Origin of the sequence: Nocardia higoensis NBRC 100133 (genome assembly GCF_000308595.1) — a bacterium.
Classification (GTDB): domain Bacteria; phylum Actinomycetota; class Actinomycetes; order Mycobacteriales; family Mycobacteriaceae; genus Nocardia; species Nocardia higoensis.
The window spans coordinates 1-57,671 of the sequence record NZ_BAGA01000092.1 but is presented as its reverse complement, the minus strand read 5'-3'; the positions used below and the strand labels follow the sequence as shown (position 1 = coordinate 57,671).

The 57,671-nt window shown below is 69.7% G+C and carries 50 protein-coding genes and 1 pseudogene (1 of these 51 running past the window's edge); 35 read left to right on the top strand and 16 right to left on the bottom strand.

What is annotated here, in order from left to right:
- Window positions 1–1,135 carry the 5' portion of a RelA/SpoT family protein gene (locus tag ON26_RS16995; RefSeq protein WP_040797145.1) on the bottom strand. The gene continues 1,259 nt to the left of window position 1, outside the view, so the window shows 1,135 of its 2,394 coding nt (coding positions 1–1,135); its start codon is at window positions 1,133–1,135; the stop codon falls past the left edge of the window.
- 348 nt (window positions 1,136–1,483) lie between these two features.
- Here ON26_RS16995 and ON26_RS16990 point away from each other — a divergent pair, with 348 nt between their 5' ends.
- The 17 genes from ON26_RS16990 to ON26_RS16910 all read left to right on the top strand — a co-directional run bounded on the left by ON26_RS16990 (window position 1,484) and on the right by ON26_RS16910 (window position 18,659).
- Complete coding sequence (locus tag ON26_RS16990; protein ID WP_040797144.1) at window positions 1,484–1,813, top strand: YnfA family protein; 330 nt, start codon at window positions 1,484–1,486, stop codon at window positions 1,811–1,813.
- A gap of 341 nt (window positions 1,814–2,154) precedes the next feature.
- On the top strand, window positions 2,155–3,702 hold the full coding sequence (locus tag ON26_RS16985; RefSeq protein ID WP_245545887.1) for a cutinase family protein: 1,548 nt from the start codon (window positions 2,155–2,157) through the stop codon (window positions 3,700–3,702).
- 56 nt (window positions 3,703–3,758) lie between these two features.
- Window positions 3,759–4,760, top strand: coding sequence for a DUF8176 domain-containing protein (locus tag ON26_RS16980; protein ID WP_040797142.1), 1,002 nt, complete (start codon window positions 3,759–3,761; stop codon window positions 4,758–4,760).
- 16 nt (window positions 4,761–4,776) lie between these two features.
- Window positions 4,777–5,658 carry a MinD/ParA family ATP-binding protein gene (locus tag ON26_RS16975; RefSeq protein ID WP_040797141.1) on the top strand — a complete coding sequence of 294 codons (882 nt, stop codon included), beginning with the start codon at window positions 4,777–4,779 and terminating at the stop codon, window positions 5,656–5,658.
- A complete protein-coding gene (locus ON26_RS16970) occupies window positions 5,655–6,326 on the top strand; it encodes a hypothetical protein (RefSeq protein WP_040797140.1) in 672 nt (223 codons plus the stop codon). The genes ON26_RS16975 and ON26_RS16970 overlap by 4 nt, the downstream gene beginning before the upstream one ends.
- Window positions 6,323–6,619 carry a hypothetical protein gene (locus tag ON26_RS16965; RefSeq protein WP_040797139.1) on the top strand — a complete coding sequence of 99 codons (297 nt, stop codon included), beginning with the start codon at window positions 6,323–6,325 and terminating at the stop codon, window positions 6,617–6,619. Before ON26_RS16970 ends, ON26_RS16965 begins: the two co-directional genes overlap by 4 nt.
- A gap of 16 nt (window positions 6,620–6,635) precedes the next feature.
- Window positions 6,636–6,908, top strand: a complete 273-nt coding sequence (locus ON26_RS16960) for a hypothetical protein (protein ID WP_040797138.1) — start codon at window positions 6,636–6,638, stop codon at window positions 6,906–6,908.
- Window positions 6,909–6,922: 14 nt separating this feature from the next.
- On the top strand, window positions 6,923–7,522 hold the full coding sequence (locus ON26_RS16955; protein WP_040797137.1) for a DUF8175 domain-containg protein: 600 nt from the start codon (window positions 6,923–6,925) through the stop codon (window positions 7,520–7,522).
- Window positions 7,519–8,331 carry a DUF8175 domain-containg protein gene (locus tag ON26_RS16950; protein ID WP_040797136.1) on the top strand — a complete coding sequence of 271 codons (813 nt, stop codon included), beginning with the start codon at window positions 7,519–7,521 and terminating at the stop codon, window positions 8,329–8,331. Before ON26_RS16955 ends, ON26_RS16950 begins: the two co-directional genes overlap by 4 nt.
- Before the next feature lie 77 nt (window positions 8,332–8,408).
- On the top strand, window positions 8,409–9,854 hold the full coding sequence (locus ON26_RS16945) for a hypothetical protein (RefSeq protein ID WP_040797135.1): 1,446 nt from the start codon (window positions 8,409–8,411) through the stop codon (window positions 9,852–9,854).
- Complete coding sequence (locus tag ON26_RS16940; RefSeq protein ID WP_040797168.1) at window positions 9,851–11,341, top strand: SCO6880 family protein; 1,491 nt, start codon at window positions 9,851–9,853, stop codon at window positions 11,339–11,341. Before ON26_RS16945 ends, ON26_RS16940 begins: the two co-directional genes overlap by 4 nt.
- Before the next feature lie 215 nt (window positions 11,342–11,556).
- Complete coding sequence (locus ON26_RS16935; protein WP_245545886.1) at window positions 11,557–13,548, top strand: putative type IV secretion/conjugal transfer ATPase; 1,992 nt, start codon at window positions 11,557–11,559, stop codon at window positions 13,546–13,548.
- A gap of 16 nt (window positions 13,549–13,564) precedes the next feature.
- Window positions 13,565–13,870 (top strand): transposase, encoded by a 306-nt coding sequence (locus ON26_RS16930; protein WP_245545885.1) that lies wholly within the window; start codon window positions 13,565–13,567, stop codon window positions 13,868–13,870.
- A 61-nt stretch (window positions 13,871–13,931) separates the two neighbouring features.
- On the top strand, window positions 13,932–15,584 hold the full coding sequence (locus ON26_RS16925) for a peptidoglycan DD-metalloendopeptidase family protein (protein WP_040797166.1): 1,653 nt from the start codon (window positions 13,932–13,934) through the stop codon (window positions 15,582–15,584).
- Between the two features lie 119 nt (window positions 15,585–15,703).
- Window positions 15,704–16,222, top strand: a complete 519-nt coding sequence (locus ON26_RS16920) for a hypothetical protein (RefSeq protein WP_245545884.1) — start codon at window positions 15,704–15,706, stop codon at window positions 16,220–16,222.
- A gap of 45 nt (window positions 16,223–16,267) precedes the next feature.
- Entirely contained in the window at window positions 16,268–18,190 is a 1,923-nt protein-coding gene (locus tag ON26_RS16915; RefSeq protein WP_051027166.1) for a type IV secretory system conjugative DNA transfer family protein, read from the top strand.
- Window positions 18,191–18,284: 94 nt separating this feature from the next.
- A complete protein-coding gene (locus ON26_RS16910; RefSeq protein WP_040797133.1) occupies window positions 18,285–18,659 on the top strand; it encodes a DUF4913 domain-containing protein in 375 nt (124 codons plus the stop codon).
- Between the two features lie 88 nt (window positions 18,660–18,747).
- Here ON26_RS16910 and ON26_RS16905 read toward each other — a convergent pair whose 3' ends face one another.
- From ON26_RS16905 to hpnE, 3 genes are all read right to left on the bottom strand, one after another.
- Window positions 18,748–19,314: a hypothetical protein gene (locus tag ON26_RS16905; protein WP_040797132.1), complete on the bottom strand. Its 567-nt coding sequence runs from the start codon at window positions 19,312–19,314 to the stop codon at window positions 18,748–18,750.
- Window positions 19,315–19,456: 142 nt separating this feature from the next.
- Window positions 19,457–20,320: a peptidylprolyl isomerase gene (locus ON26_RS16900; protein ID WP_040797131.1), complete on the bottom strand. Its 864-nt coding sequence runs from the start codon at window positions 20,318–20,320 to the stop codon at window positions 19,457–19,459.
- 133 nt (window positions 20,321–20,453) lie between these two features.
- Entirely contained in the window at window positions 20,454–21,836 is a 1,383-nt protein-coding gene (gene hpnE, locus ON26_RS16895) for a hydroxysqualene dehydroxylase HpnE (RefSeq protein ID WP_040797130.1), read from the bottom strand.
- 128 nt (window positions 21,837–21,964) lie between these two features.
- Here hpnE and hisS point away from each other — a divergent pair, with 128 nt between their 5' ends.
- From hisS to ON26_RS16880, 3 genes are all read left to right on the top strand, one after another.
- Complete coding sequence (hisS, locus tag ON26_RS16890; protein WP_040797129.1) at window positions 21,965–23,239, top strand: histidine--tRNA ligase; 1,275 nt, start codon at window positions 21,965–21,967, stop codon at window positions 23,237–23,239.
- 226 nt (window positions 23,240–23,465) lie between these two features.
- Complete coding sequence (locus tag ON26_RS16885; protein ID WP_051027165.1) at window positions 23,466–24,113, top strand: hypothetical protein; 648 nt, start codon at window positions 23,466–23,468, stop codon at window positions 24,111–24,113.
- Window positions 24,114–24,210: 97 nt separating this feature from the next.
- Window positions 24,211–25,218, top strand: coding sequence for a malate dehydrogenase (locus ON26_RS16880; RefSeq protein ID WP_040797162.1), 1,008 nt, complete (start codon window positions 24,211–24,213; stop codon window positions 25,216–25,218).
- A gap of 24 nt (window positions 25,219–25,242) precedes the next feature.
- Here the strand turns inward: ON26_RS16880 and ON26_RS16875 are convergent, their stop codons facing one another.
- The 4 genes from ON26_RS16875 to ON26_RS16860 all read right to left on the bottom strand — a co-directional run bounded on the left by ON26_RS16875 (window position 25,243) and on the right by ON26_RS16860 (window position 30,474).
- Window positions 25,243–26,316: a 2-oxoacid:ferredoxin oxidoreductase subunit beta gene (locus ON26_RS16875; protein WP_051027170.1), complete on the bottom strand. Its 1,074-nt coding sequence runs from the start codon at window positions 26,314–26,316 to the stop codon at window positions 25,243–25,245.
- Between the two features lie 5 nt (window positions 26,317–26,321).
- Window positions 26,322–28,274: a 2-oxoacid:acceptor oxidoreductase subunit alpha gene (locus ON26_RS16870; RefSeq protein ID WP_051027164.1), complete on the bottom strand. Its 1,953-nt coding sequence runs from the start codon at window positions 28,272–28,274 to the stop codon at window positions 26,322–26,324.
- 151 nt (window positions 28,275–28,425) lie between these two features.
- On the bottom strand, window positions 28,426–29,442 hold the full coding sequence (locus ON26_RS16865) for an Rv2578c family radical SAM protein (protein WP_040797127.1): 1,017 nt from the start codon (window positions 29,440–29,442) through the stop codon (window positions 28,426–28,428).
- A gap of 21 nt (window positions 29,443–29,463) precedes the next feature.
- Window positions 29,464–30,474: an NAD-dependent epimerase/dehydratase family protein gene (locus ON26_RS16860; protein WP_040797126.1), complete on the bottom strand. Its 1,011-nt coding sequence runs from the start codon at window positions 30,472–30,474 to the stop codon at window positions 29,464–29,466.
- A gap of 269 nt (window positions 30,475–30,743) precedes the next feature.
- Between ON26_RS16860 and ON26_RS16855 the strand changes: the two genes are divergently transcribed.
- The 6 genes from ON26_RS16855 to ON26_RS16835 all read left to right on the top strand — a co-directional run bounded on the left by ON26_RS16855 (window position 30,744) and on the right by ON26_RS16835 (window position 36,110).
- Window positions 30,744–31,061, top strand: a complete 318-nt coding sequence (locus ON26_RS16855; RefSeq protein WP_040797160.1) for an ESX-1 secretion-associated protein — start codon at window positions 30,744–30,746, stop codon at window positions 31,059–31,061.
- A gap of 7 nt (window positions 31,062–31,068) precedes the next feature.
- Window positions 31,069–32,739 carry a hypothetical protein gene (locus ON26_RS16850; RefSeq protein WP_040797125.1) on the top strand — a complete coding sequence of 557 codons (1,671 nt, stop codon included), beginning with the start codon at window positions 31,069–31,071 and terminating at the stop codon, window positions 32,737–32,739.
- 202 nt (window positions 32,740–32,941) lie between these two features.
- The gene (locus tag ON26_RS32345; RefSeq protein ID WP_245545883.1) at window positions 32,942–33,478 is read left to right on the top strand and encodes a DUF3558 domain-containing protein; all 537 of its coding nucleotides are present in this window, start codon (window positions 32,942–32,944) and stop codon (window positions 33,476–33,478) included.
- Between the two features lie 29 nt (window positions 33,479–33,507).
- On the top strand, window positions 33,508–34,068 hold the full coding sequence (locus ON26_RS16845; protein WP_040797159.1) for a hypothetical protein: 561 nt from the start codon (window positions 33,508–33,510) through the stop codon (window positions 34,066–34,068).
- Entirely contained in the window at window positions 34,065–35,246 is a 1,182-nt protein-coding gene (locus ON26_RS16840; protein WP_040797124.1) for a WXG100 family type VII secretion target, read from the top strand. Before ON26_RS16845 ends, ON26_RS16840 begins: the two co-directional genes overlap by 4 nt.
- A gap of 93 nt (window positions 35,247–35,339) precedes the next feature.
- On the top strand, window positions 35,340–36,110 hold the full coding sequence (locus ON26_RS16835) for an ESX secretion-associated protein EspG (RefSeq protein ID WP_040797123.1): 771 nt from the start codon (window positions 35,340–35,342) through the stop codon (window positions 36,108–36,110).
- 88 nt (window positions 36,111–36,198) lie between these two features.
- Here the strand turns inward: ON26_RS16835 and ON26_RS16830 are convergent, their stop codons facing one another.
- Both ON26_RS16830 and ypfJ read right to left on the bottom strand, forming a co-directional pair.
- On the bottom strand, window positions 36,199–36,711 hold the full coding sequence (locus tag ON26_RS16830) for a hypothetical protein (protein WP_040797122.1): 513 nt from the start codon (window positions 36,709–36,711) through the stop codon (window positions 36,199–36,201).
- 165 nt (window positions 36,712–36,876) lie between these two features.
- Window positions 36,877–37,806 (bottom strand): KPN_02809 family neutral zinc metallopeptidase, encoded by a 930-nt coding sequence (gene ypfJ, locus ON26_RS16825; protein ID WP_040797158.1) that lies wholly within the window; start codon window positions 37,804–37,806, stop codon window positions 36,877–36,879.
- A 202-nt stretch (window positions 37,807–38,008) separates the two neighbouring features.
- Between ypfJ and aspS the strand changes: the two genes are divergently transcribed.
- Window positions 38,009–39,826, top strand: a complete 1,818-nt coding sequence (aspS, locus tag ON26_RS16820; RefSeq protein ID WP_040797121.1) for an aspartate--tRNA ligase — start codon at window positions 38,009–38,011, stop codon at window positions 39,824–39,826.
- A 71-nt stretch (window positions 39,827–39,897) separates the two neighbouring features.
- Here the strand turns inward: aspS and ON26_RS16815 are convergent, their stop codons facing one another.
- Window positions 39,898–40,737 (bottom strand): hypothetical protein, encoded by an 840-nt coding sequence (locus tag ON26_RS16815; protein ID WP_040797120.1) that lies wholly within the window; start codon window positions 40,735–40,737, stop codon window positions 39,898–39,900.
- Between the two features lie 230 nt (window positions 40,738–40,967).
- Here ON26_RS16815 and ON26_RS16810 point away from each other — a divergent pair, with 230 nt between their 5' ends.
- The gene (locus ON26_RS16810; RefSeq protein WP_040797119.1) at window positions 40,968–42,137 is read left to right on the top strand and encodes a kinase; all 1,170 of its coding nucleotides are present in this window, start codon (window positions 40,968–40,970) and stop codon (window positions 42,135–42,137) included.
- A 138-nt stretch (window positions 42,138–42,275) separates the two neighbouring features.
- Here ON26_RS16810 and ON26_RS16805 read toward each other — a convergent pair whose 3' ends face one another.
- Window positions 42,276–43,895, bottom strand: coding sequence for an alkaline phosphatase D family protein (locus tag ON26_RS16805; protein WP_040797157.1), 1,620 nt, complete (start codon window positions 43,893–43,895; stop codon window positions 42,276–42,278).
- A gap of 103 nt (window positions 43,896–43,998) precedes the next feature.
- Here ON26_RS16805 and ON26_RS16800 point away from each other — a divergent pair, with 103 nt between their 5' ends.
- The 6 genes from ON26_RS16800 (at window position 43,999) to ON26_RS16775 (ending at window position 51,666) form a co-directional block, all read left to right on the top strand.
- Window positions 43,999–45,354, top strand: a complete 1,356-nt coding sequence (locus tag ON26_RS16800) for a replication-associated recombination protein A (RefSeq protein WP_040797118.1) — start codon at window positions 43,999–44,001, stop codon at window positions 45,352–45,354.
- Window positions 45,355–45,419: 65 nt separating this feature from the next.
- A complete protein-coding gene (gene alaS / locus ON26_RS16795; RefSeq protein WP_040797117.1) occupies window positions 45,420–48,086 on the top strand; it encodes an alanine--tRNA ligase in 2,667 nt (888 codons plus the stop codon).
- Complete coding sequence (gene ruvX / locus ON26_RS16790) at window positions 48,086–48,616, top strand: Holliday junction resolvase RuvX (RefSeq protein WP_040797116.1); 531 nt, start codon at window positions 48,086–48,088, stop codon at window positions 48,614–48,616. Before alaS ends, ruvX begins: the two co-directional genes overlap by 1 nt.
- On the top strand, window positions 48,613–50,313 hold the full coding sequence (locus ON26_RS16785; protein WP_040797115.1) for an endolytic transglycosylase MltG: 1,701 nt from the start codon (window positions 48,613–48,615) through the stop codon (window positions 50,311–50,313). The genes ruvX and ON26_RS16785 overlap by 4 nt, the downstream gene beginning before the upstream one ends.
- Window positions 50,303–51,130, top strand: a complete 828-nt coding sequence (locus ON26_RS16780) for a shikimate dehydrogenase (RefSeq protein ID WP_040797114.1) — start codon at window positions 50,303–50,305, stop codon at window positions 51,128–51,130. The genes ON26_RS16785 and ON26_RS16780 overlap by 11 nt, the downstream gene beginning before the upstream one ends.
- Before the next feature lie 65 nt (window positions 51,131–51,195).
- Window positions 51,196–51,666 (top strand): B-4DMT family transporter, encoded by a 471-nt coding sequence (locus ON26_RS16775; RefSeq protein WP_245545882.1) that lies wholly within the window; start codon window positions 51,196–51,198, stop codon window positions 51,664–51,666.
- A gap of 6 nt (window positions 51,667–51,672) precedes the next feature.
- Here the strand turns inward: ON26_RS16775 and ON26_RS16770 are convergent, their stop codons facing one another.
- Window positions 51,673–52,245, bottom strand: coding sequence for a TetR/AcrR family transcriptional regulator (locus tag ON26_RS16770; protein WP_040797113.1), 573 nt, complete (start codon window positions 52,243–52,245; stop codon window positions 51,673–51,675).
- Between the two features lie 100 nt (window positions 52,246–52,345).
- Between ON26_RS16770 and ON26_RS16765 the strand changes: the two genes are divergently transcribed.
- Window positions 52,346–53,575 carry an FAD-dependent monooxygenase gene (locus tag ON26_RS16765; RefSeq protein ID WP_040797112.1) on the top strand — a complete coding sequence of 410 codons (1,230 nt, stop codon included), beginning with the start codon at window positions 52,346–52,348 and terminating at the stop codon, window positions 53,573–53,575.
- A 10-nt stretch (window positions 53,576–53,585) separates the two neighbouring features.
- Here the strand turns inward: ON26_RS16765 and aroB are convergent, their stop codons facing one another.
- From aroB to aroC, 3 genes and pseudogenes are all read right to left on the bottom strand, one after another.
- Complete coding sequence (gene aroB / locus ON26_RS16760; protein WP_040797111.1) at window positions 53,586–54,707, bottom strand: 3-dehydroquinate synthase; 1,122 nt, start codon at window positions 54,705–54,707, stop codon at window positions 53,586–53,588.
- A gap of 1,070 nt (window positions 54,708–55,777) precedes the next feature.
- Window positions 55,778–56,296, bottom strand: a pseudogene (locus ON26_RS34600) (shikimate kinase); the annotation flags it as partial.
- Window positions 56,293–57,501 (bottom strand): chorismate synthase, encoded by a 1,209-nt coding sequence (aroC, locus tag ON26_RS16750; protein ID WP_040797110.1) that lies wholly within the window; start codon window positions 57,499–57,501, stop codon window positions 56,293–56,295. The pseudogene ON26_RS34600 and the gene aroC, both read right to left, overlap by 4 nt.
- Window positions 57,502–57,671: the final 170 nt, after the last annotated feature.

Sequence of the window (57,671 nt, the reverse complement as noted above, 5' to 3'; positions counted from 1 at the left end):
CCGTGGTGTGCAGGGACTGGTAGACGCCGTAGCGAGGCTGGGCGATGTAGTCCTTGAACCGGCCCGCCATCGGCTGCCACAGCGAGTGCACCACGCCGACCGCGGCGTAGCAGTCGCGCACCTCGTCGCAGAGGATGCGGATGCCGACCAGGTCGTGGATGTCGTCGAAGTCCTTACCCTTGACGATCATCTTCTGGTAGATCGACCAGTAGTGCTTGGGCCTGCCCTCGACGACGGCCTGGATGCGCGAGGCGGCCAGTGTGTTCACGATCTCGGCGCGCACCTTCGCCAGGTAGGTGTCGCGCGAAGGCGCGCGGTCGGCGACCAGGCGCACGATCTCGTCGTATTTCTTGGGGTGCAGGATCGCGAACGCGAGGTCCTCGAGTTCCCATTTGACGGTGGCCATGCCGAGGCGATGAGCGAGCGGCGCGATGACCTCGAGGGTCTCCTTGGCCTTCTTCGCCTGCTTCTCCGGCGGCAGGAAGCGCATGGTGCGCATGTTGTGCAAGCGGTCGGCGACCTTGATGACCAGCACGCGCGGGTCGCGCGCCATCGCGATGATCATCTTGCGGATGGTCTCGGCCTCGGCGGCGGAGCCGAGGTTGACCTTGTCCAGCTTGGTCACGCCGTCGACCAGGTGGGCGACCTCTTCGCCGAACTCGGCCTTCAGCTGGTCGAGGGTGTAGCCGGTGTCCTCGACGGTGTCGTGCAGCAGCGCCGCCACCAGTGTGGTGGTGTCCATGCCGAGCTCGGCGAGGATGTTGGCGACCGCGAGCGGGTGTGTGATGTAGGGGTCGCCGGACTTGCGGAACTGATGGGCGTGGCGCTCGTCGGCCACGTCGAAGGCCTTCTGCAGCAGCGTCAGGTTGGCCTTCGGGTACAGCTCGCGATGTACCGTGGCCAGTGGCTCGAGCACCGGCTTGACCGCGGCGATACCGCGCTGACCGGTCATCCGGCGCGCGAGCCGGGCGCGCACCCGGCGCGAGGCGGAAGTGGGCACAGCGGACGTGGCGGAGGGCTGCTTCGGCGGCACGGATCTGGGAGCCGGCTTCGGGGCGGGAGTTTTCGCCGGTGGCGAAGCCGGCGTTGCCGTCGCCGATTGCTCGACATTCGCCTCGCCCAAGTGCTGAGTCATGCCACCGCCTCTCCGTGCCGCGATCCGCACCACATTATCCGACCGCGGCTACTGCCCGGACCGCGACGTCGGGTCGTGATCCACGCTTCGTCGCGGGTTCGCGGCGCAACGTTGCCACCATTGTCCCGCGCCGGGGCGTTCCGCGCTCGTTCTCGCGCTGCTCGCGCCTTCGAAATCTGCAACACGAGGCGAGCCGAGCGGCTTCCCGGCGCCCCTTGTATCGCGCGGACCGCTGCGAGTGTGACAGCCGCGGCGGTGTCGCTGCCTGCCCGTCCCGGACCCCGGCGCAGCGAGCGACCGGCAAACCGCGGATGCGGGCCGCAGAGCTGCCCCGGTATTTTTCGCGGAATGACGGTCCTGCGGTCCCTGGTGTTGTTCGGGTTGGCGGCGCTCGCCGAGATCGGCGGCGCCTGGCTGGTGTGGCAGGGCTACCGGGAGGGGCGCGGGCTGTGGTGGATCGCGGCGGGGGTGATCGCGCTCGGCGCCTACGGGTTCGTGGCGACCTTCCAGCCCGATCCGAACTTCGGTCGCATCCTGGCCGCCTACGGAGGAGTTTTCGTGGCCGGGTCGCTGGCCTGGGCGATGGTGCTCGACGGATTCCGGCCGGACCGATGGGATCTGGCCGGGGCGCTGATCTGCCTGGTGGGCGTGATGGTCATCATGTACGCGCCGCGCTGAGGCTGCCGGGTCGCGACCGGAGCCGCAACGCGAAGGCTCGATTGCGTTCTCGTGCATGTGTTCGGAAACTTGCCGGGCGTGGCACCGGGACGCGCCGAGCAGTGTGGGGTAGTGTTTGCGGTTTTGCGTAAAGTTTTCGCTGTTGGGCGAGTCATAGCCGGAATCTGTTACGGTCTATTGCGTTTCAGGGTTGAGAGTTGTTGCGGCAACGAGACTGATTGCGAAGCGCTATGACTGGGTACCTGGCTGGTCTCACGGGACTGGTGGTCGCAACCACCGTCACCGTGGTTGCCGCGTACTCGGCTCCGGCCCCGGCCTCTGCCACACCCTCGAATCCCGCTGTGCCCGAATCGAATTCGCCTGCGGCGGAGTTGTCGATCGAGAACTGCCCGGCGCTGTACGCGCTGGGTGTGCAGGGCACCGGCGAGTCCTCGCCCGACGCCGCGCCGACCACCGACACCGGCATGCTGTCGATGGTGTTCATGCCGATGCTGGCGCGGGCCGCCGAACCCGGACTGGTCGAACGTGCCTATGTGCCCTACGAGGCCGGATTCGGTGGCTTCACCGGTGGCGCTCCCGCCTCCTACGCGGATTCGGTGCTCGGCGGCCTGGAACGGCTGCGGTCGATGGCGCGCCAGGTCGCCGACCGCTGCCCGGACACCCGGCTCGGGCTGGCGGGGTACTCCCAGGGCGCGCACGTGGTCTCGATGTTCGCCCAGGAGGTGGGGCAGGGCGCGGGCGTGGTCCCAGCCGAGAAGGTCGCCGCGGTCGCGCTCTTCGCCGACCCCACCCGCAATCCCGGTGCACCGCTGTTCCCCGGGTCCCCGGGCAAGCTCACGCCCGATCCCGCACCCGGCGTCGGCGGTGGACACCTGGCCGCGATCGCGGCGCTGCCGCAGACGCCCGCGAGCGGCGGCGGCATCGGCCCCGAGCGCGACCGGGCAGCGAACTTCGCCGCGCTCACCGGCCGGGTGGCAAGCTTCTGTGCCGCAGGCGATCTCGCGTGCGACGCGCCGGAAGGCGCGCCGATCCTGCGGGTCGTCACGAACATCGCCGGGCAGGCGCAGGTCAGTGGCGGCGATCCGGTCGCCGCGCTGCTCTCGGTCGGGCAGGCGCTCGCCTACACCTCGATCAAAACGGCCACGGCGGTGGTCGCCGAAGACCTCACCGGCGCCACGCCCGCTGATATCTCGCTCTCCCCGCGCAAGTCGATCTCCGAGCGCCTCGCCGACGCCTCCGACCCGCGTACCCCACTCGAAGCCGGTGCTGCGCTGAGCGGGCTGCTGCGGGCGGGGCTGATCGGATTCAACGCCGTGGTGGCGGTCATCAGGCAGGTGCTGAGCCCGGCGGTGCTGTCCGAACTCGCCACCGCCGGTTTGAGCGATCCCGCCGCCGGACTCGCGTCGCTCGGCGGGAAACTCGCCGACGCGGTCCCGGAGCTGGTGCCACCGACGACCATCTCTCGGCTGGTCACCCAGGCTTACGACGCGGTCGTCGGCACCGTCACCGACAACCGCGAACTGCTGGATCTGACGACCTGGGTGCGGTATTGGGACACCGCCCGCCGGCATGGCGCTTATCACAGTGTGGCGGTGGGCGCCGGGGGTGCGACGCCCACCCGGTTCGTCGCCGAGTGGTTCGCGGCGACCGCCCGTGATCTGGCCGAACACACCGGAGCGGCGGGCGCTCCCGCGCTCGGGCGCGTCCATGTGGACGGTGGATCAACTGCGGCCGCCCCCGGCGCGTCGGCTACTCCGAACCCCGGAGGTGCGGGACAATTTCCGTTCGGGACAGGAGCCGATGGCGCCTCATCCGGGGGCGTGACCTCGATTCCGCCCACCGTGCGACCCGGCGAAGCCGATCGCCACTACCCGTTCTCCACGAACTGATCGCCGAGAGGTCCGACGATGCGATATCACGCGCCCGGCCCCGTGGGAATGGGGGAATGTTGAAGTCGTACAAAGATCTGTCCCGCTGGTACGGTCCGATCGAGCCGGACGGCACTCCCGGGCCCGCCGACGCGGAGCCCGTGGCAGAGGCCGACCGCGATCGTCTCGTCGCGGCCGACCCGGAAGGCCCGTTCCGATCCCCGAACCGCCTGCGTGACGAGAGCAGCCGGGCCGGTGACGAGAGTCGCCGTCGCGACGAGGAATCCGACGCCGATCCCGCCGACGCCCGCGCGGTCGCCGAGGTGCCTGCCGACCTGCCCACCCGCCGCAGCGAATTCACCGGCGGCTGGTCGGATTGGGTGGCCGAGGACGCGCCCGTCCCGGTGCGCGCGCCCGGTCCCGACGACGATTTCCCCGAGCGCGAGGCGGATCTGGTCCGCTTCCCGTGGCCGGACGACGACTACGACGAAGACCCGGCGCCCACGCCGCCGCCGACCCGTTCGTTGCGCGAGCATCCGGCGACTCGACGCGCCAGGACCGTGATCGTCCTGGTGATCGCGATCCTGGTACTGATCGCCTCGGTGATCGGCGCGCTCGTGCTCGTCCGGCTCTCCGGTGACCGGCCGGGGGCCGCACCCGCTTCCACGCCGATGCGCTTCACCGCGGGCAGTGCCCAGGCGGGTATCACCACCGGCTGTCCCACCGAACATTTCGACCGGGTCCTGCGCAGCGCGGCGGCGGGCGGGGACACCTCCGGGCCCGATGCCGTGCTCGGCTTCCAGTACGCCTACTACGTCGAGCGTTCCGGCGAGCGCGCCCGGCAGTTCGTCGCGCCGGACGCCGCGGTGCCGAGTGCGGAGATCATCCAGCGCGGCATCGGCACGGTCCCGGTCGGCACCACGCATTGCGTGCGGGTGACGACCATCGGCGAGAACATGTACGCGGTGGAGGTCACCGAGTATCGACCCGGTGGGGCGCCCGCCACGTACAACAAGCAGACGGTCACCACCGAGGTGGTCGGCGGCCGCGTGCTCATCTCGGGCATCGCGGCCGGGTGAAGGAGAGCTGAGAACGATGGGAGAGGACTGGAGCCGCTGGCTCGACGAGGCGCCCGACCGGGGCGAATCGCCGAGCCGCGATGCGCGTACCAAGGCTCCGGTGGTGCGGTTCCGGCGTCGGGCCGGTGGGGACGGTGACGGGGCCGAGACATTGGGGCAGCGGCCGATTCTGGTGGTCGGCGGCTGCGGTGGCGCGGGCACGACGACGACGGCACTGGGTATCGCGGGGGAGTTGGGCGTCGCGGGGACCCCGACGGTCGCGGTGGACGCCACCGCCGCGGGTGGTGACATCGCGCTGCGCGGCGCCGACGAGCATCTGCATCCGATCAGCCTGCAGTCCTGGCTGTACGGCCGCGGCGACGACGAGCCCGCCCCGTTGAAGGAGTGCCTGTCGCGCGCGACCTCCGGCATCGGCCTGCTGTGGCGCGACGCCGCGCCGCTGCGCCGCCGGGCCAGCTACCTGACGGTGGCGCGGGCGGTCGCCGACGCCGGGTACACGGCCGTCTACGACGGCGGCCATCCGATCGCGGGCAGGCAGTTGCGTCCGTTGCTCGACGACGGAGACATCGCTCTGGTGCTCACCATTCCGGCGCGCCCGGACGCGGCCAACCGGCTGCGGGTCACCCTGGAGTGGCTCGACGACGAGTTCGGCGAGGCCGCCGAGGGACAGGGCAACGGCATAGTCGGCGACACCACACTGGTCATCTCACATCAGGCGCCCGGCGACGATTCCCGGGTGGCGGACCATCTGCGTGAGCACTTGTCCGGGTGGGTGCGCGACATCAGGGAGATCCCCTACGATCCGCATCTCGCGCGCGGAGAGCTGGTGTGCCACGCGGAACTCGCCGAACAGACGCGCCGCGCGTACGCCCGGCTGGTGGCGGGGGTGGCCTCGTGACCGCCGCCATGCGGCTGCGCCGCAAACTCGACCCGCGGCCGGCCGGTGTGGTCGCACCGCCCGAATCCCGCCGCGCCCCGGTGTGGGACCGGCCGGTGCCCGGTGTCGGCCGAGCGCCGTTGGTGTGGTTGCTGGGCGTTCACGGTGGCGCGGGCGCGACGACGCTGGCGCATGTGCTGGCGCCGACCGCGGACGCGAGCCGCCGCTGGCCGGGCGGCTTCGACCGGGAATCGCCGTTCGTGGTGCTCGTCGCGCGCGAGACCATCTCCGGGCTGACCCGCGCGCACGATCTGCTGCGCCAGCACCACTTCGGCTTCGGCGGCCCCTCCGAGGTGATCGGGTTGGTCACGGTCGCCGCGCGGCCGGGCCGGATGCCCGCCGAGATCCGCCGCTACCGGGAGCTGGTCGGCTCGCTGGCCGGGCCGGTCTGGCAGGTGCCCTGGTACGAGGAATGGACTCTGGTCGAGCCCGAGCAACTGCCGATCTGGACGCCGGGCGATCCGATGCCGGAACGCAAACGCAAGATCGACCCGCTGGACGAGGTGCCGGTGGAGGTTCGTGAGCTGGGGGCTGACATTGTCGACGCGGTACGTGAGAAGCTAGACAGCAGAACCGATTTCGCCGACGACGATGTATCCGATCCACCATTCGAGAAAGGGCCCCGATGAGCATGTTCCTCTTGGCTGTCCAGGACACCTACGGCGCCGTGCTCGCTCAGGTCGGCAACCCGACCCCGGAGGCGCCCCCCGGATCGGAGAAGATCCTGCAGCTGGTTCGGTACCTCACCTGGTTCGTCCTGCTCTCGGGTATCTGCGGAATCATCTACGCGGGCGGCAAATTCGCCTGGGAGCGCTGGTCCGGCGGTGGCCTCGAGTCGCCGAAGATGGTGGCGGGCGCGATGATCGGCGGCGTGGTCGCCACGAGCGCGGGCACCATCATGAACGCTGTCATCGGTACGTAAGGGTAAGGGTCGGGGAATGACCACGCGTCTAATGCAGACGGATCTGCTGGCCTACAAGCAGATGCCGTCGGAGGTGCTCGAACCGCTGATGCAGTTGCTGAACTGGTTGCTGTGGTTCGTGCTCATCGTGTGCCTGGCCTGGATGATCCTGTCCGCGGGCAAGTTGTGGATCGCCTTCCGCACCGATCTGGCGGCCAACGACGCCTCGCACGGCGTGATGATGAGTCTCATCGGCGCGATCGTCGCGAGCGGGGCCACCAGTATCGCGCTGGCCTTCCTCCCGGCGTGAGTGTGGGGCGGAGCATGGGAACGGCGGTGATGGTGGGCGCGGTCGCGCTCACCGCGGTGGTCGGCTGCGCGGACGGCGGCGAGCAGGAGGGACCCGATCTCTCCACGCCGCCCACCGAGGTGCGCTGGCAGCCGTATCAGGGTGTGGCGTTGCCACATACCGCGCAGGGGCCGAAGGTCCTCTCCGACGGCGCGGCAACGGGTTTCGAGCAGTCCCCGGCCGGCGCCGCGGTCGCGGCGATCGTCCACACGGTCCGGCTCTCGGTGGCGCCGGACGGCGAGTGGCCCGCGGTCGTGGCGAAAGAGGTGGCGCCCGGTCCGGCTCGCGATGCGTGGGTGGTGGACCGGGTGCGGGTGTCGATCACCGGCCCGGCCGATCCGGAGTACGCGCCACGATTACGCGGCTACCGGATCACCGAGTACACCGGTGAGCGCGGGCTGGTCGACGTCTGTACCGAGTATTCGGACGGCTCGCTCGCGGTGAACCACATCGCGGTCGAGTGGTCCACGCAGGATTGGAGATTACGGCTGCCCGACCTGGATTCGACCGCACGGCCGATCGCGGCGGTCGACGCACTACCCGGCGATATCGTGATATTGGAGGCACCGAAGTGAGTCAGAAGGAGCCGTACACGCGCGAGCGTGTCTCCTTCGGCGCCGTCGCGTCCGCCGCGCTGCTGGCCTTGATCGTGATCGTGGGCGTGGTCGTCTACATCTCCCGCGACGAGGACGCCGCAGGCGGCGGGCAGGCCGAGCTCGCCGCGATTGTCGGCGAGGGCTTCGCGAGCCCGGAGGTCGACCTGTTCGGTCGTCGCGTGGATGTCCCGAACAATCCTGCGGGACAACCTCTTCCGCAGGATCCCTCGGCGCAGCGCAAGCCGTCCGATCTGGACTGGCTGACCGCCCGCCCGGCGGGCCTGGACCAGCCGCGCGGCTGGCAGCGGGTCTACGGCGCCTCGGTGCCGTTCTCCACCTCCGACGGGCCCGCCCGGCTGGAGGAAGGGCAGGCGGTCGGGTACGCGCACACTCCGCAGGGCGCGGTGCTCGCGGCCGCGCAGATCACCTACCGGCTCAACGCGCGGCCGGCCGATCGCGAGCTGTACGTGCGCCAGGTGCGCGCCTCGGCGCAGCAACTCGCCGAGTACGACCGGGCCATGGACCAGAACCGGCTGCCCGAGCAGCAGCCCGAGCGGATCACCCGCTATTTCGTCGCTCCCGACGCCTTCCAGGTCGAGAGCTACGCCGACGATCTGGCCGTCGTCCGGTTCGCCTCGCGCGGACAGGTCGTCGACGACAGACAGTTGTGGGTCGCCCTGCGCCTGGTGATGGTGTGGGAGGCGGGTGACTGGCGGCTCAAACCCGCCACCGCCGAGGGCAGCCGGACCGAATACATCGAATCGCTTGCGGGGTGGACGACATGGTGACCATAGAAAAAACAGCGCCACGCGCGGAGAAGGCCGAGCCAGGTCCGGGAACAGCCGAGCCCCGAGGAGCGAACACGATGGTGCGCAAACTGTTGACCATCCTGGCGGTGATCTTCACCGTCATGGTGGCGACGCCCACGGTGGCCTACGGCCAGACCTACGGTTTCGACGAGACCTGCAACGAGATCCACGACACCCTCGACGGCGTGGGCCTGCCCGGCATCTCGCTGGGCGACGCCGCCTCGGCGGTGTGCAAGGCGGGCAATGCCGCCTCCCATCCCGGTGACGCCGCCTCCGCGGTCAAGGACAAGGCGTGGGACTCCACCTTCGGCAGCGTGGTCGACTCGCTGATGAGTGGTCTGGGCGAGGCGATCATCCTGGCACTGACGTTCTGGATGAAGGTCCCCAACGAGGCGGCCAGTGACGGCGGATCGCTGTTCACCAAGATCAACGACTACACCTATCAGATACAGATATTGCTGCTGATCGCCTCGATCATCCTGACCGGCGCCCGGCTGGCCGAGGCCAGGCGCGGTGCGGCGGTGAGCGAAGCGGCCGAGTCGTTCCGGATGTTCGCCCGGGTGGTGTTCAGCTCCTGGATGCTGGGCGCGGTGATCGTGGCGGGCACCCAGGCCTCGGATCGCTTCGCGGAGTGGATCATCGAGGACTCGACCAACGGCAATGCCAAGGACATGGCCGAGCTGATGGTGAAGACCAGTGCGCTGCAGGCGTTCTCACCCGGCCTGGTGCTGATCATCGCGATCGTCGGCCTGCTCGGCGCGCTGGCCCAGATCGTGCTGGCGATCGTGCGGCAGGGTCTGCTCATCATCGCCGCGGGCGTGCTGCCGATGGCGGCCGCCGCGTCCGGCATGAATGTCGGCAAGCAGTCGTACCAGAAGCTGGTCGGCTGGATCATCGCCTTCATGCTCTGGAAGCCGGTGGCCGCGATCGTCTACATGATCGCCTTCACCACCGCCGGACATGTGGACGGGCTGTCGACGTCGACGATGCCCGATGGTGAACAGGCTCAGCGCATGTTGGTCGCCATCGTGCTGCTGTGCTCGGTCGCCTTCGTACTGCCCGCGCTGATGCGCCTGGTGACCCCGGCGGTCGCCATCGTCGGCTCCGGCGGCTCGGGTCTGACCGCCGCGGGCGGCACCCTCGTCGCGGCCGCGGCGCTCGGCGCGATGGGCACCAAGGCGGTCGGCGTGAAGGCCGCTGCCGCACCGGGTTCGGCCGGTTACGTCAGCGGCAGCGGCTCCGGCCCGCGTCCGGGCGGACCCGCGGGTCCCGGTGGCAGGCCGGGTCCGAACAATCCGCAGGGCGGCGGCGGTCCGCGCGCCTCGGGCGCGCAGGGCTCGCGGGGAGTACCGTCCGGAGCCGCCACCGCCGCCGGCCGAGTCGGCGCGGCCAGAGCCGCGACGAGCGGCATGCGCCGGGCCGATGATTCGATGGGTGATGTGGCAGGGGATCGTTGGGCGAACCGTTCGCCCGACCTCGGGAGGAGCACCATTCCGCGATGACGATCAGCGACACCTACGAGCGCCGCTCCTACGGGCTGTGGCAGAAGCCGCGCAGCGCGGGCCTGTTCGGCCTGCGCTGGGAAGAGACGGTGATCGGCTTCGTCGTCGTGATCACCGCGCTGATCTGTGCCATGGTCGGTGGATTCACACTGGGCCTGATCGTCGGCGGTATCGGTGTGGCGGTGATGGTTCCACTGGTGTGGCGGACGGGGGGCCGCTCCGGCTACGAGACGGGATTGATGATGTTCAACTGGATGCGCTCGCGCAGTCGCGGCGAACACGTGTACCGGGGCGGACGTTTCTCCCGCATCCCCGGCGGCGTCACCCGGCTGCCCGGTCTGCTCGCGCCGTCGAAGCTCTACGAGGGCATCGACGCGGGCGGCTACAGCTTCGGCATGATCCATCTGCCGCAGTTCGCTCAGTACACCGTGGTGCTGCGCGCCTGGCCGCAGGGCCACGAGGCCGTCGACCAGCCGGTGATCGACCGCTGGGTCTCCGCCTGGGGCACCTTCCTCGCCTCCGTGGGTCAGACCAGCGACATCGTGGCCGTGGTGCCGGTGATCGACACCGTGCCCGAAACCGGTAACCGCCTGCTCACCGAGGTCTCCACGATCACCAAGCCGGAGGCGCCCGAGCTGGCCCAGCAGGTGATGTACGAACTGGCCACCGAATTACCGCAGGAGCGTGTGCAATTGCTGCCGCGCGTGGCGATCACCTTCAAGGCCACCACCGCCGAGCGCCGGAAGAACCCCGCCGAGGAAGCCGTCGAGATCGGCAGGCGGTTGCCCGGCATCTGCGCGGCGCTGGCCGAGGCGGGCGTGCGCGCCCAGCCGATGTCCGCCGACGAGGTGATCGCGTTCATCCGCCGCAGCTACGACCCCGCCTCGCAAGCCGACCTCGAGGTCGCGGCCTCCGAACCCGAAGGGCACGGCCTGGATTGGGCCGACGCCGGCCCGGTCTCGCACGACGAGAAGTGGGACCACTTCATCCACGACGGCGGCCGCTCGGTCACCTGGGAGATGGACGCCGCCCCCGAGGGCGCGGTGGACGAGCGGGTGCTGCAGCGTCTGCTCGCGCCGAACCCGGAGGTCCCGCGCAAGCGCATCGCCATCGTCTACCGCCCGCACTCGGCCGCCGACGCCGCCGAGATCGTCGACGACGACTTCAAGAACGCACTGGTCGCCCAGCAGAGCGAACGCGGCGTGGTCTCGGCCGCCGCGACGCTGCGGGTGGGCGCCACCCAGCAGGCGCGCGAGGAGCAGGCCAGGGGCCACGGCGTGACCCGCTTCGGCGCGCTGGTGACCATCACCGAACCGCTGCGCGGGGATCTGCCGCGCATCGAAGCCATCACCCGTGACCTGTCCACGCAGGCGCGGCTGAAGATCCGGCGGTGCTATCGCTACCAGGGTGCGGCTTTCGCGGCCTCGCTCGGGTGCGGTGTGATCCTGCCGGAGCACGCGACCATTCCGAAGGCATTGGCGGGGTGAGCTGACCATGGCACGCGAACACGAGCCACCCGTGAGGGAGCGCGCGACGACCGGGTATCGCGAGCGGCGCCCGGATCCGGACGAGCGCGGGCAGTGGGCGCGGCCGTACGACGACGAGGACCTCGGTCCACGCCGCAGGGACGAGGGCGCGCGTCCGCGGCGGCCCGCGCCGAACCCGAGCCGAGGTGCCGGCCAGGACCGCGGCAGGGAGCCCGGTGCGCCGCCCGCGTCCGGCCGCCGATCGCGACGACCGGATCCCGGCCGAGCGCAGGCAGGACGGTCAGCGCGGCCGGGGCGTTGACGCGCGCCCGACCCGGCCCGACCGGGAGCGGACCCCGCGCCCCGACCGGGTGCCCCGCAACGGGAACGGGCAGCAGCCGCGTCCGGTACGCGATCGCGATCGCAGCCGTGGTCGCGACCGTGACCGCCTGGATCGCACCGCCGATCGCGCGATGGGCGCGCCGACCGACAAGGCCGCGCGCCGGGCGAAGCAGAAGGCCGACAAGCGCAAACAGTCCGGCCCGCCGCTGCTCGACGCGGCCACCAGGGCCCGGCTGGAAGAAGTCAGCCGCGAAGGATCCGGCCTGCGCGCGGCCTGGGCGACTTTCCGCGTCCACACCGACGACATCCGCCGCCGCAACTACGCGGCGCGCGCCGAACAGACCATCGAGGACGGATTCGACCGCGCCACCGCGCCGCTCACCGACCGTGGCTACGCCGGGCCCGGCGGCGGCCGCGCGAACGTGGTCGGCAGGCCGGTCGAGTATCGCGCCACCACCGCTCAGGTCGCGGGTCTGTGGCCCTGGTCCGTCGGCGCCGGTGCGCCGCTGATCGGCACTCCGCTCGGCTCGCACCTGCACACCGGCGCGCCGGTCTGCTTCGACCCGATGAACTGGTTCATGCGCGGCAGCTTCATCACCGCACCCAGCCTTTTCGTGCTCGGCCTCAACGGTTTCGGCAAATCCTCGCTGGTGCGCCGCATCGTGCTCGGCGGCATCGCCCAGGGCATCACGCCGCTGATCCTGGCCGACGTCAAACCCGACTACCGCAAGATGGTGGAGCTGGTCGGCGGCCAGGTCATCGACCTCGGTTACGGCCACGGCAAGCTCAACCCGCTGGCCGCGGGCGTACTCGGCGCGGTGGTGCCCCGCCTCGACGAATTCCCGGCGCTGCAATTGCAGGTGCTCCAGGACATCCGGGCCAGGCAGGTCACGCTGATCGCCGGCCTGGTCGAGCTGGTACGCGGTGCGCGGGTGCGCGACTACGAGGAGACGCTGATCTCCACCGCGCTGCGCATCCTCTACCAGCCGGGCAGCGGCTACGCCCCGGACAAGCCGCCCATCATGGAGAACCTGCTGGAGGTGATCGTGGCGGGCGGCGAGGAACTCATGCTCGACGCGGGCGCCGACGATCCGGCCGAATACCAGGTCGCCATCAAGGGTTTGCGCCGATCGCTGCGTGCGCTCACCCAGGGCCCCTTCGGCGCGATCTTCAACGGTCAGACCACGGTGCCGATCGACACCGGCTCGGTCGCGGTCTGCATCGACGTCTCGCACATCCCCACCGGCGACAAGAAGCTCAAGGCCGCGGTCATGCTGGCCTGCTGGGCCGACGGGTTCGCCTCGGTGGAGGCCGCGCACGTACTCGCCGACGCCGGGCTCGGCCCGCAGCGCTACTTCCAGGTGGTGATGGACGAGCTGTGGCAGGTGCTCGGCCTGGGCGACTTCATGGTCGACCGCGTCGACGAGCTGACCCGTCTGCAACGCAGCATCGCGACCGCGCTGATCATGATCAGCCACACCATCAAGGATCTGCAGTCGCTGGGCACCGAGGCCGCGATCGCCAAGGCGCTCGGCTTCCTGGAGCGTGCGCGCGCCAAGATCTTCGGCGCGCTCCCCGCCGAAGAGGTCAAACGGCTCGACAGCACCGTGCCGTTCACCGCCACCGAGGCCGACATGGTGACCGGCTGGTCGGCTCCGCAAGCGCTGACCGGTGAGGCGCTGCGACCGGGGCAGGTGCGGCCGATGCCGCCGGGCACCGGCAAATTCCTGCTCAAGATCGGTGAGGATCGCCGCCCCGGCATCCCGTTCCAGATGGAGTTCACCGAGTCCGAGCGGGCCAGCGGTATCCACGACACCAACCAGCGCTTCAGCGAGTTCACCGAATCCGCCACGCGCAGGCGGCCGTCGAGCGGCAGCGTGGCATGAGGGGGAGAGCGCGTTGATGCCGCATCGTTCGTATCGCAAGGTGTCACCGGAGGTGCGCAAAGCGGCGGTCGAACAGGTCGTCGCGTTGACCGGCACGCTGCGCAGCGAGACCGAGGCCTGCCGCGCGGTCGCCGAACAGATCGGCGTGCACCCGAATTCGGTGCGCAACTGGGTGCGCGCCGCACAGGGCCCGAGTGTGGAGCGCATGGATGTGATCGCGCTGCGGCGCCGAGTGGCGCTGCTGCAACAGCAATTGGCCGCCGCCGCCGAGATGAACCGGACCCTGGCGCGGACCCTCGACGAAGCCCGACGACGCCCGTGACCGCTCTCCGCGAGTCGACGAGCGACCGCGGCGCCGGCCCGGACCGGCGGGGGTGGTCGCGATGAGTGTCAAAGGCGTGCTGTGGGGTGTCCTCGGCATGATCGTGGCGCTGATGGCGCTCGTGGTGGTCGTGGTGCTGCCCTCGATCGAGGACCCGTGCGCCGACACCACCCTGCTCGGTGCCGGCCGTACCGCCATGGTGCCGCCGGGTGACCCGAGCGTGGCGCCCGCCGCGAACGCCGAGGGCGAGCCGACCGGTCCGGCGGCGACCGCCACGGCCACACTGGCGGCGAGCGGCGGAACCATCAGGCGCACACTGCCCATGGCGATCGGCACCTTCACCATCTCCGATGTCTTCGGCTCCCGGAACGGCGGCCACCGTGGCATCGACATGGCGGGCGCCGACGGCACGCCGATCTTCTCGGTCTCCGACGGCCGGGTGGTCGCGGCCGGGCCGGCCTCGGGTTTCGGCAACTGGATCGTGGTCGATTCGGTCGATGTCAACGGCCGGTCGTTCTCGGCCGTGTACGGGCACATGTGGGACCACGGGGTGCTGGTGCGCGTCGGCGACACCGTCCGCGCGGGCCAGCAGATCGGCGCGGTCGGCTCGGCGGGCGAATCCACCGGCCCGCACCTGCATTTCGAGATCGTGCCCGGCGGGCGGTTCACCGGTGGCCGCCACATCGACCCGATGCCCTGGCTCGACGGCGCGCCGACTCCGGATCTCGGTGGCGCGCAGTGGTATTCGGCTGATCCGCGCTGCAGCCTCGGCTTCGGCAGCCCCGGCGGTGCGCTCGCGCCGGGTAAGGTGCCCGCCGACCTGGAGGTCTGGTACCGCCGGGCCGGTTCGCTGTGCCCGCAGATCACGTCCTCGCTGCTGGCCGCGCAGGGCAGGCAGGAGTCCGGATTCCGGCGCGGCCTGACCTCGCCCGCGGGCGCGCAGGGCCTGGCGCAATTCCTGCCGGGCACGGCCTCGTCGATCAACCCCGACGACGGGCGTCCCTACGTCATCGACGCCGACGGCAACGGCGTGGCCAGCGTGTGGGACGACGGCGACGCCATCATCGGCCAGGGCCGCTACATGTGCGCCATCGCGAACAAGATCACCCAGTGGCAGCGCGAAGGCCGGGTGCAGGGTGACATCTCCGCGCTGACCCTGGCCGCCTACAACGCCGGTGAGGGCGCGGTGCTGGCCAGCGGCGGTATGCCGAATCAGTACGCGGCGCACTACTTCGAGACCCGGCCCTATGTCGCCAACATCCTCGCCATGGAACCGGAGTATCGCGCGCCGGGCTCGCTCGGGCGGTTCAGCCCGGAGGAGGGCGGTGGCTCCGCACAGATCCTGGAGGCGGCCCACGACTGGCTGGGCACCCCGTACGTGTGGGGCGGTGGCGGGCCGGAGGGGCCGAGCAACGGCGGTATGGACGGGCCGGGCCTGGTGGCCGCGGCGGTCTTCGCGGCTTCGGCGGGCGAGATCATCATGCCGCGCACGGCCGAACAACAGTGGGAGTACGGCCAGGAGGTCTCCATGAGCAAGGCTCAACCGGGCGATCTGGTGTTCAGTTCCTTCGGCCCGCGCGGGCCCGCGCAGGTGGGTATCTACGCGGGCGACGGGCGGATGATCCAGTCCGCGCCCGCCGGTCGCTACACCGGCGCGGGTGGCGTGAGTGAGGTCGCCGTCCCGGGAGACGCGCGGATGCGGAGGGTCCTGTGAGCCCGCGAGCGGCCGGCGGTGGCCGACACGGCAGCGGAAAGGCGGCGCTGAGGCGGCTGCCGGAGCCGGTTCGGCGGTTAGCCTGGAAGCACGGAAGATCCCGCGCGACACTGGTGGTGATGCTCGTGGTGAGCACTGCGGTCTTCGCCGCGGCCTGCGGTTCGGGCGGCGAGAGCTCCGAATCCGGTTCGGCGGGCACCATTCCGACCACGACCCGGCTGCTGGAGCAGGCGCCGGCCCCCGACCCCGTCACCCCCGAGGGCGTCGCGGTGACGGCGCTGCGCGAGATCTACACCTGGCAGCCCGCGGAGGAAGCGCACGGCGAGGCATTGCGCCGCGCGCGGAAGTGGCTCGGGCCGAGCCTGACCCGCATGCTCGACAGCTCCCCGGGCGAGACGCCGAATCCGTCGCTGCGCTGGGCGGAATGGGCGCAGGCGGGCGCGCGGGTCGAGGCGTTCACCTTCGCCTCGGGCGAACGGCCGCCCGGTGAGAACAGCGGCGCGGTCCAGCAGTTCAAGATCGGAATCGAACAGACCGTGGTGTATCCGGACGGGCGTACCGAGGCCTTGCCGCCGACGACCGTCATCGCCACGGTGGTCGACACCGCCGAAGGATGGCGGCTGGATGCGTTCGGCTGAGCACGTGACAGGCATTACCCCGCAGGGCGATTCGAGGAGGCAGGGATGGCGAAGACGAAAAAGGTGACGGATCCGGCGATACCCGGCCCCGATCTGGGCCTGATCGCCGTCTACGCCGGGTTCGTGGTGTTCGCGTTGCTGATGGTGGCATTGCACCTGGGCAACCAGCTGTCGAGTACGCCGCAGCAGTTGCCGATCAACCCGATCGAGGTCACCGCGGGCATGGCACGCGGCAAGTACACCTGGCCGTTCGCCTCGACGATGATCGTGCTGCTGGTGATCGCGGCCGCGATCGCGTTCCTGTGGATACGCAAGCAGCGGGCCAAGCGGGCGTCGGTCGGCGTGCTGCCGGTGGACGCGAAGGCGCAGTACATGGGTAGCGGTGGCGCGGTCTACGCGCTCACCGAGGCCGGGGTGAGGGAGAAGGCCGCCCAGCTCGGCATCGAGCTGGGCTATCACGACGCGCCCGGCGTGCCGATCGGCATGAGCGTGGCCGACGGCGTGATGCTCTACGGCTCCTACGAGGATCTGCATCTCGACATCTGGGGTCCCCGGCAGGGCAAGTCGACCTCGCGGGTCATCCCGGCGATCCTGGCTGCCATCGGGCCGGTGATCGCGACCTCCAACAAGCGCGACGTGGTGGACGCGACCCGCGACGTGCGCGAGCAGAAGGGCAGCCCCACCTTCGTCTTCGACCCGCAGGGCGTCGCCGACGAGAGCCCGAGCTGGTACTGGAATCCGCTGGCCTGGGTCAACTCCGACCGGCCGGGCAAGGAGATGCGCGCCCAGCGGCTGGCGGGCCACTTCGCCGACGCAGACGAAGGCGGCGAGGGCAAGAAGGACGACTTCTTCGACCCGGAGGCCGAAGACCTGCTGGCGGCGCTGTTCCTGGCGGCGGCGGTCGGCGACTACCCGATCGTGCAGGTGTGGGAATGGGTGACCAACTCCCAGGACACCGAGCCGATCGAATTGCTGCGCAACTCGCCTCATCAGGCGATGGCCTCGGGTCTGGCGATGCAGTACAACGCCGACCCGCGGACCCGCAGCGGCATCTTCGGCACCGCCAAGAAGATGGTGCGCTCGCTGCAGCTGTCCAACATCCACGACTGGATCCTGCCCGGCTCCGACCCGGAGACCAGCAAGCCGCGCATGCAGTTCGACGAATCCACCTTCATCGACAAGAACGGCACCCTCTACTCGCTCTCGCTGGAGGGACGCGGTTCGGCCGCGCCGCTGGTGAGCGCGCTGACCGAGGCCGTGGTCGACGTCGCCATGTACAAGGCGGCGCGCTCGCGCGGTGGACGACTGCCGATCCCGCTGCTCGCGGTGCTCGACGAGGCGGCCAACGTGGTCCGCTGGAAGGACCTGCCCAAGCAGTACAGCCACTTCGGCTCGCGCGGCATCGTGGTGATGACGGTGCTGCAGTCCTGGGCGCAGGGCGCGCGCTGCTGGGGCGACGCGGGCATGGCGGCGCTGTGGTCGGCGGCCAATATCAAGGTGATCGGCAGCGGCATCGACGACATGAACTTCCTGCGCGACCGTTCCGAGGCGATCGGCGAGTACGACTCGATCTCGCAGTCGGTGTCGGAATCCAAGGGCGGCAAGAGCTATTCGCGGTCACTGTCGTCGTCGAAGACGTTCAGCGTCAACGCGTTGACGACGCTGCCGCGCGGCCGCGCGATCGTGTTCACCTCCGGTCAGCCGGCCGTCCTGGTGCGCACGGTGCCGTGGTGGGAGGGCGAATACGCCGCCGCGGTGAAGAAGTCGATCGACGAGCACGATCCGCAGACCAAGATCCGGATCAGCGGGGCGATCGGCTCGCCCGCGCTGACGAAGAAGTCCGATCCGGACCCCTCCGGGCTGGACCCCTCGCCCGGCAAGCCCGAGCTGCGCAAGTCCGACGAGCCGATCGCGGAGCTGGAACCGGCGGATCCGCCCGCCGGCGAGATCGAGGCACGGCCGAGGTGATGCGGTGCGCAGCGGCCACCTCCGTGGTGGACATGTCGGTAAGTAACGGAGAGAAGGTGCTTCGGTGACCCACAACCTACCCCCCGGTCCTCCCATGGCAGGGAAGCCCGTCTACAGCTCTGTGGTCGAGTTCGTCGAGAACTACCTCAGTGTGGTCTATCGCCGTCAGGTCACCGACATCAGCGAAACCGTCTGGTGCCCGGAATGGTTCGCGCACGCGGAAGCGGTGGTACGCCTGGATGCCCTGTGGCGCGCCTGGGAGCACCTGCGGAGGGACCCGGCGACGGGCCTCAGCGTGTGGCTGCTCGATCACGCGGATCCGCATATGACCAAGCTGTTCGATCCGCGGGGGCCGTTCAAGTACTGCAGCGTCCGCAACGGTCACAAGGACATGCTCAACCCGCTGCCGCTGCGTTCGCCCGCCCGCGGTCAGTTCGACAGCCCGGCGCCGGAGGACTTCCGGGTCTGACCCCGATACGGGCGAAGGGCCATGTCACACAGGCACAGACGAAACGAGGAAGCCCGCCGGATATCCGGCGGGCTTCCTCGTTTCGTGTTCAGCCGCGGGTGCGTTCCAGTCCCCGGCCTTCGAGTTCCCTGCTGCGATTGGTGGACCTGGCCTCTGCGGTCTTGGCGCGGACCGCTTCTTCGACCGGCAGGCCCTGACCGACTTCCATCAGCATGCGTACCGCTGCCAGATCCGGTGCGACGCCCATCTTCTGCAGATGCGCGGCAACCGCGTTACGTCGTTCCGCCGAGTCGTAGGTGATCTGGGGCAACGACGGCCCGCTGGATCCGGTCACCGCGTCGGACATCTCGCCCGCCACGCCGGACATCATCGAGCCGACCGATTCCTTCTCCAGCGAAAGGCCTTTGACGGACGTGTTGGACTCGACCATCCTGGCGAGTTCGAGATTGCGGGGGTCCTTGGCCTTCGACTCCCGCTCCTCCCGCATCCGTAGCTCCTTGGCCTCCTTCATGCGCGCTTCGGTGATCTTGACGCGGGCCTCGGCTTCTTTCTGGCCGCGCTCGCGGGTGCGCAGCGCGACCAGTGTCGCCAAGCTCAACATCGTCTTCATCACGGCCGCGGTCTCCCGGCCGATATCGTCCAATTCCTCGGACATGGCTGCTCCCCGATGCTGAAAGTGGTCGCTGTGGACGTGAGGTGCTTCGGACAGTGGTACTGCGACGAACAGCGGTACTGAGAAGAACCTGTGTATTTTTCGAGATTACCCGAGAACTACCCACAACAGCCGGGTGAACCGGTCAGTCCAGGCTTACCGCCTGGATCGTTATCGGACTGTTCGGCTTGCCGTCGCCGAGGTCGTTGGAGTTGTCCTGGCCGATCTCGGCGATCTTGTCCAGGGTGCCCAGACTGGACTCGTCCACGCTGCCGAAGATGGTGTACTGCGGCGGCAACTCGGAGTCGCCGTAGACGAGGAAGAACTGGCTGCCGTTGGTGCCCGCGCCCGCGTTGGCCATTGCCAGCACACCGCGCTCGTAGCGGATCGGCTCCATCGAAGCCGGGTCGCCCTCGGCGTACTGATCGGTGGGGTACTCGTTGGCGTACATGTACCCGGGCCCGCCCTGACCGGTGGCGGTCGGGTCGCCGCACTGCAGCACCTTCAGGGTGTCGCTCGCGGTCATCCGGTGGCATTCGGTGTTGTCGAAGAAGCCCTGCGTCGCCAGGCTCACGAAACTGTTCACCGTGCAGGGGGACTCGGCATTGTTCAGGGTGAGTCCGAGCGGCCCCTGATTGGTGTCCATGCTGACGCTGACCTTCGCGTCGGCGCCGGTGGTCGGGATGCCCTCGGTCCGGCTCGGCTTCGCCACCGGCTTCGCGCTGGGGGCGCCGTCGGTGTAGAGGCAGTTCACCGTCTCCGGCTTGGCCACCGGTTCCGGCGCGGGCGCGGCGGAGAACGAGGACTGGGCGGCGTTGTCCGCGCTGTCGCCGCCGTCGCCCTTGGTGAGGTAATAGACCCCCGCGACGGCCCCGACCAGCACTACGACACCGAGCACCGATCCCGCGATCGTCAGTTGCTTCCGCCTGCGCGCCCGCTCGGCCCGGTTGGCCAGCTGACGTTCCAGCTTGCGCTTGGCCGCCGCTCGTCGCTGTTCGTTGCTCGGCACTACCACAATCCTCCCGTGTCGGCGTACGTCGAGGTAAGAGTGTGCCATCTCTTGCTGAGAGACAGATGACCTCGGCGTCGCTCACCCGGTTCGCGGGGTCGGGCGGTGGCCTTCCTCGCCCTCAGATAGCCGCTCACCTCGTCAGATAGCCGCTCACCTCGTCGGCCGCGCGCTCCCCGCTGTCGGCGGCGGCCTCCATCGTCGAGGGCAGTTCGGTGCGCGTCCAGTCGCCGGCCAGGAACAGGCCCTCGATCGGTGTTCGCGCGGGCAACCGCAGCGATTCGAATCCGGGCTGGGCGGAGAAGGTGGCCCGCGGCTGGTGGATGACGTGGGTGCGCAACACCGTGGCCTCGGCCATCTCGCGGGGATAGTGCTTGCGCAGCGACTCCAGCGCGAGCTCGGTGAAGTCGGCGTTCTTGTGGTGCACCACGTCCCAGGACGCGCTGACCGCCAGCGCGTAGCAATGACCCGCCGCGCCGGCGCCGCCCCGCATTCCGCTGGTGTCGAAGACCCATTCGATGGTGGTGTCGCGCAGGTTCTCGGCCGGCCTGCGCAGCCGCAGCGGGCGATCGAGCCAGACATAGACGCTCGAGATGGGTGCGGCCTCGATCTTGCGGACCGGGGTGAAGTGCTCGTAGGCGCCGAGCCTGCCGTTGTCGATCAGGCCGGTCAGCGCCCACGGTGGCAGCGCGAGGACGGCGGCATCCACGGCGAGGGTCTCCCCGCCTGCCAGGCGCAGCCCGCTCAGCCGGTCGCCGTCGAGGTCGATGTCGACGACGCCGGTGCCGGTGCGGATGTGCGCGCCCCGCGCGGTCAGGTAGCGCACCGCGGGCTCGACGAACAGCGCGTGCAGGCTCACCTTCGGCCACACCGCGTCACCGGCGCGCACATTGCCGCGCAGTGCCCGTGCGCCGACGAACCGCAGCGTCTTGGCGAAGGTCAGCGCGGAGACGCGTTCGGGCTTCTCGTTGAGCAGGCCGATGACGAACTGGTCCAGGCTGAGCGCGCGCAGCGACTGCGGCATGCCGATCTCCCGGAACCAGGCGTCCACCGTGCGGTCGTCCAGTTCGGCGGGCAGGCGCACCGCGGCGGCGAGCATGATCACCAGGCCGCGCAGCGCGGCCGGACGGTCACGCCAGGGGATCGGCAGCCGGGCCAGGAAACCGGCGTCGTGGAGACGGCGCAGGATCAGTGGCACGAACGACGGAGCACTCGTGGTGAGCAAGGTGTCCGCGTCGGTGCGGATGGCAAAGGGCGGACCGTCCCAGAGCAGTCGGTCGCGGGTGCCGATGGTCTCGACGTAGCGCAGCAGGGCGTCGTAGCAGCCGGCGAACAGGTGCGGGCCGTTGTCGACCGGCTCGTCGAGGCCGGCCACGTCGAAGGAGATGGTGCGTCCGCCGAGGCGGCCGCGCTTCTCGATCAGGGTGAGCGCGTAGCCCTGGTCGGCGAGGCGGACGGCGGCGGTGAGGCCGGCCAGACCGGCGCCCGCGACGCGGGGACGCGAGCGGTCGCTCATGCGAATCTCCAGACGATGAGAGGAAATGTGTCTCTTCGCCTCACGCTAGTGCGTTCCCTCTCCGCGTACCCCCGGAACGGGGTAACCGGTTGGACTTGTCGGGGCACGGTGGGGAAAACTGGAACATCGTGACCAAGACCAGCAGCTTCTCCGCCCCGAAGGGGGTACCGGACTACGTGCCACCCGGCTCGGCCGAGTTCGTCGCCGTGCGCGACGGTCTCCTGCGGGCCGCCCGACTGGCCGGGTACGGGCATATCGAGCTGCCGATCTTCGAGGACACCGGGCTGTTCGCCCGCGGCGTCGGCGAGTCCACCGATGTCGTCTCCAAGGAGATGTACACCTTCGCCGATCGCGGCGACCGCAGCGTCACACTGCGCCCCGAGGGCACCGCGGGGGTCATGCGCGCGGTCATCGAGCACGGTCTCGATCGCGGGCAGCTGCCGATGAAGCTGGCCTACTCCGGCCCGTTCTTCCGCTACGAGCGACCGCAGGCCGGGCGCTACCGGCAGTTGCAGCAAGTGGGCGTGGAGGCCATCGGCATCGACGACCCCGCGCTGGACGCCGAGGTCATCGCCGTGGCCGACGCGGGCTTCCGTTCGCTCGGTCTGGCCGGCTTCCGCCTCGAACTCACCTCGCTGGGCGACGACACCTGCCGCCCCCAGTACCGGGAGATGCTGCAGGAGTTCCTCTTCGGGCTCCCGCTCGACGAGGAGACTCGCCGCCGCGCCGAACTCAACCCGTTGCGCGTGCTCGACGACAAGCGCCCGCACGTGCGCGAGATGACCGCGGACGCGCCGCTGATGATCGACCACCTCTCCGAGTCGGCCAAGGCCCACTTCGAGCAGGTGCTCGGCTATCTCGACGCGCTCGGCGTGCCCTACGTGGTGAACCCGCGCATGGTGCGCGGTCTGGACTACTACACGAAGACCACCTTCGAATTCGTGCACGACGGTCTCGGCGCGCAGTCGGGTATCGGCGGCGGCGGACGTTATGACGGGCTGATGGCCCAGCTCGGCGGGCAGCCGCTGTCCGGGATCGGCTTCGGTCTCGGCGTGGACCGCACCATGCTGGCCTTGCAGGCGGAAGGCAAGTCCGCGGGCGATCCCGCGCGCTGCGAGGTCTTCGGCGTGCCGATGGGCGATGCCGCCAAACAGCGCTTGGTGGTGCTGGCCGCGCAGTTGCGGGCGGCCGGCGTCCGGGTCGATCTGGCTTACGGCGGCCGTGGCGTGAAGGGGGCCATGAAGGCCGCCGATCGCTCCGGCGCGCGCTTCACCCTGGTGCTCGGCGAGCGGGAACTCGCCGAGGACGCCGTCGTGGTCAAGGACATGAGTACCGGTGACCAGCGACAGGTGGCACTGCCGGATCTCGTCGAGGTGCTGCGCTCGGAGCTGTCCGGAGCCTGAGCGCTGATCGGATCCGATAACGGGTGGGGGCCGAAAGTCACCTCGCCCGTGGGACCGCCGGACCGGGTCCACACAACAGAGGTACCGTTGTTTCGCACTTCGGATGGGCCGGTACGATCGCGCCCGGTGCGGCGACCGCCCGTGCCGGTCGAGCGTGGATGCCGTGCACCGGGTGCGCGACGTCGTGAAACCTCGAAGTCGCGGTGCGTGCTCGAAGAGGTGACAAGTGGACCCGAACGCCGATCGGCCGGTGACCGAACAGCCGGTGGGGCTCGATCTGGTGGCTCCGGAGACCTACACGCCGATGCTGCGCAAGCTCGCGCTGGCGGCCGTCGGCGTTGGTGTGGGCGCCGGCTTGATCGCTGCGATCTTCGCCTCCTGGCCGGTCGCGCTGGCCGTCGGACTGGTCGTGGGCGTGCCGACCGTCTGCTCGGCCCTGGCACTGGGCCGTCGCCGGATCTGGCTGACCGGCAACACCGTGCACGCGCGCCGGTTCGTCGGCGAACAGCGGATCGAGGTGGCCTCGGCGGACGGGGTGGAACTGCTCGTCTACCCGGGCCGGTTGAGCCGCGTCGCGTTGCGCCTGACCGGGGCGGGCCGGATCCAGATCATCCCGCTGGCCATGTACAGCGATTCCGGCAGCGGGCGAGAGCTGCACCTGCTCGGCCTGCGCAAGCTCGCCGACGCGCTGGCCACCGGTAGTTCGGCGACCGCGGTGGCGGTGTCGGACCTGCTCGTGCAGCAGTTGCGTGCGGAGGCCAGGGACGCGGGGCTCGAGGAGCGGCCGCTGTACCGCGCCGCGCGGATGGCGCGCGCCAAGGATTACGTCTCGCCGATCGTGCTGACCGATCGTGAGGTCGCCGAACTGCTCTGATTCGGCGGCCTGTTCCGTAGCTCACCACCTCGTGCTCGCGGGAGGTGGGAATCGCTAGGGTAGGCAGCGAGAAGCAGTCGACCCCCGAGGAGTTGTGGTGAGCGCCGCCGAACGGAACACCCCCGTGACCGTCACCGTCACCGGTGCGGCCGGGCAGATCGCCTACGGCCTGTTGTTCCGCATCGCGTCCGGGGCCATGCTCGGCCCCGATACCCCGGTCCGCCTGCGGCTGCTCGAGATCCCGGCGGCCGTGGCGTCGCTGGAGGGCGTGGCGATGGAACTCGAGGACGGCGCCTTCCCGCTGCTGGACTCGATCGACATCAGCGACGATCCGCGGGTCGGTTTCGCGGGTGCGAATGTCGCCCTGCTGGTCGGCGCGCGGCCGCGCACGGCCGGGATGGAACGCGCGGACCTGCTGGCCGCCAACGGCCCGATCTTCACCGACCAGGGCCGGGCGATCAATGCCGCGGCCGCCGACGACGTGAAGGTGCTCGTCGTCGGCAACCCGGCCAACACCAACGCCTTCATCGCGGCGAGCAATGCCCCGGACGTGCCCGCGGACCGGTTCACCGCCATGACCCGCCTGGACCACAATCGGGCCATCGCGCAGCTGGCGAAGAAGACCGGCGTGCCTGGGGCCGACATCCACCGGATCGCGGTGTGGGGCAACCACTCCGCCACCCAGTACCCCGACATCACGCACGCCACCGTCGCGGGCAGGCCCGCCCTGGAACTGGTCGACCGGCAATGGCTCGGCGAGGAGTTCATCCCCACCGTGCAGCAGCGCGGCACCGCCATCATCCAGGCCAGGGGCGCGTCCTCGGCGGCGAGTGCGGCGAGCGCGGCCATCGACCACATCCACGATTGGGTGCTCGGCACCCCCGCGGGCGAGTGGACCTCCATGGCGGTGCCCTCGGACGGCTCCTACGGCGTGCCCGAGGGATTGATCAGCTCGTTCCCGGTGACCTGCGCCGACGGACGCTACACCATCGTCGAGGGCCTGGCGATCGACGAGTTCTCGCGCGACCGGATCGACGCCTCGGTCGCCGAGCTGGCCGCCGAGCGCGACGCCGTCATCGGGCTCGGGTTCGCCGCGAAGGACTGAGTCGCAGCCGGTTCGTGCCGGGTTTCAGCGCACCGTCCACGTCTCCGGTCCGTCGAGCAGCCGTTGCAGCGAATCCCGTTGCAGCGGTGTGCGTTCGGCGGCCGCGGCGTTCTGCGCGCGTACCCCGTCGTCGTAGGTCGGCCGCTCGACGCTGCGGAAGACCCCGGTGACCACGTGCGTGAGATCCTGATCGCCGAGCCGGGACAGCGCGAAGGCGTACTCCGGGTCGTCGGCCTCGGCGTCGTGCACGACGATCTCGCCTACCCCGACTTCGGCCGTGCGCGCCACCGTCAACCCGAAACCGCTGCGCACGACGGCGAATTCGCCCTCGGCTCCGAAGGTGATCGGCTGCCCGTGGCGCAGCGGGACCAGATGGTCGGCGGCATTGTCGCGACGCAGCACGTCGAAGGAGCCGTCGTTGAAGATCGGGCAGTCCTGCAGGATCTCCACGAACGAGGTGCCGCGGTGGGTGGCCGCGGCCCGCAACACCTCGGTCAGGCCCTGACGGTCGGAGTCGAGGGCGCGCGCGGCGAAGGTCGCCTCCGCGCCCAGCGCCACCGACAGCGTGTTGAACGGGTGATCCACCGACCCCAGCGGCGTCGATTTGGTGATCTTGCCCTGCTCCGAGGTCGGCGAGTACTGGCCTTTGGTGAGCCCGTAGATGCGATTGTTGAACAGCAGGATCGTCATGTTGACATTGCGGCGCAACGCGTGGATCAGGTGGTTGCCGCCGATGGAGAGCGCGTCGCCGTCGCCGGTGACCACCCACACCGACAGATCCGGCCTGGTCACCGCCAGCCCGGTCGCGATCGCGGGGGCACGGCCGTGGATGGAGTGGATGCCGTAGGCGTCCAGGTAGTACGGGAACCGGCTCGAGCAGCCGATCCCGGATACGAACATCAGATTCTCCCTGCGCAATCCGAGTTCGGCGAGGAAGCCGCGCACGGTGGCGAGGATGACGTAGTCGCCGCAGCCCGGACACCAGCGCACCTCTTGATCGGAGGTGTAGTCCTTGGCCTTCTGCGGCTTATCGGCGACGGGCACGCCCGATACCCCGGTCAGTCCGAGGTCGGTGTGCAGCAGTGGCGAGGGTTCCATGATGGTCACCGGTCACTCCTGAGGTAGCCGGCCCGCGCGCGGGCGGTGCATGCCTTGTCCTGTTCCATCTCCGCGAGCGAACCGTCGAGCGCGGCGTCGATGACGCCGACCAGCTCGCTCGCCGAGAACGCGGTGCCGGCGATCTTCGTCCACGGCCGGACGTCCACGAGGTATTTCGCGCGCAGCAACATGGCGAGCTGGCCGCCGTTCATCTCCGGCGCCACCACGGTGCGATAACGCCGCAGCACCTCGCCCAGGGTCGCGGGGAACGGGTTGAGATGGCGCAGATGCGCCTGGGCGACCGGCACGCCCCGGCGACGCGCCCGCCTGCATGCCTCGCCGATCGGCCCGTAGGAGCTGCCCCAGCCGATGAGCAGCAGCTCCGCGCGGCCGTCCGGGTCGTCGACGGTCGTGTCCGGGACCGCGATGCCGTCGATCTTGGCCTGCCGCAATCGCACCATCAGCTCGTGATTGGCCGGATCGTAGGAGATGTCCCCACTGCCGTGAGCCTTCTCCAGTCCGCCGATCCGATGCGCGCGCCCCTTCGTTCCCGGCACGGCCAGCGGCCTGGCCAGGGTCTGCGGGTCACGGGTATAGGGCTGGAACGCGGGCGCGTCATCCTCGGCATGCGGCTCGAAGGCGGGATCGATGGGCTCGAGCGCGGACACGTCCGGGATGGACCAGGGCTCCGAACCGTTGGCGATCGAGCCGTCGGAGAGCAACAGCACCGGGGTGCGGTAGGTGAGCGCGATCCTGGCCGCTTCCACCGCGGTGCCGAAGCAGTCGGCGGGCGAGCGCGGGGCGAGCACCGCCACCGGGGACTCGCCGTTGCGCCCGTGCAGCGCCTGCAACAGATCGGCCTGTTCGGTCTTGGTCGGCAGGCCCGTCGACGGCCCGCCGCGCTGGACGTCGATGATCAGCAGCGGAAGTTCCGTCATCACCGCCAGACCGATCGTCTCGCTCTTCAGCGCCAGGCCGGGACCGGATGTGCTGGTCACCCCCAGTGAGCCGCCGAGCGCGGCGCCGAGGGCGGCGCCGATGCCCGCGATCTCGTCCTCGGCCTGGAAGGTCGTCACGCCGAAGTGCTTGTGCTTGCTCAGTTCGTGCAGGATGTCCGAGGCCGGGGTGATCGGATAGGTGCCGAGGAACACCGGCAGCCCGGACAGTTGCCCGGCGGTGATCAGCCCGTAGGCCAGGGCGGTATTGCCGGTGATCTGACGGTAGGTGCCCGGCGGCAGGGTCGCGGGCGCGATCTCGTAGGTGGTCGCGAACGTCTCGGTCGTCTCGCCGTAGTTCCAGCCCGCTCGGAACGCCAGCAGATTCGCCTCGGCGATCGCGGGCACGGCCGCGAACTTCTCGCGCAGGAACCGCTCGGTGCCGCCGAGCGGACGGCCGTACATCCACGACAGCAGCCCGAGCGCGAACATGTTCTTCGCGCGCTGGCCGTCCTTCTTGCCGACGCCCGCGGGCTCGGTGGCGGCGAGGGTCAGCGAGGTCATCGGCACCTGGTGCACCACGAAATCGGCCAGCGTGTCGTCGGTCAGCGGATCGGCGGTATAGCCGACCTTCGTCAGCGTGCGCTTGGTGAACTCGTCGGTGTTCACGATGACCGTGCCGCCGCGAGGCAGATCGTCCAGGTTGGCCTTCAGCGCCGCCGGATTCATCGCGACCAGCACGTCGGGCTGGTCACCGGCGGTGAGCACGTCGTAGTCGGCGATCTGGATCTGGAACGACGAGACGCCGGGCAGCGTGCCCTGCGGCGCGCGGATCTCCGCGGGGAAGCTGGGCTGGGTGGCCAGGTCGTTGCCGAAAGCGGCGGCCTCGTGGGTGAAACGATCGCCGGTCAGCTGCATGCCGTCGCCGGAGTCACCGGCGAAGCGGATGACGACCTGTTCCAATTTCGCGGTCGCCGTGCGGGATCCGGAATCCTGGCGGCGATCGATATCGTGCGGATCCATATGCCTGCTTCACTTCCTCGTCGCATGAGAAGTCGCATGAGAAGGTGCCTCTCGCCAACCTACTCCGACGGGGCCGTGCCGGGCGGCAAAGTGGATTTCGCGTCCGGAATACGGCCCTTACGCGGCGATCTGTCGGCGCGGCGGGGCGGACTCAGGCGAACAGCGCCAGCTGCGGGTCGGTGATGTGCGGCGCGACGGCCGCCGGCTCCGCGGGCTCGGCGGGCGGTCTGATCAAGCCGTGCTGTTCGAGCAGGGGGGTGGTGCGTTCCCGCAGCCAGCTCGCGTACTCCGGGCTGACATAGGCGCCCCGCCCGTACAGCTGACGGTAACGGCGCAGCAGCGCCGGATGGGCCTCCGCCAGCCAGCCGAGGAACCAGCCGCGCGTGCTGCCGCGCAGATGCATCGGGATGATGACCGCGGAGGCCGCGCCCGCCGCCGCGATCGCGCCGAACAGTTCGTCGAGGTGGGACTTGCTGTCGGTCAGATACGGAATGATCGGCGCGACCATCACATTCACCGCGAATCCGGCCTCGGCCAACGCGCGCACCAGATCCAGGCGGGCACGCGGCGACGGCGTTCCCGGCTCGACCTGCTGGTGCAGTTCGGAATCGAGAATGGCGATCGACACCGCCAAGCGTACATCCACCTCACGGGCGGCGAGGGTCAGCAGCGGCAGGTCCCGCCGCAGCAGTGTGCCCTTGGTGAGTATGGAGAACGGCGTGCCCGAATCGGTCAGCGCGCGAATGATGCCGGGCATCAAGCGGTACCGGCCCTCGGCCCGCTGATAGGGATCGGTGTTGGTACCCAGCGCGACCGGCTCGCGATGCCAGGAGCGCTTGCCGAGTTCCCGGCGCAGCACCGCCGCCACATTCGTCTTCACCACGATCTCGGCGTCGAAATCGCGGCCGGCGTCCAGATCCAGATACTCGTGGGTGGGCCGGGCGAAGCAGTAGCGGCAGGCATGCGAGCAGCCACGCATCGGGTTGACCGTCCAGCGGAACGGCAGGCCGCTCTCCTCGGGCACCCGATTCAGCGCGCTCTTACACAACACTTCGTGAAAGGTGATGCCCTCGAACTCGGGGGTGTTCACGGTGCGGACGAACTCTGCTCGGCTCAGGCCGGGCAGCGCGCCGTCGTCGGCGTCCAGTATCTGGTTCTGCCACCGCACCGGGACAGTCGAACACGCGTTCTAGGGTGTGTCAAGCGGTGCCCGCGCGTCGGCCGCCTCCACGCTCGTCGGATCGTCGAAGAAGGCGACCAGGTCACGCACCGTTTCGGCGGTCGGCCGCGGCCGGTAGCCGAGCTCGGTGGCGGCCTTGCCGTGATCGACCGTCGGCGCGGAGATCAGTGCGCCGAGCGCGGCCTTGGACAGGATGTCGGTGCCCAGCATCTTGCCGATCGGTTCCAGCACCGGGATCAGCCCGCCGACCAGCTTGGGGGAGATGGTGACGCGTGGGCCGCGCTTGCCCCGTTCGTTGGCGGCGAGCGTGCAGACATCCGTCATCGAGATCATCGCGCCGCCGAGCAGGTAGTTCTCGCCCGTGCGGCCCTTCTCGCCCGCCAGGATCAGGCCCTCGGCCACATCGCGCACGTCGACCAGATCGAACCCGCCGTCGACCATCGCGGGCAGCCTGCCTGCGGCCGCGTCGCGCAGCGAGCGGTTGATGCGCGAGAGCGGCACGCTGTGATCGGCCGGGCCGAACACGCCGGTGGGATTGCACAACACCGCGTCCAGGCCCTTGTCGATCACCTCGCGAAGAGCCACCTCGCCGGCCCATTTCGACCGGTCGTAGACCGGCAGGCCGGGATCGGTCGACCGCACCGAGGTCTCGTCGATGTGTCCGCCGCAGCTGTACTGGTCGAAGGCGTGGATCGAGCTGGCGTGCACCATGCGCCGTGCGCCGACCGCGAGCGACGCCTCGGCGACCACCCGAACGCCCTCGGTGTTGACCCGCCAGGCCAGGTCGTTGCGGTCGGCCAGGGTGATCACCGCGACGAGGTGGTAGACCACCTCGGCATCGGCGAGAGCCGCGCGCATCGAGGCCGGATCGAGCACATCGCCCTCGACCCAGGTCACGCCCGGCCTCGGGCGGTCGGGAAGCGCGCGGTCGACGGCGATCACCTCATGTCCGCGAGCGGTGAGCAGTCGGAGCAGATTCGTGCCTAGGTAGCCGGCTGCGCCGGTCACTGCGACCTTCATGGCACCGAGAATATAGAACTTGTTCTAATTTGCAACACGTTCTATTTTCGTGCGCCACCGGCGGTGGGCGGGCCGAAGCGCTCGATGAACTCGAAACCTGTCGTAACCATCGGCTATATTGAGCCGAACCGTAGCGGCTTCGGCCGGCGACGGCGCGATCGCTTCGGGGTGGGACAAGCAGGAACGTTCGGAGCGGTCGGGTCGCACCAGTCGTCACGAGCCGTCCGATGCGGCGACACAGCACATTACGACGGATGGGGGGCCACTCGATGAGTGAAGTCTCGGTCGATCCCACGGCGGTCCGGCAGTTCGCCACGGAGCACGCCACTATCGCCGGACAGATCACGGCCGCGGCGGATATGGATCTCATCGGCCAGGTTTCGGCGCTCACGCCGGTGTTCGGGTTGATCGGCGCCGACTACCTGGCCAGTTTCGCGGCCGCACAGGTATTGCAGGCCAGGGACATCCACGATCTCGCGGGCAAGTACAACGACCTGTCCTGGAAAGCGTTCTCGGCCGCCTCGCTGTTCGAGGAGACCGACGACGAGAACGCCGCGCAGTTGAACACGCAGGCGAGCGAGATCTGAGGTCACGATGAAGCCCCTCGACGTCACCGACACCGGCATCATCGGCGCCGCCCAGCCCGTTGTGGCGCACCCCGCGATCGACACCGGCCACGCCCTCGTGGGTTCCGGTCCGATCGTGACGCCCGCCGTGGCGCCCGAACTGCCCGCCGAGCCCGTGAGCATTCCTGCCGATCAGGCTCTGATCGACCTGCCGTTGCCCCAGCTGCCCGTCGACCTACCGCCGATCGAAGCGCCGGAATTCTTCTCGGCGCGCAAGGAATCCGACGATGCGGGAACCACGGGCACGGTGCCCGCCGGTATGCCCGGTCTCGGTGGTCAGCCGGCCGACCCGCAGGACATCCTCGGCGGATACCGGACCGAGGCGAACAACTTCCTGGAGAGCACCGGCATCAGCCACGCCCTGCAGCAGGCGCAGGATTCGGTGCAACAGGCACTCGGCCAGGCCGGGGCCGCCGCGCAGAGCGCCGCCGCGCAGGCCACCCAGGCCGCCGCGGCCGCGGCCACCCAGCTGCCGCAGCTGCCCGCCCTGCCCGCCGACCCGGTGGGTGCTCTCATGCAAGGGCTGCAGGTTCCGGCCCTGCCCGGTGTGGACGTGCTCTTCCAGCCGATCCTCGAACTGCTCCAGAGCTTCGGTACCGGCGTCCTCGGCGCGCTCGACCCCACCGCGATCCTCAGCCAGTCGTCCCAGATGGTCGAAACCGCCATGCAACTCGCCAAGGGCAGCATGGCCACCGTCGAACAGGTCTGGGAAGGCGAGGCCTCCCGCCAAGCGCAGGTCGCCGGTCAGGAAGCCAACGCGCAGGGCCGAGACACGAGCCAGCGCGGCTTCGACATCTCCGCACTGACCCAGGCCGCCGCCGCCGTCGTCCAACAGGGCAACGCTCAGCTCGTCGGCATCGCCAGCACCTTCGCCGCCCAGGCCACCGCCCTGGCCCCGGTCATCCTCACCCCACCCGGCCAGGCCACCCTGATCGCCAGCGCGACAGAACATCTCGGTCAGGCAATGACGGTCGTCAACGCCACCCGAGGCGACCTGGCGGGGAAGACCGCCGAACTGAACGGCCTCGTCGGCCAGCTGCTCGGAGACAGTGGAATGCCCTCCGCCGAAGAAGTCGTCCAGGCGGCGGCGAAGAACATCGGCGAACCGCTGATGTCCCAGGCCGAAAGCCTCACCACCCAGGCCGCGAGCGCCGACCCCACCGCGGGCACCCCGAACCTGTCGACCTCGACGACCCCGTCCTCGCTGAACACCTCCAATGCGAGTACCCCCGGCAGCGGCCTGCTCGGATCCCTCGGCCGCCCCGGCGGTTCCGGTGGCTCCGGCTCCCCGGGGCTGTCCGGCATCCCGACCACCGGCACCCCCGGCTCGGGCTCACCCGGCTCCAGCCTCCCCGGCGTCGGCTCGGTCACCGGCGTCCCCACCACCGGCATGCCCGCGGGCGCAGGCACCTCGACCGCCCCCGCGGGCGCCAGCGGCTCGTACATGGGTGGTGGTGGCGGCGCCGCCGGCCAGCGCCAGAACGACGACAGCGAACACTCGCGCAACGTCGACCCGTACCAGAGCCTCATCGGCAACGACGATCTCACCGGGCCGCTCGGCGAATCGACACCGGAGGTCATCGGTGCGACCCACACCGACGAACTGCTCAGCTCGAACTACGAGCAGGATCAGTTCTGAGGCGTGGATGTAGCCCTGCGGTGCGCCTTTTCGGTGTCATCGCTGGGCGGATCGGGGTCGCGAGGCCGAGCGGCTTCACGACCCCGATGCGTCGGTAGTATCACCGGCAGTTGGCAGGGGGAGGAGATGCCGGTCCGCCCCGGTGGTCCAAGATTTCGGCGAATGTGGGGTGCGGATGCTCAGCAGGTCGACAGCCTATCGAGTGGGTATTCTTGTTGCCGGTGCGATCCTCGTCGTTTCCGGATGTAACTCGGCATCCGGGCCTGGGCTGGAATCGGCAACGTCGACCGCGCCGAGCATTCACTCCGACGTACCCACCGGATTCGACTCGTGTACCGACATTCCGCAAAGTCTTATCGCCTCGGAGCGGCTGACCCTTCCGCGCCGTGCTGATTCCGAAGCATCAGGCGGTGTCAAGTGGCTCGGCTGTAACTGGGTCCAGAGCGGGGGTGGATATGGCGCTAGCATCAAGACCACCAACATTACCGTCGACATGGTTCGCTCCAGCGGCTTCGCCGATACGCAAGAATTCACTATAGGCGGCAGAAGCTCTATTTCGAGTCGTCAAATCGAAGAGCGACTGGACGAATCCTGCACTGTCAACGTCGAAATGCGCGGCGGAAGTCTCGAAGTGAGTATCACGAACCCGCCGAGCGCAAAGACGAGCGATCAGGACACCTGTGAGATAGCTCGTCAGCTGTCCGAAAAGCTTGTTCCATCGCTACCGGCGGGTGATTGACAGGTGAGGCGGGCGATGGAGGTATGGCGATGAGCGACGAGGCGCTAGTGCGTCCAATGGCAAACCTGCTGGCGGCTGTACGTGAGGGGGCTGCGACGGTCTCGATGAAGCCAGAGGACTTCATTTACATCGACCGGGACTGTGAGTATTTCAAGGATGTCATTCGAAGCATCCAGATCACGATGGACAGTGTATCGCGCGAATCTCGGTGGGGTTTAGGTGAGGCCAATACGAAGATGGTCTCCGCCGGGACGGTGGTCACGCGATTCAAGGAAAAAGCAAACGGGGCGGGGGGTGGAAATTCCGTGTACCAGATCATGGAGCAACACCTGAAGATCGTGGAAGATATTCAGGAGGTGCATCGAATTGCGCGAGAGCGAATGATGGAGGCTGACAGCGAGTTCGCTTCCTCGTTCAATGAACTGAACGAGACGCTCCCGGATCGTGGTCCGGTGGAACGGACTCCCGAACAAGCATTGGAGGCACTCGGCCGAATGCCCGGAGTGATAGGCGATTTGTACGGCTCGGCGCCGTCTTCGACCGTTCCGAGCTTATGGCCGGGTATCCCCCTGCCTGGGGGCGATCAGTGAGTGGGCACGAGACCCCGGCTATTCCTGGCGGTGGTGAGTATCCGCCGAGCTGGGAGCACTCGGAGATCGTTGATGCCTTCGAACCTCTGACTCCGACAGATGCCGACAAGCAGGCCCAACACTACTTCGAGGTCAGCGAACTCTGGGATGAGGGGCTCAGAACGTTCGCGCGCTCGATCCAAACTTCGATTGCTCAGGCATGGTCGGGTCCGGCGGCAGAGAGGTCGAAGGAAAGCATCCAGAAGTACGTGACAGATGCGGAAAAGCTCACGCCGGTTCTGAACGAACTCTCGACGAGAGTAACCGAAGCCGCATCGGCGATCACGCAGACGAAGAACGCGCTTCCGGACCCTGTCGTGATCACCTGGACCTCGTGGCTCTGGCCGCCCAACCGCTGGGACCTGCAGCGGGAGCAGACGGAGGAAGAGCAGGCCGCGCGAGACGCCATGAACAACTACTACGTGCAACCGTTCAAGGCGATCGACAGCAGTATTCCGGTGCTGCCGACACCGGTGAGCCCCACGTCCTCGCCGGACATCACGGTCCCGCCGGGTGGTTTCCGGACCGGTGACGGCGGCGGCTCCGGCGACGGGTCGGGCGGGGGCGCTCCCTCGCCGGGCAATCCGGGTGGCACCACTTCGGAGGGCGACGAGCCCGGCGATCAGGAGCAGTCTGGGGAGCAGCAACCCGAGGGTGAGAGCAATCCCTCCGGGAACGCGGATGATTCGTCGACCACGCCGTCGAGCCATGATCCGGCGGGTACGGATCCTGCCGGCACCACTCCGGCGAGTTCGACCCCGTCGGACCCCGATCGGACGGTGCCGAGCGGTTCCGGCCCGTCCAGCCCGGGAGCGGGTTCGCCGACCAGCCCCGGCTCCGGTTCGCCGGGCAGTCCGGGATCGAGCACGCCGCAGCCGGGTCGCAGTATCGCGGGCGGCGGGACGGGCACGCCGACGACGCCGGGAACGTCTTCGACGGCGGCCGCGGCCTCGGCCGGTGGGGCCGGGCGCAGTGGCATGGGCGGGATGGCGGGCTCGCCGGGTTCGCGCGGTGGCGGTCAGGACGACGAGTCCCACAAGATTCCGGATTATCTGATCACGCAGCAGAACACCGACGAGTTGCTCGGTGAGGTTCCGCCTGCGGTGCCGGGTGGTGTCATCGGCGGCGAGCCGGCGTAGAGGTGTGGGTGCGGCGGCGGACGACGATGCGCCGCCGAATCATGGTGTGGCGGGACGGTCGCCGGATACGGCGCGCCGGGAGAGAGATTGCGCATGGCTGAGTGGAGTTGGGACACCGATGATTTCGCGGCGCTGTGGCTGGGTGACGCCCATGACCGGATTCCCGGTCCGCTGCGGCACACCAGCCGCTTCGCGTTCAACGACGAAGCCGCCGCGCACCGGGTCGCGGTACGACAGAGGTACTCGGCGGACGAACTCGACGAAATCCGAGCGGCTCTGCACACGCTGAGCGCCTCGGACATCCGGGTCGAAATCCTCGGTGGCAGTTGCCGCCATCGCAACAGCACGGGCCGCGACGATCTGCGCGAGTACCGGGTGCTCGGCGCTCGCGCCGGCCACCGCGCCGTGGTGCTCAGCCAGCACGGCACCGACCGCGCACACGGTCCGATCCGGCTGCGGGCCTTCGACTCCGCCCAGCTCCCGGCACGTCTCACCCAGGCGATTCCCGCCTGTGACCCGGGCACGCGCCGGCCGGAGGTGTTCCATCCCGCCGACCTCGCCCCGCGCCGCGACGGCTACGCCCAGGACAACGCACGCAACACTCCCCGCGAGCGCTATCACCGCCTCCTCGGCCGGCCCACCGACGGTGGCGGCACCGCTGCCCTGCTCACCGGCCCGCTCTACAAACGCTCGGCCCCGGCCCGCCTGCTGCAGTGGTACGACATCTCCGGCGACGGCCGCTACACCGAAGAACGCGCCACCAACATCACCGTCCGTCCGGCCACCCCCACCGACCTCACCCGCCATTTCGCCGGCTGGATCGCCGAGACACTGGATCGGCTTCGCGCGGACGACGACTACTGACCGCCGCTCCGCGTTCGATCGCCGCGTTGGTGGCGTGGAGTCGCGACCTCCTTGTCGAAGGTCATGTCGATATCCTTCGACAAGGGGGTCAGCTGTTCTCTTCGAAGGCGTCCATCAGGCTGTCGAAGACCTCGGCGAACTTCTTGCGAGCGTCGCGCTGTTCGTCGCTGAGACCGTCGGTGACGTCGGGTGCGTAGAGGACGAGATGGACGTCTTCGGAGGGGTTTTCGGGCATCAGGTCGATGATCTGGATGCCGTGGTCGGTGACGGCGGGGACGCCGAAGTCGGTCTCGCGCAGGGCACGGATGCGGTCGAGGGCCTTGTCGAGGTCCTCGGCGGGGACTGTGCCCCGGACCTCGCGGGGTGCGGTGTCGGCGGCCCGGTCGGTGGAGAGGACATCGGGACGGTGCAGGGCGCTGCCGTCGGCGTCGACCTCGAGTTGGGGGCGCAGGTCGGTGCGCATGGTCCAGCCGCCGGGGATCGTGGTCAAGGAGACCAGGGCGAAATCGGAGGTGTCCCGGGCGGGTTCGGCGGTGGCGACACCGCAGAGGCTGCCCAGGGTCAGTGCCGCGGCAAGCAGCGCCGACGCGATCGTTCGCATGTCACGTCCTACTCGGTGGAAACGGGGGAGCCCGCGACGCTGCGGGGCCGCGCGGTGCGGCGGCGGCATAGATCATGACAGTGTGACGGCGCCCGTGCGGGCACCGTCACACCGCGTGTCCGCGCGCGCTGTCGGCGCGGGACAGGAGTCGTCGCGGGACGGCTGTCAGCGCAGGGCCGGCGGATTGTTCAGATCGTTGGCCGCATAGGTGTCGCAGGCGTCGATCCGGCCGGTGCGGTAGCCGGAGAGGAACCACTTCTGGCGCTGCTCGGAGGAGCCGTGGGTCCAGGCCTCCGGGTTCACCTGCCCCTGGGTGGACTGCTGGATGCGGTCGTCGCCGACGGCGGAGGCCGCGGAGAGGGCATCGCGGATGTCGTTGTCGGACAGCGGCTTCAGGAAAGGCTCGCTGCCACCGGGGGCGGGGGACTTGTCGGCGTGGTAGGCCCAGATGCCGGCGTAGCAGTCGGCCTGGAGCTCGGTGCGCACGGCGCCGGACTCGGGGCCGCGCGGGTCGCGCTGCGAGCGGCCGAGATCGCCGAGCTGGTTCTGGAGGTGATGGCCGACCTCGTGGGCGACGACGTACTCCTGGGCCAGCGGGCCGGCGCTGGCCCCGAACCGGGTGACCAGCTCCTGGAAGAAGGCGACGTCGAAGTAGGCGGTCCGATCGGCCGGGCAGTAGAACGGGCCGACCGCGCTCGTGGCGTTTCCGCAGCCGGTCGAGACGGCGTTGCTGAACAGCCGCAGGCCGGGTTCCTCGTATCGCACGCTGGTCTGCTTCGGCAGCTCGGAGGACCACACGGCATCGAGGCTCTGCGCGGTGAGCACGACCCGGCAGTCGGCGTACTTGTTCGCGTCCGCGCCGGTCTTGCAGTGGTCGGGGGTGCCCTCGACGCCGGGCTGGGACTGGCCGGTGTCCGCACCGCCGGTGAGCTGACCGAGCAGCGAGCCCGGATCGCCACCGCCGAACAGCAGCGCGATCACGAGCAGGATGAGACCACCCGCGCCGCCGCCCAGCGCGATCTTGCCGCCCCGGCCTGGACCACCGCCGGAGGACGCCCGGTTCGGGTCGATCTGCAACCCCTCGTTGAAGGTCATCGTCATCGCTTTCTGTGGTTCGGCCCGCGCGCCGCGGGCGGCGGGCGGGATGCTGCGGAGCCGGTCGGGACCGGTTCGCAAACCAGCTTTCCACGCCGTGAGCCGATATCGGTTTCCACTCGGCGGATGTGTCTCACTACGATGGCAACCGCACCTGGTCTTTCGTCTCGCCGGTGCGAACACTCTCGTCGAAAGGATTCCCGTGCTGCGCACCCACTTGGCTGGTTCGCTGCGAAGCGAGCATGCCGGTCAGACCGTCACCCTCTCCGGATGGGTGGCCCGCCGGCGCGACCACGGTGGCGTGATCTTCATCGATCTGCGCGACGCATCGGGGGTCTCGCAGGCGGTGTTCCGCGAAGGCGAACCCGCCGCCCAGGCACATCGCCTGCGCGCGGAGTACTGCGTGCGGATCACCGGCGTGGTCGAACAGCGACCGGACGGCAACGAGAATCCGGAACTGCCGACCGGACAGATCGAGGTCAACGTCACCGAACTCGAGGTGCTCAACGAGAGCGCGCCGCTGCCCTTCCAGCTCGACGAGCAGCCCGGCGAGGAAGCCCGCCTCAAGCATCGCTACCTCGACCTGCGTCGCGAAGGCCCCGCGCGCGCCATCCGGCTGCGCTCGAAGGTCAATGCCGCCGCCCGTGAGGTGCTGGCCCGGCACGAGTTCGTCGAGGTCGAGACCCCGACGCTCACCAGGTCCACTCCCGAGGGCGCCCGCGACTTCCTGGTTCCCGCCCGCCTGCAGCCGGGCAGCTTCTACGCCCTGCCGCAGAGTCCTCAGCTGTTCAAGCAGCTGCTGATGGTCGGCGGTGTCGAGCGCTACTACCAGATCGCGCGCTGCTACCGCGACGAGGATTTCCGCGCCGACCGGCAGCCGGAGTTCACCCAGCTCGACATCGAGATGAGCTTCGTGCGCCAGGAGGACGTGATCCTGCTGGCCGAGGAGATCCTCTCGGCGCTGTGGAAGCTGATCGGCTACGAGATCCCGACGCCGATCCCGCACATGACCTACGCCGAGGCGATGCGCCGGTTCGGCTCGGACAAGCCGGACCTGCGGTTCGGGGTCGAGATCACCGAGTGCACCGAGTACTTCGCGAACACCCCGTTCCGGGTGTTCCAGGCGCCGTATGTCGGCGCGGTCGTCATGCCCGGCGGCGCGAGCCAGCCGCGGCGTCAGCTCGACGCCTGGCAGGATTGGGCCAAGCAGCGCGGGGCCAAGGGCCTGGCGTATGTGCTGGTCAACGAGGACGGCACGCTCGGTGGTCCGGTCGCCAAGAACTTGTCGGAGGCCGAGCGTGACGGCTTGGCCAAGCATGTCGGAGCCGAGCCGGGTGACTGCGTGTTCTTCGCCGCGGGCCCGGCCAAGGCGCAGCGCGCCCTGCTGGGCGCGGCACGCGGGGAGATCGCGCGCAAGGTCGGCCTGATCGACGAGAACGCGTGGGCGTTCGTGTGGATCGTGGACGCGCCGCTGTTCGAGCCTGCGGAGGAGGCCACCGCCAGCGGCGACGTGGCGCTCGGGTACTCGGCCTGGACCGCCGTGCACCACGCGTTCACCTCGCCCAAGCCCGAGTCGCTGGACACCTTCGACACCGATCCCGGTTCGGCGCTGGCCTACGCCTACGACATCGTCTGCAACGGCAACGAGATCGGTGGCGGTTCCATCCGTATCCACCGCCGCGACGTCCAGGAACGCGTCTTCGACGTGATGGGCATCGGTCCCGAGGAAGCCCAGGAGCAGTTCGGCTTCCTGCTCGACGCCTTCGCCTACGGCGCGCCCCCGCACGGCGGCATCGCCTTCGGCTGGGACCGGGTCACCGCGCTGCTGGCCGGACTGGACTCGATCCGCGAGGTGATCGCCTTCCCGAAGACCGGCAACGGCGTCGACCCGCTCACCGACGCGCCCGCGCCGATCACCGCGCAGCAGCGCAAGGAGGCCGGTCTGGACGTCAAGCCGGGCCAGGACGCCAAGGACGCCAAGGGCGCGAAGCCCGCGCCGGTCGAAGCGAAGGTCGACTAGGCACGGCACCGCACTCGCCGTGGCGTCCGTGATCTCCCGAGAGCACGGACGCCACTCGCGTTTCGGCAGGGTCAGGCGGGGGATACCACGCCGTGGACCAGAACTCGGTAGCTGTAGGTGACGGCGATGGCGCACACCGGCCCCGCGAGCAGCAGACCGATTCCGCACGCCAGCGCGCCGACGGTGGTGATCACCAGCACCGAGAGAGCGAGCAGGAAGACCTTCCACGGATTGGCCGTCACCAGCATCGCGCTGGACCGGATCGCATCGATGGGCCCCATGTCCTGGTCGATCACGAAGTGCAGCGCGAACATGCACAGCACGCCGACCAGCACGCCCGGCAATACGCACAACGCCAGACCCAGCCAGGTGCCCAGGAACGCGAGCAGCGCGGTGAGTAGCACATTGCCCGCGTTCAGATTCCGCATGAAGTCGCCGAAATCGGGCCTCGGCCCGTCGGTTTCGAGCAGTGCGCCGCGCACCATCATCGCTTGCAGCAACCACAGCCCCACCACCACGACCAGGAAGAGCAACACCAGGGTGCTCAGGGAGGTTGGGTCGAAGGTTTGCACCACCAGCAGGAAAGTCAAGTAGAGAACAACGCCGACGGCCGTAATTGCCAGCCATGAAACGAGATTCGACCGGAACTTGTCCAGTCCGTAGCTGATGGCGTGGCCGACGTCCAGCCCGTAGGTCGCCGCCTGGTAGCCGTAGACCGGCGGCTCCGCAGCGGCGGGACCGGTTCCAGGCGGGCCGTATCGAGGTTGCCCGGAATCCGGTGGCGTGTCCTGCGGGGCCGTTCCCGGTGCGGCGGAGTATGGTCCGTGACCGGTTCGCTGCGGATCACCTCCCGGCGCCGAGGCGTCGCCGACAGCCGGGTCGCGCGGGGCGGGAGGTGGTGTTTCGGTCACGATGGCAGACCTTTCCTGACAACTGGTTTGCGAAGTGGCGCAGAGCAGTTCACGATGAGAAAACCGGACACGCGCGATGGTGTCAAGGCGTACTGCCGAGGTGCGATGGCGTGGTGTCGAGCCCGGTCGATGGCGGCCGGTGGCCGACAACAGGCGGACACGCCGAGCGACGCGGAAAGGTTGGGTAACCGCTCGCTAGAAGTGTCCCCGAGCGAGTAGCTTGAGAGGCGATGACCGCACTATTGGCCGAACGCGCCGCCGACGTCGTATCCGCAGCACAACAGTTGCTCACCAAACGCATGGGTGCTCCGGTGAAGCTGAGTGATCCGATCGAGCTCAGTGGAAGTGGCAGGACCACCGTCCTACGTGTGCGTGTCGCGGAGAACTCCTACTCCCTACCGCGAACGCTGATCGTCAAGCAGGTCCGGGGCGCGGCGAACGACCGCACGACCGGCGGTCTCGCGCCGGGCGTGGCCAACGTCGATTCGGCGTTCCTCCGGGAGGCGGTGTCCTATCAGTTCACCACCTCGCTCGGCCGGGACCACCGGCCCGGCGCGTACCTGATCGCCTACAGCCTGCCCGACCGCCTGCTGATCCTCTCCGATCTCGGCGAGAACGCCGGGATGACGGCGGCGCTGCGCTCGGGCAACAAGACCACCACCCGCAACGCGCTGATGGCATTCGCGCAGGCGCTGGGCCGGATGCATGCCGCGACCGTCGGGCGCGAAGCGGATTTCGTCGCACTGCTGCGCCGGGTCAACGGAGTGCACCGGGTCGACGGCATCGCGCAGCAGGCCGAAGCGTCGGTCGTCGAGGTGCCGCGGTTGCTGCAGCGCGAGCTCGGCCTCGAGGTTCCGGGCGAGTTCGCCGAGCGCATCGTGCGCGGCAACCGGCTGTTCTCGGGCGGGCGGTACCGGGCGTTCAGTCCCTCGGATCTGTGCCCGGACAACGTCATGATCAACAACGACGGCGCGCGCTTCCTCGATTACGAGTGGGGCGGGTTCCGCGACGCGACCCTCGACATCTCCTATGCGCTGGTGTCGTTCCCCGGCTGCCTGTGCGATATCGAACTCTCTCGCGACCGGGCGAGGCAGATGGTGGATGCCTGGCGCGCCGAGGTGGTCGGGGTGTTCCCCACGCTGGCCGACGACGAGGTGCTGGCCGAGCGCATCCTGGAAGCGCGCCTGATCTGGGTGTGGCTGACCACCTACTGGTTCCTGCCCGCCGATCACGCCCGCATCGCGGCCGCGCGTGAGCACAGCCTGTCGACCCCGCGGTCGGCGGCGCTGATCAATCGCTGGGCGGCGCTGGCCGAGGACGCCCGGGTCATGGGCGACGACCTGGTCGGTGATTTCGCCGACGAGGTCTCCGCGATGCTCGAGGAGCGCTGGGCGGAGTAATGCCGACCTTCGGGCCCGCCGACCGGGCGGTGCCCGCGGCCCATCGGAGCGTGCGCTCGGACGGCGCCGAGCGACGCTCGGTGGATCAATTCACGCACTCACGTGGCTGCTGCGCGCCGGCCGACGGGAGTCCGGTGCTCAGCCGACGGGATCGGGCCGGCGTTCGATCCGGCCCCCGCTGGGCACCGCGAACGAAGCGCCGTGGCGCACCGGCGAAGCGGGGTCGGCGACGTTCGCCAGGTAGAACCAGTCCATCTGGGCGCGCTCGTGGGTGACGTCGAGGACGCCGTAGCCGTGTGACTCGAGTTCGACGAAACGCAGGTGCGGGTTGACCGCGACGATCGCGTTCTCCGCCGACACGGCGGCGGTCCGCGGCGGGGCCCCGAGCAGATCGCCGATGCTCGCCGAGGTGACCGAGGGGACGACGAACTCGGTGCCCGCACTCGGCCCGTGTGGATCGGCGACCGTGACCGGGAGGTCGGCGGCCCAGGAGGAATGGATGTCGCCGGTGAGGAAGACGACATTGCCGACCTCGTCGGCGGTGATCGCCTCGAACAGTCGTCGCCGGTCGGCGGTGTAGCCGTCCCACTGGTCGCCGTTGGCCGACACGCCGTCGCGCGGAATGCCCAGTACGCCGGACAGCGCCTGGCTGGTAGCGGCATCCAGCGGCGGGAACAGCAGCGGCGCGATCATCACCGAGTTGCCGACGAGTTTCCACCGCACCGGAGCCGACACCAGGCCCGCGGTGAGCCATTCCATCTGCGCGTGGCCGGTGATGGTGCGTTCGGGATCGTCGACGCTGCGCCACTGCGCTCCCGGCACGACCTCCTGATCGCGGTAGCTGCGCAGGTCGAGCATGGACAGTTCGGCCAGGTCGCCGAAGCGGAGCCGACGATAGATGCGCAGCTCGTCGCCCGAGCCGCCCGCCCGCACCGGCATCCATTCCAGATAGGCGCGCGTGGAGGCGGCGCGGCGGTCGGCCCAGGTGCCCTCGACGGCCGGATCGTGGTTGCCCGCGCCGCCGGACCAGGAGTTGTCCGCCGACTCGTGGTCGTCCCAGGTGCAGATGAACGGCACCCGCGCGTGCAGGGCCATCAGGTCGGGATCGGTCTTGTACTGGCCGTGCCTGGTCCGGTAGTCGGCCAGGGTGACGATCTCGTGGACGGGATCGTGCGCGCGCAGGCCGGTGCCGTACTCGCCGCGACCGTACTCGTAGAGGTAGTCGCCGAGGTGGACGATCGCATCGAGGTCGCCGCGCTCGGCCAGTTTCCGGTAGGCGCCGAAGGCCCCGGCTTCCCAGTTCGCGCACGACACCACGCCGAAGCGCAGTCGTTCGGGGGAGGAATTGGCGGCGGGCGCGGTCCGAGTACGGCCGGTGGGGGAGGGCTGGCCGAAGGCGGTGAATCGGTAGAAGTAGTCACGGGCGGGGGCCAACCCGGAGACATCGATCTTCACGGTGTGATCGGTGTCGGCGGAGGTGACGACCGCACCGGAGGCGACCACCTGCGTGAACTCCCCGTCGCGGGCCACCTCCCAGTAGACGGCCGCGGGTTCGCCCTCGCCGGAGCCGGGCGCGGCGTCGTCGAACACCGTGACGCGGGTCCAGATGATCACCCCGGTGGGCAGTGGATCGCCGGAAGCCACGCCGTGTCCGAAGACCGGGCCCGACGCGCGCGCACGAGGCATCGCGGCTACCGCGGTCACCGCGACGGCGGCCGCACCGCCCTTGAGCAGAGTCCGTCGGGCGATTGAATCCATCTCGGCCACCCGACGATCCCAGCCCATCCGGGCGGCCCTCGCAAATCGGGCGGGGCTCGGGTGGGGAAACGCCGTGCCGGCGTCCGGCGGTACGGTCGAAAACATGAGCGACGGGCTTTTCGACGTGCCGGGTGCGGCGGTGCAGGAGGCGGGCCACGACAGCGCGGGTGTCGACTTCCGCGGCCCCGGCGACCAGGCGCCGCTGGCGGTGCGGATGCGGCCGCGCTCGCTCGAGGAAGTCGTCGGGCAGCAGCATCTGCTCGGGCCGGGTTCACCGCTGCGCCGCCTCATCGAGGGCTCCGGCGCGGCCTCGGTGCTGCTCTACGGCCCGCCCGGGACCGGGAAGACGACGCTGGCCGCGCTGATCTCCCAGGCGACCGGCCGCCGGTTCGAGGCGCTGTCGGCGCTGTCGGCCGGCGTGAAGGACGTGCGTGCGGTCATCGATCTCGCGCGCAGGCGGCTGACCGCGGGCGAGCGCACCGTGCTGTTCATCGACGAGGTGCACCGGTTCTCCAAGACCCAGCAGGACGCCCTGCTGGCCGCTGTGGAGAACCGGATCGTGCTGCTGGTCGGCGCCACCACCGAGAACCCGTCGTTCTCGGTGGTGTCCCCGCTGCTGTCGCGTTCGCTGGTCCTGCAGCTGCGCTCGCTGACCGATGCCGACATCAAGGTGGTGCTCGAGCGTGCGCTGGCCGACTCGCGCGGATTCGGCGGCGCGTACGAGGTGACCGATGAGGCGCTGGATCACATCGTGCGGATCGCGGGCGGCGACGCCCGGCGCGCGCTGACGGCGCTGGAGGCCTCGGCGGAGTCCTCGGCCGACGGCGTGGTGGATCTGGAGCTGGTGGAGGCCAGCGTGGACCGGGCCGCGGTCCGCTACGACCGGGCAGGCGATCAGCACTACGACGTGGTGAGCGCGTTCATCAAGTCCATCCGCGGCTCCGACGTCGACGCCGCGCTGCACTACCTGGCCAGGATGCTGAGCGCGGGGGAGGACCCGCGCTTCGTGGCCCGCCGCCTGGTGATCTCGGCCAGCGAGGACATCGGCATGGCCGACCCGACCGCCTTGCAGACCGCGGTCGCCGCCGCGCACGTGGTGCAGCTCATCGGGATGCCCGAGGCGCAGTTGACGCTCACCCACGCGACCATCCACCTCGCGACGGCCCCGAAATCCGGCGCCGTCCCCGCGGCGCTGTCGGCCGCGATGGCCGACATCTCCGCGGGCAAGGCGGGGGCGGTCCCGGCGCACCTGCGCGACGGCCACTACGCGGGCGCGGCGAAGCTGGGCAACGCGCAGGGCTACAAGTACCCGCACGACGATCCGGACGGAGTGCTGGCGCAGCAGTATCCGCCCGACGAGATCGTCGGCGCGAACTACTATCGGCCGACCGACCACGGCTACGAGCGCGAGATCGGTTCGCGCGTGGAGAAATTGCGGCGCATCGTTCGCGGTCGCTGACACGCGGCCGCCTGCGGGCCGGGCGATGAAAAATCGGGTGCGCGGCCCCGGTAGGCTCGATACCTGTGCAGACCCACGAGATTCGACGGCGTTTCCTGGACCATTTCGTCCGTGCCGGGCATACCGAGGTACCCAGTGCCTCGTTGATCCTGGCCGACCCCAACCTGCTGTTCGTCAACGCAGGCATGGTCCAGTTCAAGCCGTACTTCCTGGGCCAGGAGGCGCCGCCCTTCCCGCGCGCGACCAGCGTGCAGAAGTGCGTGCGCACCGGTGACATCGAGGAAGTCGGCGTCACCACCCGCCACAACACCTTCTTCCAGATGGCGGGCAACTTCTCCTTCGGCGACTACTTCAAGGAGGGGGCCATCACCCTCGCCTGGGAGCTGATCAGCAAGCCGCAGGAAGAAGGCGGTTTCGGCTTCGATCCCGAGCGTATCTGGGTCACCGCCTACGAGTCCGACCCGGAGGCCGCCGAGATCTGGCATCGCGTGGCCGGGATCCCGAAGGAGCGGATCCAGTTCCGCGATGGCAAGGACAACTACTGGGACATGGGCGTGCCCGGCCCCGGCGGCCCGTGCTCGGAGATCTACTTCGACCGCGGCCCGGCCTACGGCAAGGAAGGCGGCCCGGTCGCCGACGAGGATCGCTACCTCGAGATCTGGAACCTCGTCTTCATGCAGGACATCCGCGGCGAGCTGAGCCCCAAGCAGGGCCATCCGCCGGTGGGTTCGCTGCCGAAGAAGAACATCGACACCGGCATGGGCGTCGAGCGCGTCGCCATGCTGCTGCAGGGCGTGGAGAACGTCTACGAGACCGATCTGCTGCGCCCGATCATCGACAAGGCCGAGCAGCTGACCGGCCGCAGCTACGGCGTCGAACACGCCTCCGACGTGCGCTTCCGCGTCATCGCCGATCACGCCCGCACCGCCGCGATGCTGATCTCCGACGGCGTCAACCCCGGCAACGACGGCCGCGGCTACGTGCTGCGCCGACTGCTGCGCCGCATCGTGCGCTCGGCCCGTCTGCTGGGCGCCGACAAGCCGGTGATGGCGGAGTTCATGCAGGTCGTCAGCGATCTGATGGCACCGTCCTATCCCGAGCTGGCCACCGACTTCGGCCGGATCTCCACCGTGGCCGTCGGCGAGGAGACCGCCTTCCTCAAGACGCTGAACACCGGGTCGGCGCTGTTCGACAACACCGCTTCGGCGGTGAAGGCCGAGGGCGGATCCAAGATCTCCGGCTCGGACGCCTTCACCCTGCACGACACCTATGGCTTCCCCATCGACCTCACCCTGGAGATGGCCGCCGAAGCCGGGCTGTCGGTCGACGAGGACGGCTTCCGCGAGCTGATGGCCGAGCAGCGCCGCCGCGCCAAGGAGGACGCCGCCGCTCGCAAGCACGCGCACGCCGACCTGAGCATCTACAAGGAGCTCGTCGACCGCGGCGCCACCGAGTTCACCGGCTTCGACGAGCTGACCTCCGAAGCGTGGGTACTGGCCCTGATCGCCGACGGCGTGCGGGTGCCCACCGCGACCGAGGGCAGCGACGTCGAGGTGATCCTCGATCGCAGCCCGCTCTACGCCGAATCCGGCGGTCAGATCGCCGACCGCGGCACGATCACCGCGAGCGGCCTGAAGCTGCGGGTCAACGACGTGCAGAAGATCGCCAAGAAGCTGTGGGTGCACAAGGCCACCGTCGAGCAGGGCCAGATCACCGAGGGCGACGTGGTGCTCGCGCAGGCCGACCCGGCGTGGCGCAGCGGCGCCACCCAGGGCCATTCCGGTACGCACATGGTGCATGCCGCGCTGCGCCAGGTACTCGGCCCCAACGCCGTGCAGGCGGGCTCGCTCAACAAGCCCGGCTACCTGCGCTTCGACTTCAACTGGCAGGGCCAGCTCTCCGAGCAGCAGAAGGCCGACATCGAGGCGGTGTCCAACGACGCGGTCGGTGCGAACTTCCCGGTGAACACCTTCGTCACCGACCTGCCCAAGGCCAAGAAGATGGGCGCGCTGGCGCTGTTCGGTGAGAACTACGGCGACGAGGTCCGCGTCGTGGAGATCGGCGGAAAGTTCTCGATGGAGCTGTGCGGCGGCACGCATGTGCAGCACTCCTCGCAGATCGGTCCGATCACACTGCTCGGCGAGTCGTCGGTCGGTTCCGGCGTGCGCCGCGTGGAGGCCTTCGTCGGCCTGGACTCCTACCGCTACCTCGCCAAGGAGCGCGCGCTGCTCGCCGGTGTGGCCTCCGCGCTGAAGGTGCCCTCCGACGAGGTGCCCGCCCGTGTGGAGCAACTGGTGGAACGGCTCAAGGTCGCCGAGAAGGAACTCGAGCGCACCAAGGTCGCGGCGGTGCTGTCGGCGGCCGGGAAATTCGTCGAGGACGCCGAGCGCGTCGGCCGCGTGCTGCTGGTCGCCGCGGCCGCGCCGCAGGGGGTGGCCGCGGCCGATCTGCGGACGCTGGCCACCGACATCCGCGGCCGGTTCGGCAGCGAGCCCGCGGTGGTGGTGCTGCTCGGTGATGCCGACGGCAAGGTGCCGTTCGTGGTGGCGGTCAACAAGCCCGCCCAGGAACTCGGCTTCAAGGCGGGCGAGCTGGTCGCGGCCTTCGGCCCGAGCATCTCCGGCCGCGGCGGTGGCAAGCCCGAGATGGCGCAGGGCGCGGGTTCGGACCCCGCGGGCATCCCGGCGGGTCTAGCGGCGGTCCGCGCACGGGTGGCCGAAATCGCCGGCTGATGGGCGAGCAGGAGCGTGCCGAACGCCCCGATCCCGCTACCGACCCCGGGCGGGGTAGACGCATCGGCATCGATGTGGGCAGTGTCCGCATCGGCGTCGCCTCGAGCGACCCCGACGGCATCCTCGCCACGCCTGTGGAGACGGTGCCGCGCGCGAAGAAGACCGCGCGCGGCACCGTCTCTTCCGACATCCTGAGAATTGCCGAGATTGTGCGGGAGTACGAGGCCGTCGAGGTCGTCGTCGGCCTGCCTCGGACGTTGCGCGGGGAGAAGGGGACTTCGGCCACGATGGCCATCAGGTTCGCTGAAAGATTGCGGGCCGAAATGCCCGACGTGGCGATACGCCTTTCCGACGAACGTTTGACTACGGTATCTGCTGCACGTGCATTGCGGGACAGTGGAGTTCGCGCACGTGGCCAGCGGCAGGTGATCGATCAGGCGGCGGCCGTGTCGATCCTGCAAGGATGGTTGGACGAACGGAGTGCGGTGTTGAGGTCGGTCGGGGACGTGTCGTTCGGGGACGATGCATGACGGATCGATGGGCGCGAGCCGAGGAAGCGTTCCGGCAGCGAGAAGCGGGACGCCGGTACCGACGTGACGATGCGGCGTGGGAACGCGACGAGGTCGAGCGCGACGAGCTCGACGAGTCGTGGGCCGATCAGAGCGGCTACGACGAGCCGGCCGGTTCGGACCAACCGGGCGGCTACTCCGACCGTGGCGGCTACGAGGACGACTACGACACCGCCGTCATCCCGCGCTACGACGACGGCGATCCTGCCTACGCGGAGGTCGCTCGCAGCCGCGCCCAGCGTGGCGCCCGGGCCGCCGAACCCGGCTACGACACGTCCGATCACGACGAGCCCGAGTACGACGACGAGGTGCGGGCGGCGGCCCCGCCGGTGAGCCGGAGCAAGCCCGCCCCACGTTCGCGTCCTGCCGGGCGCACCCGGGGTGCCGAAGGCGGCGCCGCGTCCGCGCGTCCACGAAGGGGTGCGACCGGGGCAGCGCGTTCCGAGCGGACCGCGCGCTCGCGACAGTCCACCCGGCGCCGCCCGGAGACGCGGCGATCCGGCACCGACGACGGCGGCAAGCGCAAGCACACCCGCTGGGTGATGATCGCGCTCGCGGTGCTGGTGCTCGGCGGTGTGGGCGCCTACGGGGTCATGAAACTGACCGGCGGCTACACCCCGCCCGCCGACTTCGCCGGTCCGGCCGGACCCGTGGTCGTCGTGCGGGTGGAGCCGGGCGACACCGCCACCGAGATCTCGCAGGAGATGTACGACAAGGGCGTCGTCGCCAGTTCCGAGGCGTTCTACGAAGCCGCCGTGCAGAACGAGGGCATGAACGCGATCCATCCGGGCTACTACCAGATACCGAGCCAGAGCCCGGCCGCGGATGCCGTGGCCGCCTTGCTCGCCCCGGAAGCCCGGGTCGGCAACATGGTCATCTCCGAAGGCCGTCAGCTGCACGACCAGACCGATGTGAACACCGGCGCGCGCAAGGAAGGCATCTACACCAAGATCGCCGCCGCCAGTTGTGTCGGTGAGGGGCCGGCCGCCCGCTGCGTGACCTACGAGGAACTGGACGCGGCCGGCGCGAGCGATGATCTCGCCGCCCTCGGCGTGCCGAGCTGGGCCGAGGCCGAGGTGCGCTCCGCGCCGGATCAGCACCGGCAGCTCGAGGGCCTGATCGCCGCGGGCACCTGGGATTTCGATCCGAGTGGTGACGCACAGTCGATCCTGCGCGAGCTGATCACCTCCAGTGCGGCCGGCTACGAGTCCACCGGACTGCTGGAATCGGGCGCCAACACCGGCCTGAGCCCCTACGAGACGCTGATCGCCGCCTCGCTGGTGGAACGGGAGGCGCTGCCGCAGGACATGGGCAAGGTCGCCCGGGTCATCGTCAACCGGCTGGAGATCGGGCAGGCGCTGCAATTCGACTCGACGGTCAACTACTCCCTCGACACCACCGAGGTGGCCACCACCGATGCCGACCGCGCGCGGGTGACGCCATGGAACACCTACGCCATGGCCGGGCTGCCCGCCAATCCCATCTCCGCGCCGTCGCTGAACGCGCTGCGCGCCATGGAGTCCCCGGAGCCCGGCAACTGGCTGTACTTCGTGACCATCGACATGAAGGGCACGACCCTGTTCACCGACAGCTACTCCCAGCACCTGAGCAATATCGATCAGGCGCTCAACAGCGGAATCCTCGACAGTGGCCGCTGATCCGCCGACCACGGGGCCGCGCCGGGCCGCGGTGCTGGGCAAGCCCATCGCGCACTCCCGATCGCCGCAACTACATCTGGCGGCATACCGTGCGCTCGGACTGGACTGGACCTACGAGCGCATCGAATGCGATGCCGCGCAGTTGCCGGGTCTGGTCGACAGGCTCGGCCCGGAATGGGTCGGGCTGTCGGTGACCATGCCGGGCAAGGAGGCCGCGCTGGCGTACGCCGCCGAGCGCACCGAACGCGCGGTGCTGGTGGGTTCGGCGAACACCCTGGTACGCACCGACGCCGGTTGGCGAGCCGACTGTACCGATGTCGACGGCGTGTCCGGCGCGCTGCGTGAGGGCGGAGTGCACGCGGTCGATGCCGGTGTGGTGCTGGGCGCGGGCGGCACCGCGCGGCCCGCGCTGCTCGCGCTGCGCGATCTCGGCGCGCGGTCGGTGACCGTGGTCGCCCGCGACGCGGGCCGGGCGCGGTCCGCGCTGGAACTGGCCGAGCGACTGGGCATGACGGTCGAGTTCGCCGCCTTCGGCTCCGGGGGGATCGGTGTGGCCTGCGCGCAGGCCGATGCTGTGGTCAGCACGATTCCAGCCGAGGCGGGCGCGCTGGTCGCCGAAGCGGTCGCGAGCGCGCCGGTGGTGCTCGACGCCATCTACAACCCGTGGCCGACACCGCTGGCCACCGCCGTCGAGGCCGCCGGTCACACCGTGGTCGGCGGTTTGCGCATGCTGCTGAACCAGGCATTCGGCCAGGTGGAGCAGTTCACCGGGCGACCCGCGCCGAAGGCGGCGATGGCCGCCGCGCTGACCTCGTGAAATTCCCGAATTTCTGACACCGGTTCTAGTTATGCGCCGGGGTGCGGGCGGTTATGGTGTTGACCATGAATGCTTGGATCGTGCGCGGACTATTGCTCGGCGCGCTGGTCGTCGCGCTGCGCGTGGCGCTGGGGTTCGCGATGGCGAACTGGCCGACGCACGGCGTCTGGTTCCGGCTGCTGTGCCTGCTCGTCCTGCTCGGTGCCGTGGTGAGCTGGGGCGTGCTGGATGGGCGCCGTGACCGCGAGAGCCATCCCGATCCCGAGCGCGGATCCGATCTCACGATTCGCTGGTTGCAGGCCGCGGCCCTGGGCGGTATCGGCAGCAGCGCGGTCTGCTGGTTGCTCGACTTCCTGGCCGGCTTCGATCTCGGCGACAACGGTGTGCTGTTCGAGCTGACCGCGTGCTCGGCGTTCTTCCTTCTGCTCATATTCGTCCCCGGCCTCGCCGGAATCGGCCTCGGGCGCATCCTCACCGGACGTCGTGCCGACAAGCGTGAGAAGGCGGGCACGGCGCCCGCGCCGGTGGGCGCCTGACCTCGGTCAGAGGTGCTTCAGTGCGTCGACGGCGAGAGTCAGCTCGTCGCCGTCGAGCAGGTCGGCGGTCGGCGCCGCCAGCCAGAGCATCGCGATTCCCTGGAACAGGGTGAACAGCAGTTTCGCCAGTGCGCGAGCCTGTTCGGCCGACAGGTCGGGATGGGTCTCGCGCAGGGTGGCGGCCAGATCGTCGTGCGCGTGCTCGGACGCATCGGCCATGTACTGCCGTGACTCCGCCGAGCGTGTGATGCGCACGATGTTCTCCATGCTCAGCAGCATGTCTTCGCGGTGGTCGCCCAGGATGGCGACCATCCCGTCCCAGGTCTCGCCGATGGTCTCGCGCAGCGGTCGGTCCTGGCCCGCGGCGCGGATGATCGCCTCCATGCGGTCGCCGATTCCGTTGCCGACCCCCTCGGTGAGCGCCTCGGTGACGAGGCGGTCCTTCGAGCCGAAGTGATAGCCGATGGCGGCCAGGCTCACCCCGGCCGCCGTCGCGATGTCGCGCGCGGTGACCTTGGCCAGTCCACGCTCCAAAATCGCCTTGCGGGCCCCTTCCAGCAGGTCCTCTCGGTTTCCCATGGTCGGAGCGTAACAGCGTCTCAGACATTTGTTCTAGACAGGCGTGCGAGCTCGTGTTAGACATTTGTCTAAGACATTCGTTCCATGAAGGGTTGAGTACATGAACACCGAACTGCGCGTTCTCGTCAGCGGTGGCGGCATCGCGGGCAATGCCGTTGCGCTGCAACTCGTTCGAGCCGGCATCCGAACCACCGTCGTGGAGCGCGCGAGCGCGCCGCGACCCGGGGGCCAGGCGGTCGACCTACGAGGTCCCAGCCGGGAAGTGGCGGCGCGGATGGGGCTGATGCCCGGCATCCGGTCCCGTCAGCTGGACGAGCGGGGCATGGCCTATGTGGACCGCAGCGGGCGTGCCTACGTCCGGATGCCCGCGGAGATGTTCGACGGCAACGGCCCGGTCGCCGATATCGAGATCACCAGGGGCGACCTCAACCAAGTATTGCTGGATACGCTGGCCGCGACAGGCGCCGAGCTGGATTACCGGTACGGCGAGCGGATCGAATCCCTGACACAGCACGACGACGGCGTCGAGGTCGGTTTCGCCTCGGGAACCGTCGAGCGCTTCGACCTGGTCGTCGGTGCGGACGGGGTCCACTCGGCGACGCGGCGGCTCGCCTTCGGCCCGGAGGAGCGGTTCTCCACCTACCTCGGCGGCTACACCTCCTACTTCACCGTCCCGACGCCGGCGGGAGTCGAGCCGGGCTGGATGGCGATGCATCTGGCGCCCCGTGTGGCGGTGGGTCTGCGACCGGATACCGATCCCCGCACCGCCAAGGCCATCGTCATGGTGCGTGTCGAGGCCGATCCGGCCCTGCGTCGCGATGTCGAGGCGCAGCAGGGACTCATCCGGCGAATGCTCGCGGATGCGGGTTGGATCACCCCGCACATCCTCGACGCGATGCCCGGCGCGCCGGACTTCTATTTCGACGAACTGGCCCGCATCGACATGCCCAGCCTGTCCGCGGGCCGGGTGACCTTGCTCGGCGACGCGGGTTACTGCGGTTCACCGTTGTCCGGGATGGGCACCGCCATGGCCCTGGTCGGCGCGTATCTGCTCGCGGGCGAGCTCGCCGCCGACCCGTCCGACCCGGTGGCGGCGCTGGCCCGCTACGAAGCCGGGGTGACGCCGTTCCTGGACAAGGCGAAGGAGCTGCCCGGTGGCGGCATCTCGATGATGTTGCCCACCACCAGGATCGGTTCCCTGCTGACCCGGGCCATGGCCCGGCTGATGGTCTCCCGGCCGCTGCGCCCGGTGATGATCAAGATGATGAGCGGAACCGACGACTACGAATTGCCTTCGTACCCAGCCGATTCCGCATCATCCACGCGATGACGTGGTGCCGCTACAGCAGAATCGCGCCGCCGCTCGGGCTCTCCTCGCGGGCGATCGCCGAGTAGGCGGCGGCCAGCAGCGAGGGGTCGGGCCCCTCCAGCCTGCCCGGCTTCGCCAGCCCGTCGAGGACGACGAAGCGCAGGACACCCGAACGGGTCTTCTTGTCGGTCTGCATCGCGTCGAGCAGTTGGGGGAGCGCGTCCGCGTCGTAGGTGGTCGGCAGGCCGACGGATTCCAGGATCGCGCGATGGCGGTCGGCGGTCGCGTCGTCGAGACGGCCCGCGAGCCGGCCCAGTTCGGCGGCGAAGACCAGACCGACCGACACAGCGGCGCCGTGCCGCCAGCGGTACCGCTCGCGGCGCTCGACGGCGTGGCCGAGGGTGTGGCCGTAGTTGAGGATCTCGCGCAGGCTCGATTCCTTCAGATCCGCGGCGACCACGTCGGCCTTGACCTGGATGGCGCGGCGGATCAGCTCCGGCAGCACCTCGCCTGCCGGGTCGAGAGCGGCTTCGGGATCGCGCTCGACCAGTTCGAGGATCACCGGGTCGGCGATGAAGCCCGCCTTGATGATCTCGGCCATGCCCGCGACGATCTCGTTGCGCGGCACGGTTTCCAGCGTCGCCAAGTCGACCAGCACCGCGGCCGGTTCGTGGAAACTGCCGACCAGGTTCTTGCCCGCTTCGGTGTTGATGCCGGTCTTGCCACCGACGGCGGCGTCGACCATCGCCAGCAGCGTGGTCGGCACGTGCACGATCTGCACCCCACGCATCCAGGTGGCGGCCACGAAACCGGCGAGATCGGTCGCCGCGCCGCCGCCGAGGCTCACCACCACGTCGTTGCGGGTCAGGCCGATCCGGCCGAGCACCTCCCAGCAGAATCCCGCGACGGCGAGGTCCTTGCCCGCTTCGGCGTCCGGGATCTCGACGCGGTGCGCGTCGATTCCGGTATCGGCCAGCGCCGCACGCACCACTTCGGCGGTCTCGGCCAACGTCGGCTGATGGAAGATGGCCACCGTCCGCACACCCGGCGTCGCGCCGGTCACCGACTCGACGAGATCGCCGAGCAGGCCGCGGCCGATGATCACCGGGTACGGGTCGGCGGTGCGAACCTGGATTCGACTCGGCTCTGTCACGACTGCTGCTCCGATTCTGTTCGTGCCGTCTGCTTGGAAGCTCCACCGCGGGCGTTCTGCCCGCCACCTCGAACGGAGGGAGCGTTGCCACGGGTACCGGTCGCGCCGCCGCGGGCGCCCGATCCTCCGTTGCGGGCGCGCCGTGCTCGGGCGCGCCTGGATCTGTTACCACTCGGCGCGGGAGCGCCTGTCCCGGTCTGTCCGGCGGCCGGGGCCGCGGGGCGATCCCCGTCGGCGGGCGCGTGCGCGTCCGGGTTCTCCCTGTGCACCGGCCGCGTATGGGGCGGCGTGCCGTCGGCGCTGGATCCCTGGGATCCGTTGGTGCCGCGTCTGCGACCGGATCGGCGACTCCTGCGGGGTGCGCGGTCGGCCGGGGCGGGTGTGCCCACACCGGTGCCATCCGATCCGGTGGCGGATCGGCCGGCCATTTCCGCCGCCGCTTCGCCCGAGCCGTCACCGGGCCGAACTGCACCGGTGTGGTCCGGTTCGGTAATGGACCGCCCGGCGGCGACGATTCCAGTGACGTTCGCGCCGTCGCCGGAATGATCCGTGGGCGTCCGGGCGATGTCCGCTCCGTCTGCGGAGCCGCGCGGTGTACCGCCGGTCGCGACCTGGGCGTCCTGCGCCGAGCCGCTCGCGGCTGGGCGGCTGCCCGACTGGGACCGGCGACGGCGCGGTCGCCTGCGCCTGCCGGTGGTCGCGCTCTCGCCGGCGGCATCGCCCGCCGAATTACCCGATGCGGCAGCTCCCTGTTCGGCGGCCGCGGCCGGACCACTCGTCGCCGCCGTCGGGTGGTGCGCCGAAGAGCGCATGGTTTCCTCGCCCGAGCTGGAGGTCGCGGGCTCGGTGACCGGCTGCGCCGCAACGCCCGGCCTGCCGACAGTCGTCGTCTCCGTGGCGGGAGCGGCCGATTCCGCCACGCTGCCGGAAGTCGCCGCCGCTCTACGCCGGGCAGCGGCGCGTGCCCGGGCACGTCGCCGCGCCCGGGAGCGACTGCTGCCCGGCGCGGCCGGGGTGACGGCCTCGCCGGACTTGCCCGGCTCGGGGTCGGCCGTGGCGGGGTCGATGCCGAGGCGCGAGAGGATCATCCGGACGACGCGGCTCGGGCTGCGACCGTCGGTACGCACCCGCACGGTCGCCACCTCGCGGTAGAGCGGGCGGCGGGTGCGCATGAGCTCGCGGTACTTCGCGCCCGGATCGTCGCCGTTGAGCAGTGGACGCTGATTGCTGGCACCGGTGCGGCGCAGCCCTTCGGCCACGCTGATCTCCAGGTACACCACGGTGCGATTGCGCAGCAGTGCCCGGGTGTTCGCGGAGAGCACCGCGCCGCCACCGAGGGAGACGACGCCGCGTTCGGCCAGGATCGCCCGGCGCACCACGCGCTCTTCGATCCGCCGGAACTCCGGCTCACCGTCCTCGGCGAAGATCTCCGGAATGGTGCGGCCGGTCTCGCGCTCGATGCCGGCGTCGGTGTCGTACAGGTCGACGCCCAGCTCTCTGGCGAGCTTGCGACCGATCGTGGACTTGCCCGCCCCAGGCGGCCCGACCAGCACCACTCGCGGCGTGCGCGGGTCGGTCGGTGCGATCATCGCGCCCGACTGTCCGCCGAGACATGCGGGCGGGTGCTGATCCGCTTGACGTAACTGCTGATGTTGTCGACGGTCTCGGCCAGCGAATCGCCGCCGAACTTCTCCAGCACGGCCTGAGCGACGACCAGCGCCACCATGGTCTCGGCGACGACACCGGCGGCGGGCACCGCACACACGTCGGAGCGCTGGTGGATGGCCACGGCCTCGTCGCCGGTGGACATGTCGACGGTCGACAGCGCGCGTGGCACGGTGGAGATCGGCTTCATCGCCGCACGCACCCGCAGCGCCTCGCCGTTGGTCATGCCGCCCTCGAGGCCGCCCGCGCGGTTCGTCGAGCGCAACACGCCGTCGGGGCCGGGGCGCATCTCGTCGTGGGCCTGGCTGCCGCGCCTGCGCGCGGTCTCGAAACCATCGCCGACCTCGACGCCCTTGATGGCCTGGATGCCCATGAGCGCGGCCGCGAGGCGCGAGTCGAGGCGATTCTCACCGCTGGTGAACGAACCGAGCCCCACGGGCAGACCCTCGACGATCACCTCGACGACGCCGCCGAGGGTGTCGCCGTCCTTCTTCGCGGCTTCGATCTCGGCGATCATCGCGGCCTCGGCCTCGGCGTCGAAGGCGCGCACCGGACTCGCGTCGATGGCGGCCAGATCGGCCGCTGTCGGGGTGACACCGGTGGTGTTGGCGGCCGCGCCGATGGCGACGACATGCGAGACGACCTCGACGCCGAGCGCCTGCCGCAGGAAGTTGCGGGCGACGGTGCCCGCGGCGACGCGCGCGGCGGTCTCCCGTGCGCTGGCCCGCTCGAGCACGTTCCTCGCGTCGTCGAAGCCGTACTTGAGCATGCCGGAGTAGTCGGCATGCCCGGGGCGCGGCCGGGTGAGCGGGGCGTTGCGGGCCAGATCGGCGAGTTCGGCCTCGTCGACCGGGTCGGCGGACATGACCGTCGTCCACTTGGGCCACTCGGAATTGGCCACCTCGATGGCGACTGGACCGCCCATGGTGCGGCCGTGGCGCACGCCGCCGACCATCGTGACCTTGTCGGCCTCGAACTTCATCCGGGCGCCGCGCCCGTAGCCGAGCCTGCGGCGCGCGAGCTGAGCGGAGATGTCCTCGGTGGTCACCTCGACGCCCGCCACCATTCCCTCGAGGATGGTGACGAGAGCGGGACCGTGGGATTCTCCGGCAGTTATCCAGCGCAGCACAGCTTCTATCCTTTCATGTCCGCGCGAAGGCGGTGGTATCCGGTCTGTGGTGATCACCGGCACGCCGCCGGGAGATCCCGTGTGTGTCGCCGGCCGGTCGCGGGCGGCTGCTCGTCGGTCGCTCGAAGCCCTCACCAGGCGGTGACGACCAGGGCCAGCACGGTGGCCCC

Coding starts and splice junctions, on each gene's coding strand:
- ON26_RS16990 (WP_040797144.1), top strand. CDS start 1,484: ATGACGGTCCTGCGGTCCCTGGTGTTGTTCGGGTTGGCGGCGCTCGCC.
- ON26_RS16980 (WP_040797142.1), top strand. CDS start 3,759: ATGTTGAAGTCGTACAAAGATCTGTCCCGCTGGTACGGTCCGATCGAG.
- ON26_RS16975 (WP_040797141.1), top strand. CDS start 4,777: ATGGGAGAGGACTGGAGCCGCTGGCTCGACGAGGCGCCCGACCGGGGC.
- ON26_RS16965 (WP_040797139.1), top strand. CDS start 6,323: ATGAGCATGTTCCTCTTGGCTGTCCAGGACACCTACGGCGCCGTGCTC.
- ON26_RS16960 (WP_040797138.1), top strand. CDS start 6,636: ATGACCACGCGTCTAATGCAGACGGATCTGCTGGCCTACAAGCAGATG.
- ON26_RS16955 (WP_040797137.1), top strand. CDS start 6,923: ATGGGAACGGCGGTGATGGTGGGCGCGGTCGCGCTCACCGCGGTGGTC.
- ON26_RS16945 (WP_040797135.1), top strand. CDS start 8,409: ATGGTGCGCAAACTGTTGACCATCCTGGCGGTGATCTTCACCGTCATG.
- ON26_RS16940 (WP_040797168.1), top strand. CDS start 9,851: ATGACGATCAGCGACACCTACGAGCGCCGCTCCTACGGGCTGTGGCAG.
- ON26_RS16930 (WP_245545885.1), top strand. CDS start 13,565: ATGCCGCATCGTTCGTATCGCAAGGTGTCACCGGAGGTGCGCAAAGCG.
- ON26_RS16925 (WP_040797166.1), top strand. CDS start 13,932: ATGAGTGTCAAAGGCGTGCTGTGGGGTGTCCTCGGCATGATCGTGGCG.
- ON26_RS16920 (WP_245545884.1), top strand. CDS start 15,704: ATGCTCGTGGTGAGCACTGCGGTCTTCGCCGCGGCCTGCGGTTCGGGC.
- ON26_RS16915 (WP_051027166.1), top strand. CDS start 16,268: ATGGCGAAGACGAAAAAGGTGACGGATCCGGCGATACCCGGCCCCGAT.
- ON26_RS16910 (WP_040797133.1), top strand. CDS start 18,285: ATGGCAGGGAAGCCCGTCTACAGCTCTGTGGTCGAGTTCGTCGAGAAC.
- ON26_RS16905 (WP_040797132.1), bottom strand. CDS start 19,314: ATGTCCGAGGAATTGGACGATATCGGCCGGGAGACCGCGGCCGTGATG.
- hpnE (WP_040797130.1), bottom strand. CDS start 21,836: ATGAGCGACCGCTCGCGTCCCCGCGTCGCGGGCGCCGGTCTGGCCGGC.
- ON26_RS16875 (WP_051027170.1), bottom strand. CDS start 26,316: ATGGAACCCTCGCCACTGCTGCACACCGACCTCGGACTGACCGGGGTA.
- ON26_RS16870 (WP_051027164.1), bottom strand. CDS start 28,274: ATGGATCCGCACGATATCGATCGCCGCCAGGATTCCGGATCCCGCACG.
- ON26_RS16860 (WP_040797126.1), bottom strand. CDS start 30,474: ATGAAGGTCGCAGTGACCGGCGCAGCCGGCTACCTAGGCACGAATCTG.
- ON26_RS16855 (WP_040797160.1), top strand. CDS start 30,744: ATGAGTGAAGTCTCGGTCGATCCCACGGCGGTCCGGCAGTTCGCCACG.
- ON26_RS16850 (WP_040797125.1), top strand. CDS start 31,069: ATGAAGCCCCTCGACGTCACCGACACCGGCATCATCGGCGCCGCCCAG.
- ON26_RS16845 (WP_040797159.1), top strand. CDS start 33,508: ATGAGCGACGAGGCGCTAGTGCGTCCAATGGCAAACCTGCTGGCGGCT.
- ON26_RS16835 (WP_040797123.1), top strand. CDS start 35,340: ATGGCTGAGTGGAGTTGGGACACCGATGATTTCGCGGCGCTGTGGCTG.
- ON26_RS16830 (WP_040797122.1), bottom strand. CDS start 36,711: ATGCGAACGATCGCGTCGGCGCTGCTTGCCGCGGCACTGACCCTGGGC.
- ypfJ (WP_040797158.1), bottom strand. CDS start 37,806: ATGACCTTCAACGAGGGGTTGCAGATCGACCCGAACCGGGCGTCCTCC.
- ON26_RS16810 (WP_040797119.1), top strand. CDS start 40,968: ATGACCGCACTATTGGCCGAACGCGCCGCCGACGTCGTATCCGCAGCA.
- ON26_RS16805 (WP_040797157.1), bottom strand. CDS start 43,895: ATGGATTCAATCGCCCGACGGACTCTGCTCAAGGGCGGTGCGGCCGCC.
- ON26_RS16800 (WP_040797118.1), top strand. CDS start 43,999: ATGAGCGACGGGCTTTTCGACGTGCCGGGTGCGGCGGTGCAGGAGGCG.
- ruvX (WP_040797116.1), top strand. CDS start 48,086: ATGGGCGAGCAGGAGCGTGCCGAACGCCCCGATCCCGCTACCGACCCC.
- ON26_RS16785 (WP_040797115.1), top strand. CDS start 48,613: ATGACGGATCGATGGGCGCGAGCCGAGGAAGCGTTCCGGCAGCGAGAA.
- ON26_RS16775 (WP_245545882.1), top strand. CDS start 51,196: ATGAATGCTTGGATCGTGCGCGGACTATTGCTCGGCGCGCTGGTCGTC.
- ON26_RS16770 (WP_040797113.1), bottom strand. CDS start 52,245: ATGGGAAACCGAGAGGACCTGCTGGAAGGGGCCCGCAAGGCGATTTTG.
- ON26_RS16765 (WP_040797112.1), top strand. CDS start 52,346: ATGAACACCGAACTGCGCGTTCTCGTCAGCGGTGGCGGCATCGCGGGC.